The following is a 57,671-nucleotide window of genomic DNA, read 5'->3' on the forward strand; positions in this document are numbered from 1 at the left end:
ATAAGGTAAGACAGATGGGTTTTGATAAACAACCTATGCCTGTGCCACTGATTAAAAAATGTTCTAAATGTGGGGAGAAATTTGAGATGTTAAATTTTGAGGGAAAATGTCCAAAATGTAATATGGTTTACGGAGTAACACCTTGCCATGCTTTTAATCCAAATAATATTATGCCAGCAGGAATTAATTATTAAAAATTGATAATAGGTAACCTATGTTACCGAAATTCAATTTAGACTATAGTAGTATAGATTATAGAAAGAAAAAGACTAAGGGGGAGTAAAATATGAGTATGTTTTGTTATCAATGTCAAGAAACAGCTGGAGGAAAAGGCTGTACAAAAGTTGGAGTATGTGGTAAAACAGCGGAATTAGCTCAACTCCAAGATTTAATGATATATGCATTAAAAGGTATTTCAGTATTAGGGCTAAAGGCAGACGAGATCGGATTTAAAATGCCAGGTTTAGATAGATTTATAATTGAAGGATTATTTATGACAATAACAAATGCAAATTTTGATAAAGATAGATTCTTTGAAAAAATAAAAGAGGCTCTTAAATTAAGAGATGAATTAAAAAATGTTCTAATAGAAAAAGGTGTAAAGTTAGGAGAATTAAAAGATCCTGCAACATTTACAGTTAATTCAAAGGATGAAATTGAATTTAAAGCAGGTAGTAAGGAAGTAGGAGTTTTAGCTACAGAAAATGAAGATATTCGTTCCTTAAGAGAATTAATTACTTATGGTGTTAAAGGTATGGCAGCTTATGCAGAGCATGCTATGAATTTAGGGTATGAAGATGAAGAAATATCTAAGTTTATTAGAAGAGCTTTAGCAGCTACTTTAGATGATAGTTTAACTGTAGATGATTTAGTTGCACTTACACTTGAGACTGGTAAATACGGTGTAGATACTATGGCTTTACTTGATAAAGCCAATACATCAACTTATGGAAATCCAGAAATAACTGAAGTAAACATTGGAGTTAGAAACAATCCTGCAATACTTATATCAGGTCATGATTTAAAGGATATGGAAGAATTATTAAAACAAACAGAAGGTACTGGAGTAGATGTTTATACTCATGGTGAAATGTTGCCAGCTAACTATTATCCAGCATTTAAAAAATATGACCATTTTGTAGGAAACTATGGTAATGCATGGTGGAAACAAAAAGAGGAGTTTGAAAAGTTCAATGGTCCAATACTATTTACAACAAATTGTATAGTTCCACCAAAAGCTTCTTATGCAGATAGAGTATATACAACAGGTTCATCAGGATATCCAGGATTTAAACATATTCCTGATAGAGTAGATGGAAAAGCAAAAGATTTCTCAGAAATAATTGAACACGCTAAAAGATTACCAGCACCAGTTGAAATAGAAAAAGGAAAGATTGTTGGAGGATTTGCCCATGCACAAGTATTTGCATTAGCTGATAAAGTAGTAGAAGCAGTTAAAACAGGAGCTATTAAGAAGTTCTTTGTAATGGCAGGTTGCGATGGAAGAATGAAGAGTAGAAATTATTATACAGATTTTGCAAAGGCTCTTCCCAAAGATACAGTTATTTTAACGGCAGGATGTGCTAAATATAAATATAATAAATTAAATTTAGGAGATATTAATGGAATACCAAGAGTATTAGATGCTGGGCAATGTAATGATTCATATTCATTAGCTATTATAGCTCTTAAGTTAAAAGAAATATTTGAATTAGAAGATATAAATGATCTACCAATAGCTTATAATATAGCTTGGTATGAACAAAAAGCTGTAATAGTATTGTTATCACTGTTGTATCTAGGAGTGAAAGATATTCATTTAGGACCAACTCTACCAGCATTCCTTTCACCAAATGTAGCAAAAGTATTAGTTGAAAACTTTGGAATTGGTGGAATAACAAATGTAGAAGATGATATGAAGATGTTTTTAGAAGCATAAATAAGAAAGTCCACTTATAGGAAATATAAGTGGACTTTCTATATTTTACTTGTCTAAAAATATTGTAAATTCTTCACCAACTGGCTTAGAATCATATTTTGGATCATCTTCATTTCCGCCAATTGGAACTGGTTTTGAGGCATAGGGAATTAGGGTAATATATTTGGCTTCATCAGAGAGCACACCGTAGTTATCATCATATTCAAATACTAAATTTGTTAAATTTAAATCGTTATCTCGTGACTCACTAGTTGGAAAGAAGCCAACTTTGTTTCCCAAATCATCATATCCTTCTAATACAATATAATGATATTCAGAATCATTTTCTATTTTTCCAAATATTTTTTGACCCATTAGGTTGGATCTAAATTCTTCTAGAATATAATTCTTTTTACCTATATTAAATGAATAGTTTAATGGAAAGGCATAAGTATTTTTTGCGAGTTCAGCACCATTTGCATTAAATTCAAATACCCATTCTCCAACTATATTATCCATAGAAGTACCTATATTATAATTTAAATTGTTTAGTACAATTTTTATATCCATGTTTTTTGTGGTATCAATTTCTTTTATATCAGTGTAGGCAATATTGAAAAATATATTTTCAGAGTGATCAATTTTTTCAAAATCTCCGCCTCCACCAGGACGGTCTGTTTTTTTTCCATCTATATAGATATCAAAATCAAAATCTAGTCTATCTACGGTTTTATCCATACATACAATTGTAGAAAAAATTAATTCATCCTTATCTATAACTACTTCATTTAATTTAACCTCTATACCTTTATCCTCTCTAGTTTCACCAACTATATTTGTATAGGGCTCAATATTTTTCTTAAGACCTAAAGACTTTCCTATGGAATAGGATATTTCTGAAATTTTTGATTCAGCATTAGCATAAACAGATTTTCCTATAGTTGTTTGGCTGAAAATACCTATGGATATTAATAAAGCAGCTGCAACAGTACCAAGCTTTTTAAAATTAAATTTCTTCTTAAGGTTTTTCTTAAAACTACTTTTTAAATTTTGTTTTTCAATATCGCTTAACATTTCTTTTTCATAATCATCTATATTAATTTCCATTTCATTTAAAAGAGTGTAAATATTTTTAGAGTCTTTCATTTTCATAATCTCCTTTTACACTAATATTTTTTCTCATCTTCTTTTTGCCTCTTGAAAGTCTGTTATATAAAATAGACTTACTAAGTCCTGTTTCTTTAGAAATTTCGTTCATGTTCTTTTCCTCAAAATATAGTTTTTTAAAAATCTCCCTATCTTCTTCTGATAAACTATAGAGCATTTTCTTAGTTTCCATACTAATTTCATTAGATAAAATCTCTTTAATAGAATTATCTTCAGAAGCAAGAACAATATCATCTATATTTCCATTTTCTAAATCCTTTAAGTATTTTCTCATATAATCAATGGATTTATATTTAGCTATTCCTGCTATCCAATTTTTAAAACTGGATTTTTGAGGATTGTAGTAATGAATATTATTCCATATAGCAAGTAGACAATCATTCATACATTCTTCATAAAGATTCTCAAGGTTGAAGAGGTGCTTTTTTAAAACTGTTTTGAGAATCCAAGCATAATTATCAATTACATATTCTAAAGCTTTCTCATTTCTTTTTTTCATTTGTTCAATAAAATTTTTTTCCGTTATCTTCAAAAGATCACCTTCTTTAGGCCTTATTTTCTACATGTAGATTTTACCTCTTCACCTAATACTTCGTAATGAGAAAGACAAATCTATCAAGAATCTTAAATTATTAGCTTTATTATATCTAAATTTTATTATTTATTATAATTTTGGTTTAGGTCAAAGTATTTTACTTAAATACTTTCTATAATAAATGTAGAGAATAAAGACAACTAGAATTTAAGGAGGAGTTATGTTATGAAAACAAAAGGTGTAGAAAAATTAGAAGTGTTATTTAATTCAAGTAAGACAAAAGTTACTTTTAATAAGGAAGTTGTTGAATCAGATGAAATTAAAGGAGAAATGTATTCAGGACACCATTTGCTAAAGCTATTATCAGGAAGTGAGATAGAAGTAAGTAGTCAAGAAGAAATAGGTGCAATTACTAAAATAGCATTTTTATCTTCAGGAATGTTGATTCATGAGCTAAGCGTATTACTTGTAACGATAAATGCAATACTATTATTAGCGTATGGAGAAAAGGAAAGAGTCTTTGGTTAGGGGCTCTTAATTATTATCATATTTTGTATTTTTACATAGAAAATATTGATTAGTTTCGATACAATATCACTATGAATATTTGAAAGGAGTATAATTTTGTATATTAAAGTAATTACTTGGGCTTTCGTTATTTTATCAGGTGTGTTGTTTTATTATAATATGAAAAAAGAAAGACGTACATTATTTATAGGTGTTAATTTATTTGTTTTCCTGATTATGTTGGCATTTTTAGCAATGTTGTTTGTTTTTTCATATTCTGATATTCCGTTTGTTTATTATTTCAGTATTTTATTGGTAGTTGGTGTGATTCTTTCAGTTCCTATCTTTATTATATGGTTTGTAATTAGTCTTTTTACTACAGGAACTAAGTTAGTTAAAAGGGAAGGAGTCACTATTTCGCATTTATTATCACTTGGTTTTGGCATAGCATTAATTATTTGGATTTTTATATTTCCAAAGTTATATAGTAATATAGACAATATTATTTTAAGTAGTTTATTTGATTTTATTACATTTGTTTTTGGATATTTTTTATTTGTAATGGTATTATTTTTTGTTTCATCATTATTAAATCTTATACCTCACTTAGGAAAGACATATGATTATATTATTGTTTTAGGTAGTGGTTTAATAAATAATGAAGTTACGCCTTTGCTTGCAAGTCGAATAGAAAAAGGGATTGAAAAACATAATAAATTTAACTTAGAAGATCATTTAGTCAAGGTAGTATTTTCTGGAGGACAAGGCCATGATGAGGCATTACCAGAAGGAGAAGCTATGGCTAACTATGCAATTGATAAGGGTTTAGAACAAAAGTATATTATTAGAGAAACAAGATCAAAAAACACAGAAGAAAACTTGTGCTTTTCATATGAGTTAATTAAAGAAGATTGGATGAAAAGGGAGAATCAAAGTGAACCTGAAATACTTGTTGTTACTAATAATTTCCATGTTTTTCGTGCATTGCTAATTGCTAAAAAGCTTGGGATTAAATGTGATGGTTCAGGATCAAAGACAAAATTCTACTATTGGTTAAATGCAATTATAAGAGAATATATAGGTGTTCTATATCTTCAAAAGAAATCTCATCTTTTATTTCTAGGATTAGGATTTTTAAAATCATTATTTCAAATTATAATTGAAATATTAGTAAATAGAATATAAATACCTTATGAAAATCCAAAAGGGAAAGTACAAGCTATAGAATTATTTGATAAACTTATAGGAAATATATTAAAGTATGATCCAGAGGATACAATCATAGCCTTAGCGCAGATCATTCAACTCCATGTGAAAAAAAGAACATAGTGGAGATCCAGTACCTATATTGATAAATAGCTCGGGAGTAAGAAAGGATAAAATCGAAAGAATATAATGAAATAGATTGTAGTTATGGAGGGGTAGGCAGAATAAAAGGTTATGAATTTATCTGGACATTGTATGACTATTTATGATTAATCAAAAAAGAGGAGAACTAAATAAATCTAAATAATATTAATCTATATTTGTTCTACTCTCCAAATTTAGTTTTAATTATATTTCAGTGTAGCCATAAAGTTCTTTTTTCAATGTAGTCATAAAAAAATGCTCCTTTCTGGCTTTATTTGTTATTTTTGTCTTACCAGAAAAAAGCATTTATTATTATTTAGACATAAATCACTTTATACTACTCTCTTAAACTAATCTTATCTTCTAATTCTTTAAGTAGCTTAAGGTATTTATCTTGGGTACCTTTTTTATTGGCACTTTTTTCAATTTCTTCACTTTGTTCATCTATTTTGTTTTTACTATCACAAGGTAGTAATTTTTCAGCAAATTTATACAGAGCTGTATTTTCTTTGTCAATATGTCTATTTAATAAATCAGCATAAGATATAGAATTAGCTATTATATCTAATCTTTTTTCATCATTTCCTTCTTTGTATTCACCTAAAGCTTTTTCTAGATTTAGGATGTAAAGACGGGCAATGTCATGTTCAATTAACATACCCGTAATAGGCCCATTTTTTGCAAATTGCGGAAGATTTTCTTTCATAATTTTAAATAGTACTTTTTCTTCTTTCATATGATGATGTTTATCAGAATAATTTCTAATAAAATCTATTATTTTATAGAAATCATTATAATCTATTTCTTCATTAAGAAGTACTTTATAAGAATATTTTCTTATGACTTTTAACATTCTTCTAATATTTTCATGCTCTTGAATCATAATATCTATTGATTTCATATAATCACCTCAAGACTATTGTACCCAGTTTTTTTTAACATAAATGATTAGTTTTTATTATTCTAGTGTATATATGTAATGGTATGTGTTAATATGAAAGACAAGAAAGAATGTAGGGAGATTAGAAACAGTATACGAAAACAATGCTAAATAGTATTAAGCTATTGTAAATTATATTCATAAAAATATCGAAACGTATGTTTGCTTATTATATAATAAGCATAAGGAGATGGTGCTTATGCTACCTTTTAGAAAGCTAGGTGAAATAGATGAAAGTAACGGTTAGAGGTATATTAATCAATGTATCTAAAGATGCAGAATTTGAAATTAATAGACTAATGACTGTATTTTCATCAGCAAAAAGATATGGTTTTAATAGACTTATAGAAGGAAATATGAAAAAGGGAGAAATAGAAAAATATATTTCAAAGAAATATGGATTAAATATAAGACAAAGTAAAGATGCCCTTAAAGCAGCAAGCCAGATAATAGCATCTCAAAAGAAATTAGTTAAGGAATACTATGATAATTATTCAAAGAAAGTAAAAAGGATAGAAAAACAACTTAAAAAAGCTAAATCAAAAAATAAAATAAATGCTTTAACTAAAAAACTAAATAAACGGAAGAAAAAACAACAATTTTATAAAAATCATATAGATAGTAACACAATCCCAAAAGTAATTTTTGGAGGCAGAAAAAATTTTATCAAAAGATGCAAAGGTCAAATAACTAATGAAGAATGGAAAGAGTTAAGAGACAATAACTACTATTCTAGAGGAGATAAAACTAAGGGAGGCAATCCAAACTTAAGAATAATAATAAAAGATAATATGACCTTTCTAGAAATATCCACTTTAAATAAAGATAAAAGAAATTGGGCAATAAAAATGCAGATACCATTATATTTACCACAAAAACTATCTAAAAAAACAGGTAAGATAAATGGAAGAAACTATAGACAAATGGTACTAGACTATTTAAAAATAGGTGAAGCTTATAAAGTAGAACTTATTAAAAGAGAAGGTAAGATATATGTACATATTACTATAGATGAAAGTAAATTAAGAGAATATAAAGAACTTTATACTACAGATAATGGCATAATAGGAGTAGACACAAATCCAGATGGTTTTGCATTAACAAGACTAGACAAAAATGCAAATTATAAAAATTCTACCTATTTAAAGCAAAATGAATTATTATATGCAAGAAGTAATAAGCGAAATAATTTATGTGGTGAGTTAGCAAAAGAAGTAATAGAGATAGCTAAAGCCGAAGGCTGTGCTATATCTATAGAAGATTTAAAGTTTAAAAATGATAGAGATGTAAAAAGTAAGTTTGCAAGAATTAGAGATCAATTCACATATAGAAAATTACTATCAAATCTTGAATCTAAAGCTAGGAGAGAAGGAGTCCAAGTAATAAAAGTAAAGCCTCAATATACAAGTAAAATAGGACTATATAAATATTCTCACCAATATGGACTAAATGTTCATGAAAGTTCAGCTTTAGTAATTGGTCGTAGAGCTTTCGGCTATAACGAAAAGGTACCGAAGCTTTTAAAAGATAAACTATCAACAGAAAAAGAGAAACTTAAATTCAACAAGGAGAACAACTGGAAACAGTGGTCAATAATAAGTAAAAAAATTAAAAAGAAAGGCGGTGAAAAACCTGGTTTGTGGCAAAGAAACAGGAAATACATACTAAGTATAGCCTCTTAACCTTAAGTTTTATCTTGTTAAAGGACACCTAGAAGGAAAAGCCTTTAACAATTTAGATATAAACTATAGGGAAAGGTAACACCTTTAATCTTGTTGTACTTATATACTAAATGTAGATAAGGCTATATAAGATTTATAGTCAAGAGGCTATACCCTAGTAGCTGAATCCTGTGATGCTACCACTTAATAATAAGTGAAAAATCATATTTATACTATTTAATATGATTTTAGAAACCAGGTAATATTGTGAGTTTTAAAATGACTGATAAGGTAACTTGGGTAGGAAAAATTGATTGGCAACTTAGAAGATTTCATGGAGATGAATATTCTACACATAGAGGAACTTCCTATAATTCCTATTTAATAAGGGATGAAAAGAATGTACTAATTGATACTGTGTGGAAACCTTTTGATGAAGAATTTGTTGAAAATCTTAAAAAAGAAATAAACCTAAATGAAATAGATTATATAATTGCAAACCATGCTGAAGTAGATCATAGTGGTGCATTGCCATTACTTATGAAGGAAATACCCGACGTACCTATTTATTGTACAGCTGCTGGTGCAAAAATATTGAAGGCCCATTATCACGAAGATTGGAATTTTGTTGAAGTGAAAACAGGAGATACATTAGATATTGGAGAAAATAAGCTTACATTTATTGAAGCAAAGATGCTCCATTGGCCGGATAGCATGTTTACATATATGGATGGTGAGAATATATTATTTAGTAACGATGCCTTCGGTCAACATTATGCATCTGATTTGATGTACAATGATTTAGTGGACCAAGCAGAATTATATCAAGAAGCAATGAAATACTATGCAAATATATTAGCTCCATTTAGCCCTCTTGTAACAAGGAAAATTGAAGAAATTTTAGGATTTAATTTACCAGTAAATATGATAGCAACAAGTCATGGTATCATATGGAGAGATAATCCAGCTCAAATTATAGGAAAGTATTTAGAATGGGCAAAAGATTATAAGGAAAATCAAATCACTATAGTGTATGATAGTATGTGGAATGCTACAAGAAGAATGGCAGAAGCTATTGCAGAAGGTATTAAGTCGGAGAATAAAGATGTTGCAGTAAAACTATTCAATGCAGCAAATTCAGATAAGAATGATGTTATAACTGAAATGTTTAAATCAGATGCAGTACTAGTAGGAGCATCTACAGTAAACAATAGTATACTATCTTCTATATCAGGAATTCTTGACATGGTAAAAGGTTTAGGATTTAAGAATAAAAAAGCAGCTGCTTTTGGTTCCTATGGATGGAGTGGTGAATCAGTAAAGATTATAACAGAAAGATTAAAAGATGCAAAATTTGAAGTAATAAATAATGGCATAAAAGAATTATGGAACCCAGATGAAGAAGGATTAGAACGTTGCAGAGAGTTTGGAATAGATTTTGCTAAAAATTTATAGGAAGTTAAAACCCTAACTAGTGAAAATTAGTTAGGGTTTTTTATTTAATAATAAAATATCTAGTTATTATGTCATGAAATTCCTAGAAGTTTAGCTTCAAATTTTATAATGATAATTTTCTTTTTATTAAACTTACATGTTGAAAGTTTTATGGAATGTTTTTCTCTTCTATCTTTTAAACTATTGATTTTTTCCAATATGATATATTTATATTAATATAAGTGAGCATTTGTTTTAAATAACTTTTGTTCATTTTATCAACATCCTTTTTATTTGAGTTTAGTGGTAAAACTATTATAAATAGGACGCTTTTATTTTACAAATCTTTGCTTTGGAATTTCCATTGGCTGCTGTCCATTTATTTTTTAAAAGCTAAATTTTTGGAGGAAAATGTGATAGAAATAGAAAGTATTAATGATATAGAGTTAAATTATTTAGATAATAATCTTTTCTCCCCTTCTAATGCTTTTATTGGAGCAATGTTTTGTGTAAATTCTAATGTACCTAAGTATTCACCATTTTCATCTCTAATGGCAAAGTATCTAATTAGTACATATAAATCTCCCATTTTAATCCAGAAATCTTCATTATCTTTTTTCCCGGACTTGAAGTCATTTAATATTTCTTCGACTATATGAACGCTAGCAGGTGGATGACAATTTTGTACACTTCGTCCTATTACAGCTTTTGTACGAGGGAATATCCTATTTTCATCTTGGGAGAAATATTTTACAATATCATTTTTATCAATAAAGGTCATATCTCCTGGTATAGCATTAAGTATTTGATTTATTTCTTTTGAAGAGAGAACCCCTGTCTCAAATTTTACATATCCATCTTTCATAGGATCATTTTCTTCTTTTTTATCTATATTGATTCTTTTTAATTTCCACCTAGTATCTGGAGAAATCAGGGCATAGCCTATTTCATCACTTTCATCATATATTTCTATCCATTCATCTTCAGTTAATGTTTCTAAAGCCATAGGGAATAATATACTTTCTTCTTTAAAAATCATTTCTTCAATTTGATGTATTGCATGTTTAATTTTTTCATCTACTTCATCTTTATTACCCCTATAATCTTTAAGCATTAGTTTAATATCTTTCAATAATGCCCTGATATCATCATCTACTCCCCACATTACTTTTGGTGGAGCTGTAATATTGTATTTTTCTAAATAAGGGAAAATTAAATTTTCTTTTCTACTATAATGTTTGTCAATATCCCAAAGTAAATTAATATCTTCTATAAGATTATTTATATTGTCCTCATTATCTTTTTTAATGAACTTATCTAGGTGGGGATTAATATTTTCTAAAATATACTCTTGAATAGCGTCATTCTCTTTTCTTAAAGTATAAATGGGATGTCCTGGCACTTCTTCGGGATGATGTATTTCTTCAATAGAACCTTTAAATACTGCGGCATGAACATCACATAGATTTTGAATTTCTTCTATTGGCAAACCTTCTTTAACTAATTGCTGTTCCATAGCGGATATTTCTGATGGAGAAACTCCCTCTATAGCTTCACCAAATTTAGTTTTCACTTCCTCTACAGTTTTTCCAGCATGGAGTTCTCTAATAACTTCTTTCAATATTTCCTGTCTATATTCTCTATTATTTATTAATTCGCTCATAACGGGCACCTCCAGCTTAAAATATATTCATTTATATATTACCCTTTTTAGTTATATTTATATTGTGTATTTGTTATATTAAATATAACTCTGATGTAGATAAAAAAATAAAACTATTTCAATATACTTTTATCTACTATAGTAATAGTTTTATAATTATAATCGATAAGGACTTCTTTTTTCATTTTTCTTAATTATTTGAAAAACTAAAGAAAAGTAAATTTTTAGGAATTGTTATTCTTATTTTATGCAAACAATCAAATATAGAAAATTAAGAAAATTTAGTGTATAATATATGTATTACTTATTTAAAAGGAAGTGGCATATATGATAAAGTTAAAAAGTAAAGAAGAAGTGCTGAAAGAATATGAAAGTAGATATACAGAACTAGATAATTATTTTATGAATGAGCTTTCTAAAGAATATGACAGATATGCTGATCTACTAAAGGATTGTAATACAAAAGAAGAAGCATATAAAATATTTAGTAGAGAAATTAAAGAAAATGAAAGAAGATATAAGGATAATGCAATGTTAGAAGGCTTAGAAGCTTCTCTTGATACTCAATTTATGGAAATCCTTGCTCAATATGGTTTGATTAAGTTTTTTAGGGATAATATGATAGATGATTAATATGGGTTTAATTTGTGAAAAGAAATATTTATAGCTGGCTCTCTATTAAATTTTTAAGATTTTTTTCAAAAATTATGTCAGCTTGAGTATTTCTTTTCTTAAATTTAGAATATTTTTTGTGTTTTCTACGAAGTTCTTGGTTCAAATATCTCCTATTAAGCAGTCCATCAATATTTTCAGAGTCAATTATAAATCCATTTTGATTTATACAAAATGCACCTCTAGAAAGAGCCATAGCCGCCAAACCATAGTCTTGTGTAATAATTATATCTCCCTTTCTAGCTTCATTGACAATATAAAAATCAGCACTATCAGGAGTTGGCTCTACAGTAATAATAGTAGCATAATCATCATATATTTCATGATGATAATTTTTAACTATAATAACTTCTAATTTATATAGTTTTGCTATTTTAATGGAAATATCCACTACAGGACAACCATCTCCATCTAATAATATTCTCATAATATCACCTGTAATAATTGTATCATATTTTTAATCATTATTCTTTATGTTAAATATATACTATATGGGTATATATAAGTGTCAGATTATAACTATGGGGTATAAAGGAATAAAGTGGTTTATGAAAAGTGAGGGATATTAATGGATTATATAAGACAAGTAGAGGAAATAGAAAAATATTTTAAAGACAATGAAAAAGAAAAAAAGGACTTTAAGATAGGTGTAGAGTTTGAACATTTCATAATAGATAAAGCTAGTTTTAAGACTATTTCATATTATGGAGATAATGGGGTGGAAGAAACTTTAGAAGAATTGGTTTCAAAAGGATGGAAAGGGATATATGAAGGAAAATATCTTCTTGGACTTAATAAAAATGGAACTACTATAACTCTTGAACCAGGAAGCCAATTTGAATTGAGCATAAATGCAAAAAAAGATATAAAGGAGATAGAAAAAGAATATTTTAATTCTCTAAATGAAATAGTTCCAATTTTAGAAAGAAAAAATCAGGCATTAATTACCACTGGATATCAACCAGAAACTAAAATTTCAGATATAAAAATATTGCCAAAACAAAGATATGACTATATGTATGAATATTTTAAAAGTAGGGGTGCATTTGCTCACAATATGATGAAAGGTACAGCTTCTTTACAAGTATCTTTTGACTATAAGTCTGAAGAAGACTATATTAGGAAATTTAAATTAGCTAATATTATTTCTCCAGTTATATATGCAATATTTGATAATGCTTTTTATTTTGAAGGAAAGACATGGAATAAGAAAAATTTGAGAACTCATATATGGGAAAATTGTGATAGTGATCGATGTGGAATAGTGGATATAGCATTAGATGAAGACTTTGGATATAAAAAATATGCTGAATATGTGTTAAATAGACCACCTATTTTTATTGATAATGGAGAAAGACTTTACTATACTGGTGATAAGCCTTATAAGGAGGTTTTTAATTCAGATGATTATTCAATAGAAGAATTAGAACATGTTTTAACTATGTTTTTTCCTGATGTAAGAACTAAAAAATATGTGGAAGTAAGAATGATGGATTCTATACCTTATCCATTAAATTTCTCTGCAATTGCACTATTAAAAGGAATATTATATAATGAGAAAAGTATTGATAAAGTATATAACTACGTTGGAAGTACAAGTATTTTTGACATAAATAAAGCTAAAACAGATATAATTGAAAAAGGATTGGATGGGAAGTTAAAAGATAAAACTATTTATGAAATAGCTAAGTATATTATAAAAGTTGCAAAAGATGGATTAAATGAAGAAGAAAGAGAATATATTACTCCATTAGAAAAAATGATTAATGAGAAAAAAACACCTTATGATATAACTATGGAAAAAGATAATATAGATAAAAAACAAGCTTTAGATTGGTGTGTTATAACTAATTTAGTTGATATAAAAAATTAGTGGTATTTAAATGCCACTAATTTTTTTATTTAAATAAAATGAACTTTTTAGGTAGGATAATACTCTTATATATTAAGGATAATTATATTTAAGGATAGTTTATAAGAGTTATGAGACTTTAATAAGTAGAGTAATTATGAACAATCTTAAATTAATATTGCTATTGTATCAGGATATACAAAAGGCTTAATTAATTATAAGGATGATATATTTATTGAATTAAAAGAACTTTATGATTTAGGTGAAGGGTAGAATATTGGAAGAAGCTATACTTTTAGAAATAGTGTAGTAGTTACATTGGATGTAGTAATGTTTGATGAGGAAAGATTGAACTTTTTTTGGAAATCATATTTAGAAATATATGATTTTTTAGGATTTTCTATGGTATAGGGAAAAGAGTTTTTAACTATTTACAAAATATTATTTTAGATATACAATTTAAACTAAAGTACATAGGATGGTGGTAAATATGGAAAGTAAGAGTACGGAAATTGCAAAGGCAGCTATAAAACTAGCTGTATCTACTAGGCAAGAAGAAAAAATATTAGTCAAGGAATTTGAAAAACAGAATATAAAATCTACAGCTGTGGATATAGGTGGAGATTTAATCAATTCAATTCCAACAATAATAGAAAGGGCATTAGTAGCCTCTAAAAAAACAGGAATTATCAAAGAAGAGCATGTTTATGAAGGGGCAGTAGCAGGAGCAACTAAGGATGCTATAAGTCAGGTAGATTCAAAAGCAATGGGACTTAATTTCGGTGGTAAAATTGGTATAGCTAGATTCGGGGAACATATTGTTGTATGTTTATTTATAAGTATTGGACTATTACATTTAAATGATTTGGCAATAGGGGTAGGTCATAGATCTATACCGCCTTTAGATTAGAATTTTGGAATAGAGTGATACCTTGTCAATTTTTTCAAGTTTAACCCTATTGACAAACTATATTTAAGAGTTTATAATGTTTAGCATATTTAATTTTTAATAGTAGATTTAGTAATATAGTAGCTAGCCTTCGGGCTAAAAGTAGAATGGTAGGTTTTTAGAAGTAAAAAATAAATATGAAATTAGGAGGACGGTAGCATGGTAGGAAAAAAATGTACCAGTCTAAGTAAATGCTTAGGCTTTATTTTGTTATTTATAATTGTCATATCTTTAAGTGGATGCTCATCCACAAAATCTCAGGAAAAAATTTCAATAGGAATTAGTCAAATTATAGAACATCCTGCGTTAGATAGTGCTAGGGATGGATTTATTCATGCCTTGAAAGAAAAAGGCTATGAAGATGGGAAAAATATTGATATTGATATTCAATTAGCTCAAGGTGATATGGCCTTGACTAAGACTATATCTGATAATTTTGTTTCCCAAAAAAAGGACTTAATACTAGCTATTTCTACTCAGTCAGCCCAATCAGCTTTACAATCTACTAATGAAATACCAATACTTTTCACAGCAATTACTGATCCTATTTCAGCAGGACTGGTAAAAGATATAGATACTCCTGATGGAAATATAACAGGTACTACTGATATAGTTCCCATAGATAAACAACTTGAATTAGGAAAGAAACTATTTCCCAATACAAAAAAGGTAGGGATTATATATAATACAAGCGAGGTCAATTCCCATGTTCAAGTAGATAAAGCTAAGGAAGTTTCTAAAAAAACGGGAATATCTATAGTAGAGATTCCAGTTACAAATTCATCCGAAATAGAATCAGCATTAAATGCAAAAATAAAAGAAATAGATTTTTTATTTCTTCCATCTGATAATTTGATAGCTTCCAGTATGCCTATTATTTCTAAAGTTGCTGTAGAAAATAATATAGGAACGATAGGTGTAGATGAGCCTATGGTTAAAAATGGGGCATTAGCATGTGAAGGACTTGATTATTATAAACTTGGATATAAAACAGGTCTTATGGCCGTTGATATATTAAAAGGAAAAGATATAAAAGATATTCCAGTTGCCAATTTAACTGAGACTGAGCTTACAATAAATGAACAAATAGCAAAGAAACTCAAATTAAACATACCAGAAGACATATTAAATAGTGGAAATATAATAAAGGAGGGTGAATCAGATGAGTAAATTTTTATTAGGCATCCTCCAACAAAGTTTCATTTTTTCTATTATGGTGATGGGAGTTTATATAACTTATAGGATACTTAATTTTCCAGATCTTTCTGCTGATGGTAGTTTTACACTAGGAGCCAGTGTATCTGCTGTATTAATAATAAAGGGAGTAAATCCTCATATTTCTTTAATTATAGCTATGTTAGCAGGAGGTATGGCTGGAGCTGTAACTGGATTTTTAAATGTGAAACTTAAAATAAAAGATATTCTTTCTGGAATTTTAGTGATGGTAGGACTATATTCTATAAATCTTAGGGTTATGGGAGTGTCAAATCTTTCATTATTTAACTATGATACTATATTTTCAAATAAGGATAGTATGATTATGAACCTTATTATTTTAATATTATGTGCAGTATTGTTTACACTGTTTTTTAAGACAAAATTAGGTTATGTAATGAAAGGGACTGGAGATAATGAAAACATGATTATATCTTTAGGATTAGATACAGGGAAAATTAAAATACTAGCTCTTTCAATCTCTAATGGGATGATAGCTTTAGCTGGTGGTATATTAGCCCAGTATCAAGGATTTAGTGATATAAATATGGGAACTGGAACTGTAGTTATGGGTCTTGCTTCAATAGTTCTCGCCTATTCTATATTTAGGAATATACCTTTTTTAAATGCTAGTGTTCTATGTATAATAGGTACTTTTTTATATAGAACAAGTATAGCTTTAAGTTTAAAACTAGGTTTTAACCCAAGTGATTTAAAGCTTATTAGTGCTATTATTGTAGTAATTGCTCTTACTTTTGGCAATGAATCCATTTCATTAAAGAAGTCATTTAAGTTTAAAAGAGGGTTACAAGGTATTTTTCAATCTAAAATAAGTTAATGGATAGGTGATGAATATGCTTCAATTAGAAAATATTTCAAAGACTTTTAATAAAGGAAGTATTAATGAAAATAAGGTATTTGATAATTTCAATATAAATATAGATAATGGAGATTTTGTTTGTATAGTTGGAAGTAATGGAGCAGGGAAATCAACTTTTTTAAATATTGTTTCAGGGAAAGTTCCAGTTGATAGTGGTAGAATTACTTTAGATAAATTAGATATAACTGAGGAAAAAGAATTTGAAAGATGTAAGAAAATATCTAGAATTTTTCAGGATCCATCCTTGGGAACTATTCCCTCTATGACCATATATGAAAATATGTCTATAGCGAAGAATAAGGGGAATAGTTTTGGGCTTTCTTTTCTTAAAGAGAAGAGGAAAGAAAAACATTTTAGAGAACTATTAGAGGTTTTTGATCTAGGACTTGAAGACAAACTTCATAATCCTATTTCTCAACTATCTGGAGGACAAAGGCAATCTTTAGCCTTACTTATTGCAGTACTTGGAAATCCAGAGCTTTTACTTCTAGATGAACATACAGCTGCATTAGATCCTAAGACCTCTGAAATAGTCATGGATATTACAGACAAAATAGTTAAAGAAAAAAATTTAAGTACTTTAATGGTAACTCATAACATAGATCATGCTATTAGATATGGAAATAGAATTATAATGTTTCATAGAGGAGAGGTATTGATAGATTTATCTGGAGAGGAAAAGGAAAAGCTTACAAAAGAAAAATTATTATCACTATTTAAGGATATGAATGATAGAAGCTTTTTTAGTTAAAATAATTAGGGCAAATAAGAAGTTATTAACAATTTCTTATTTGCTCTAATTTAATATTAGCTAATTACTTTTGCTTATATAGATAGCACAAAAAACTTCTGGTGTTTATTTCAGAGATGAATTATGACTTTAATAATGACAAAATTAAATATTATATATTCCATTTTAATTTATTAAAAAGGTGTTGTTCAAAATGATTTGACTCATTTTAAACAACACCTTTTTTATATAGCCTTTGATGAAGAATCCTTAGATTTTAATGCGTCTACTACATTTTCCAAATGTAGATCCCTAGAAGCTTTAATTAGTACAATTGAATCTTTAGTTACTATTTTTTTCAAATCGTTAATTAATTCTTCTTTATCTACACATGATTTAATATTATTTTTTGGAATCATTGGACTAGCTCCTTTAGCAATATGCTCAGCAAGAGGACCAATGGTAAACAAGTAGTCTATTTGACTTGGATCTATTTTTTCACCGATTTCCCTATGCATAGAAATTTCTTCATCTCCTAGGCCTAGCATATCTCCTAGAACAACAATTTTTCTATTATATTTGTCAAGTGAATATAATGTATCTAATGCTGCTAAAACACTTGCAGGATTAGATTTATATGAATCATCCAATATAGTACATGTCTCAGTATGAATAAGGTCACTTCTCATTTTTGTAATATCTGCGTTTTTAAGACCAATTTGTATATCTTCAAAAGATATATTGAAATATTTGGCTGCTGCTATTGCAGCTGTAGCATTATATACTTGATGTTTTCCTAGAAGATCTAGATTTATAACATTAGGACTTGATTCGTTTAGTTTAAAAGATAGTCCATTTTCTCCAATGCTTATTAGCTTAGGACAATAAGTATTAGAAGGATCTTGGCCAAAGGTTTCTATTTTAAATTCAGGATTTAATTTTTTTATTTCATTCTTTATTAATGGTTCATCTCCAGGATATATAAATAAACCATCCTTATTTAAATGATTTATAATTTCAAGTTTTCCTTTAGCTATATTTTCCCTAGTATATAATGTTTCTAAATGGGCTTCACCAATATTTGTAATAATAGCTACATCAGGTTCTGCAATTGATGATAATAAATCTGCTTCACCAAGTTCAGAGATGCCCATTTCAATTATACCTATTTCTGTATCTTCTTCAAAACCTAAGATTGTAAGAGGTACTCCTAGATGATTATTTAAATTTCCAATGGTTTTTCCAGTCTTATATTTAGTGCTTAAAATTCCAGCTAATAAATCCTTAGTAGATGTTTTTCCATTACTTCCTGTTATTCCAATTATTTTCATACCTAATTGTTTAGAATAAGATTTTGCTAGATTTTGAATAGCTACCAAAGTGTCTTCAACTAAAATAAAAGGTATATTAGCATTAGGCGGAATTGGCTCAGTTTTATTCCATAAAGTAGCTACTGCACCACTTTCAATGGCATCTAATATAAAATTATGACCATCAAATTTTTCACCTTTTATAGGAATGAATAATTCACCAGACTTTATGCTTCTGGAATCAATAGAAACTCCATGGATAACAATATTCCTATCTTTTTTACAGGTTTTAGAACCCTCAATCATTTGCTCAATTTCTCTTAAAGTTCTTTTAATCATATATTTATCAGAATTTATCGCAAAAAGTTTATTTTTTATAGAAGAAATGCGACAATTCTAACCTCCTTCCTATGATCTAGTATTTAAAAGATTGTTCTTTTCTCTATGTCTCTCAAAAGCCAATTGAATAAGTATTTCAACTAGTTCAGAATAAGTAGTGCCATCAGTAGCCCCCCATAGAACGGGAGTCATACTTACAGCTGTAAAACCAGGCATTGTATTTACTTCATTTACATAAATTTCATTGTCATCTGTAACAAATATATCTACTCTTGCAAGACCATGACAGTCTAATATTTTAAAAGCTTCAACAGCAGTTTTTCGAACTTTATCATTTACTTCTGGTTCTAAATTTGCTGGTATTACTGGAATTAACTTACCATCTATATATTTTGCATCATAATCAAAGAAAGGTCTTTCCATAATAAATTCTCCAGGTACAGATGCCTTAGGGTTTTCATTTCCAACTACAGATATTTGCATTTCCCTTGCAATTAATTCTTCTTCTACAATGACTTTGCAATCATATAAGAAAGCTTCTTCAACTGCCTTTTCTAGTTCTTTACGATTTTCTACTCTATTTATTCCAACACTTGAACCTAAATTAGCTGGTTTTACATAATATGGATAATCTAGCTCGTTTTCAACTTTCCCATATACCTTGTCCTTATCTTCTTTCCAAGTATGGAGTTTAATAGAAGTATATTTTACTTGAGGTATATTATATTTAGCAAAAAGATCCTTCATAACTACTTTATCCATTCCTGCTGCAGATGATAACACTTCATTACCTACATATGGAATATTTAATAATTCTAACATGCCTTGGATTGTTCCATCTTCTCCATTAGTACCATGTAAAGCAGGAAATATAATGTTTTTTTCACCATCTTTAAGCTGGTTTAATAAAAAGTCTCCAATAGAGCTTGATATTGTATTTGAACTTGGTTTTTTAAGTTCATCTGGATTTTCAATATTGTTCTCCAGTAGGCCCAATGGAGACCAAACTCCATCTATTGTGATATAAATTGGATAGATATTATATTTATTTTTATCTAATGAGTTAATAACTGCAAATCCACTTTTTAGAGATACTTCATGTTCAACAGATTTACCACCATAAATAACATAAATATTTGTTTTCATATTTTTTCCTCCTAAATTTACTTATAAATAAGTATTTACTATATTTTAAGTATAGTTTATAATATAAATCTTTCAATTATGTGACGAACTAATCTCTTATAATTTTTTCTGGATATAGATAATAAAATATAAAAGAAATTATAAAGGAAAAAGATGCCAGTAAGGTAGTGGCATATATTCCTTCTAATTGTACCATATTATTTCCTTTTATGATATTTTGGAAAATATTTATATTTTTATTTAAAGTCAATAGTATAGGCACAAATCCTGCTGAAATTAAAAATGCTAACTTAAGAAAAAATCCTTGAATACCAAAATAAAATCCTTCTAATTGAGTAGTGTTTTCTTTATTAGAAGAAGTGACTATTTCACTTAGCATTGCAGGTGGAAATATAAAAGCACTTCCTGATATAAAGATTCCTACAATAGCAAAGATAGCTATTCCCCAGTTAGTTGGAAGTATTTTTCCTAATTGAAATAGCATTAAAGATAAAATTGTAAGAGCTGCCAAAGAAAACAACATAATTTTTCTATATCCTAACTTTCTAGAGAGTCTATTTACAGGATAGAAAGAAAGAGCAGCTGTACCAAAAAATATGGCAGAGATAATAGTAATATATTCTTTACCTAATTTCATAATATCTTCAACATAATAGTTAAGGACTGTCCTGATAGTATTAAATCCTATAAAGAAGAACAGTAATCCTAAAAGATACAGTATAAAAGATTTGTCTTTAAAAATAATAGATGTACTTTCTTTAAAGTTTATTTTTATAGGTTTAGCTTTAGAATAGTTCTTCTCCTTTATAGTGAAAATAAGTAGCAGCATACCTAAGAGAGAAAATAAACTAAGGGAGATAACCATTTTTTGAATTCCCTCTGTTGCATCTTGTTTACCAAAATATTTTATCAAAAATCCGGGTAAGATCATAGCAATAGCAGAATATGTAAGTCTAAATATAGATTGCCAAGTAGATAAATTTAGCCTATCTTCATAGGATTGGGATAGTTCTGGTATAAGAGCATTATAAGGTGCTCCTACTATAGTATAAAAAATAAAGAATAGAGAACTCATAATACTTAAATATAATGGTATAGAAAAATTATTTGGAGGATAGAAAATAGCTATAGTACATAATACTAATGGTATTGAACCAATAGCTATGAAAGGAATTCTTCTTCCCCATCTAGAATGAAAATTATCAGAAGCATATCCAACTAAAGGATCGAATATCATATCTACAAATCTAGATATTATTAATGCTAATGCAATATATGCAGGTGCAATTAAAGGTTTTAGACCGGAATTTGCTGGGGGTAGATAAAAATATACAACCCATTGGACAAATATTTGATCAATTATAGCATAGCTAACCCCTAATCCATAGAGAATCTGTGTTAAAAAAGGGAGTTTACACTTAGATTCCATTTTATACCTCCTTTTAAAAAATATATAATTTTATTTTTTTAATTATATCACAATAAATATATTCTTACTATGTTTTAATATATATATATAGGGTAAACACTCAATTAAGGTATAGTTTTTACATATTGGAAAATGTAAATATATTAATTGGAGGGATTTCAAATGGAGATAATAGTTTCCAAAATAAATTCTAATAAAAATATATCTGATGGCAAAATAATTATGGCTTTTGAAGGTGAAAATCCTTTAGAAGAAACTAACTATCCTATTAAAAAGGAAGAATTTAATGGAAAATTTTTAGAAATTAAAACATTGAATTTAGCATTAGAAGAAAAACCAAATAAGATTATTTTTATAGGGCTTGGTAAAAGAGATGAAATAAATCATGAAAAGATAAGAAAAGCTATAGGTAAATCAATTAAGGAATCTAATAAATTAAATATTAAAAATATAGAAGTTTCTACTATAGGAATAGATAAAATTTTAACATTAAATGAGTTTAGTAAAATAATTTCAGAAACTGCTATTTTGGCTAATTATAAATTTGACAAATATCTATCAAATAAAAACAAGACAAAATTAGAAAAATTGAATATAGTGTGCAATGAAGATGACTATGATGAAATAAATAAATCCATAAATGAAGGCAAGACTTTAGGAGAGGCAACAAATTTAGCTAGGAATTTGGTTAATGAGCCTTCTAATATTTTAACACCAATTAAACTTTCAGAAGAAGTAGATAAAGCAGGAAAAGAATATGGTTTTGATGTAGAAGTATATGATGAGAAAGAGATTAAAAAGTTTGGAATGGAAGCTTATCTAGAAGTAAGCAAAGGTTCTATAAATCCACCTAGATTTATAGTTATGAAATATTTTGGAGATAAGGATAATGAGGAAAATATAGTAGGTTTAGTTGGCAAGGGCTTAACTTATGATAGTGGTGGTTTATCTCTAAAACCCAATAGTGGCATGGTAAATATGAAAACTGATATGGCAGGTTCTGCTGCAGTAATAGGAGCAATAGCTGCTATAGCTAAAATGGAACTTAAGATAAATGTGATTGGTGCTATTGCGGCTTGTGAAAATATGATATCTTCCAAGGCATATAAGCCAGGAGACATCATAAATACTATGGCAGGGAAAACTATTCTAGTCAATAATACAGATGCAGAAGGTAGGTTAACTCTTGTAGATGGAGTTTATTATTTGGTAGAAAAAGAAAATGTTAATAAAATATTAGATATAGCAACACTTACAGGAGCTGCCCAAAGGGCTTTTGGAAATCATGTAACAGCGGTTTTAAGCAATGATGATACTTTCTATAGAGAACTTGAAAGGGCTACTGAAGAATCAGGTGAAATGATAGCTAGAGCACCTATACTTGATGAATATCGCAAGTTAATTAAACCAGACATTGCAGATCTAACTAATTCATCTAAAGGTCCAGGAATGATCACAGCAGGTATATTTATTAGTGAATTTGTAAAAGGTAAACCTTGGATACACATGGATATTGCAGGAACTTCTTGGTCTGAAGAAGAATTGGAATATATACCAAAAGGTGGAACAGGAGTTGGAGTTAGAACAATTTATTATCTCTTAAAAGAGAATTCTAATTAATAATAATTATATTATTAATTAGAAATATTTTAAAATCAGCCTTATGAATTCCATAAGGCTGATTTTAAATGGTTTTTCTAAATCTAACTTCTTCATTTTTTAATATTCTTTTAACATTTGGTAAATGGTTATAAATACTTAATAAGGCTATTAATCCAGCAATAAATATAGAAATTGTACCATGTTTAAAAAATGCAGTAGATAGTACAAATAATACTACAAGACTTATTGTTCCTAAGGCAATATAATCTGTAATAAGTGTAATTAATACTATAGATAGTATACCTATGAGAGCAATTCTATAATCTATGGCCATCAGCATACCTATAAGAGAAGCTGTCCCTTTTCCACCTTTAAAGCCCATATAAAAAGGATAATTATGACCTAATATAACTGAAAAGCCATTTAAATATAGATATGGAGATAGGCTTTTATAAGGCATAATATTTTTAAAAACATATTTTATAATAAATATAGGAATTATAGCTTTAATGATATCTAAGACGCCTACAATAACTCCCCACTTCCATCCTAAAGAAACTACTGTATTAGAAGCACCTGCATTTCCATTTCCTAAATTACGTATGTCTACTTTTTTAAAAGTTCTACCAATTATATATGAAGATTGGAAACATCCGAATATATATCCTACCAACATAATTATAATGGGAAAATATAATTTCAAAAACATCCCTCCTCAGTATTCTTAAAAATTTAAAATATAATATTTTTTATATTATATTATAAAAATAGAGGAAATTGAATAACAACTTTTTATATTATATAAAGATTATTGGGGTAATATATAGTATAAATAGTTTAAAGAAGGTGATTTAATGGAAAATAATAAATACTATAAAGAAGATAAAGATAGACTTAAAAGGAAGCTTAGCCCTATTCAATATAAAGTAACTCAAGAAGATGCTACGGAAAAGCCTTTTGAAAATGAATACTGGAATCATGAAGAAGAAGGGATATATGTAGATGTTGTATCAGGAGAGCCATTATTTACATCTAAGGACAAATATGATGCTGGATGTGGTTGGCCTAGTTTTACAAAACCTGTAGAAGATAAGCATATAGTAGAAAAAAAGGATACTAGTCATGGAATGATAAGAACTGAAGTACGGAGTAAATATGGTGATTCCCATTTAGGTCATGTCTTTAATGATGGACCTAGAGACAGAGGTGGATTAAGATATTGTATAAACAGTGCTTCCTTAAGATTTATAAAGAAGGAAGATTTAGAAAAAGAGGGCTATGGAGAATATCTGAAAATATTTAAATAAAATATTTTAAAGGCAAGAGAAAACAATTTTGTTTTTTTCTTGCCTTTTTGAGTTGTACCACCCCCAAAAACCTATGATGAGTTATTAAGAAGGATAGAAGGAGAAGAAGGATTGTGCTGTGTAGATTGGTACCTATGTTATAAAAACATATATTAATATTAAAAGAAGACCAATAGGAAAATTTATTGGTCCTCTTTTAATTAAAGGCAAAATAATTATTGTTATGGAGAGAAAATCATATTATGATAAAATATATAAGACTATAAATAATTTAATGGAAGGTGAAGTTATGAGAGGTTTTTTAAGCGATAATAATTCGGGAACACATCCAAAGATACTTAAAGCTATAGAAGAATGTAATATAGATCATGAATTGCCTTATGGAGAAGATATTTATACAGAAAAAGCTATAGAAAAAATTAGAGAAATATTTGGAAAAAATGTAGATGTATATTTTGTTACTACTGGAACAGCTGCCAATGTAGTGGGACTTAGTGGTTTGATAAGACCTTTTGATGGGGTTATATGTGCTGATACAGCCCATATAAATGTAGATGAATGTGGGGCTTTTGAAAGGTTTAGTGGTTCTAAGTTGCTATATGTTCCCAATAGAGATGGAAAACTATATATAGAAGATATTGAAAAGTTTTTACATTCTATAGGAGATGAACATCAAGTCCAACCTAGAGTCATTTCTATAACACAATGTACAGAGGTAGGAACTGTCTATACTATAGATGAAATAAAAAGATTAGCTGATTTTGCTCATGAAAACAATTTATATCTTCATGTAGATGGGGCAAGAATAGCAAATGCTATAGTATCTTTAAATACAAATTTTAGAGAGTTGATTACAGATACAGGAGTGGATTTATTATCTTTTGGAGGGACTAAAAATGGAATGATGATAGGAGAGGCAATAATATCTTTCAATCCAGAAATAAGTAAAAATTTTAAATTTATAAGAAAACAGGGAATGCAGTTAGTTTCAAAAATGCGTTTTATTTCTTCTCAGTTTATTGCATATTTAGAAGATGATCTTTGGAAGAAAAATGCTATAAATGCAAATGAAATGGCAAAATATTTAGAAGAAAAACTTAAAGAAATAAAGGGCGTAGATTTATGTAGAAATGTTGAAGCAAATATATTATTTATAAATATACCTTTAGAGTGGTTAGAACCATTGGAAAAGATATATCCATTATATGAGGAATATGGACAAATAAGGCTAGTTACATCTTTTGATACTAATAGAGAAGATGTAGACAAGTTTATAAATACTATAAAGAAGATAAGTTCTAAATAATTAGGGGATGATTTATTTGAAAATCTACAAATTGTCCACAGGAGATGAAGTACATAGATACAAAAAAAGTATTGTAATGCCTTTTGAGGGAAGTAGGAAAGTTTTAAGTACTTCACCTATAAACGGTGGATATAGGGAGGATTTGCAAGTTATATTTAACAATGATATTAATCCGGGAGCAGGAATGGACTGTGAATTGAAAGCAGAAACTTATGAAGGACATATGGCTATTATGGCTGAGGAATTAGGATATGATTCTAATAAATCTGCAGGAATTAGTACAGCGGCTTCTATGGAAGAAGTAGCTATTAGAGAGGAAAAATATAGACAATTGACAGTTACAGCAATAGTTACAGGTGGCATAGAGGTAAATGGAGGTAGAGTAGGAGATCCAGCTACTTTTCATGAAGAAGATGGAGAAATAGTAATGCTAAAACCAGGTACAATAAATATTATATTAGTGATAGATGCTGATTTACCTACAGATACTATAACAAGGGCACTTATTACTTGTACAGAAGCTAAGACTGCAGCATTACAAGAATTAATGGCAGGTAGCAATTTTTCCCATGGGATTTCAACTGGTTCAGGAACAGATGGAGTTATAGTTGTATCAAATAGTGAATCAAAGTTAAAACTTAAGAATGCAGGAAAACATTCGAAATTAGGGGAGCTTATTGGAGTTTCAGTTAAAAAAGCTGTTAAAGAAGCTCTTTATAGACAAACAGGACTTTCTGGAGAGAAGCAACATAGCTTTCTTAGGAGAGTTAAAAGGTTTAAGGTTGACGAAGACATATTATTCAATATTTACAAAGACATAAAAACCATTGATGAATTTAGTAAAGCCAAATTCATAGATAAACTTCATACCATAGATAGGAAATCTAAATTGGTAGTACCAACAAGCTTATATTTACATCTCATAGATCAACTAGATTGGAAACTTATATCGAACGAAGAGGCTATAGAAGAGGGAGAAGCAATACTTGAAAGGATAAAAAGTAGTTTTAATATATCCAAAGAAATAGATTACAAATTATCAAATGTATATTCACCTATAGAAAATGAAGTAATAGAATATATGATGAAAAAACTTATGTATTTAGTTGTCCATATAGTTCACGAGTTATTTTATTGATAATTTGTATAATAAAGATTATATATGAATTTAGCTGTAATATTCACCTTGCATTTTTGCCATAATAAATATATACTCTATAAGTTGACTAAATAAGCAAAAAGGAAGGAAGTTAAAATTTTTATGGGAAAATTGAAATTTAAACATGCGGAACTTTCGGAGGAGATAAAAAAAGCTATTTCTGATATGGGATTTGAAGAAGCGTCTCCTATACAATCTCAGGCGATTCCTTATATATTAGAAGGAAATGATTTAATAGGTCAAGCACAAACTGGAACAGGGAAAACAGCAGCTTTTGGGATACCAATATTAGAAAACTGTGAAGCAGAAAATAGACAACTTCAAGCTATTGTACTTTGTCCCACAAGAGAGTTATCAATACAAGTAGCAGAAGAAATAAGAAAATTATCTAAATATAAAAAGGATATATATGTTTTACCAGTCTATGGTGGTCAGCCTATTGAAAGACAGATAAAAGGTCTGAAAAGGGGTGTGCAAATTGTTATTGGAACTCCTGGGAGAGTCTTAGACCATTTAAGAAGACATACTTTAAAACCTAAAAGTATAAAAATGGTTGTATTTGATGAAGCAGATGAAATGTTCGATATGGGTTTTAGGGATGATATTGAAAATATATTAAACCAAATGCCTAAAGAAAGACAGACTATATTTTTTTCAGCAACAATGCCAAAGGAAATAATGAATTTTGCAAAGAAGTATCAAAACAGCCCGAAAATAGTCAAGGTGGTCCATAAAGAACTTACAGTGCCTAAAGTTGAACAATATTACTTCGAACTTAAAAATAATATGAAAACAGAGATATTATCTAGGCTCATAGATATACACAATCCAAAGCTTTCTCTTGTATTTTGCAATACAAAGAAAAAAGTGGACGAATTAGTAATGGAATTACAGGGAAGAGGATATTTTGCTGATGGTTTGCATGGAGATTTAAAACAGACTCAAAGAGATAAGGTTATGTCATCCTTTAGAAAGGGAAATATTGATATTTTAGTAGCTACAGATGTGGCAGCCAGAGGAATAGATGTAGGTGATGTAGATTTAGTCCTTAATTATGATATTCCACAAGATGAAGAATATTATGTTCACAGAATAGGAAGAACTGCAAGAGCAGGCAGATCAGGAAAAGCCTTTAGTTTTGTAGCGGGAAAAGATATACACAAGCTTAGAACTATACAAAAGTATACTAATACTAAAATAATTAAACAGAATTTGCCTACATTAGGAGATGTAGAAGAAAAAAGAATGGATATATTATTGGAGAAAATTAGAAGTGAATTAGAAGCTAAAGAGTTTTCGAAACATGAAAATATTATAAATATTCTCCTAGAAGAAGACTACAATTCTTTTGATATTGCTTCTGCTATTTTAAAACTTTATGTAGAAGATAATAAAAAAGATGGACATGAACAAATAGATTTAGAAAAAATAAATAATGGTGCAGATTTAGGTATGACTAGATTATTTATCAATATGGGTAAGAAACAAAAAATAAGTCCAAGACATATTATAGGCGCTATTACAAATAAAACTAATCTTTCAAGAAACCATATAGGTAAAATTGATATATATGATAAATTTTCCTTTGTGGAAATACCTGAAGAAGATACAAATAAGGTGCTTAAAGGTCTTAAAAACTACAGAATAAAAGGTAAGAAAATGAATGTTGAAATAGCAAATCCTAGATAGTGTATTTAAAAATTCTTTTCATTATTATAGAAAAGAATTTTTTTATATATAATATTAATGGGAAAAAGTTAATTATCCATGAACAATATGGGAAGTATGTTATAATATACATAGGACTTTTGGGAAATGGGTCTGGTTAAGATAAGAGAACCTTACCTTAAGGTAAGGTTCTTTTCGTGTAATAGAATAGGAGGTCTTATTATGGGAGAAAAGACTAAACTTAAACTTTTGTACGTTCTTGAGATATTAAAAGAGGATTCTGATGAGGAAAATATTTTAACTGCAAGTGACATAGTAGATAAATTGCAAGCTAAGGGAATAATATCAGAAAGACGTTCCGTAATAAGAGATATAAAAACTCTGGAAGCTTTTGGATATGATATAAGTCTTTATGATGAAAATAACAAAGGGTATTATTTAAGAAGTAGGGAATTTGAGGAAGAAGAGTTGAGAATACTTATAGATACAGTATCTGCTTCTAAATCTATAACTGTAAAAAAATCAAGAGAACTTATTGATAAATTGAAAAAACTTACTAGTAAGCATTTAGGTAAGAAAATGTTAGGACAAGTTTATGTAGATGAAAAAATCAAAAGTCAGAACGAGAGGATTTATTATAATGTAAACGCTTTAACTGAAGCTATTTCAAGAAATAGGAAAGTAAATTTTAAATATACTACATATAATGTAAATAAAAAGCTGGAATATAGGAAGAAGGGAAAGACTTATAAAGTAAGTCCTTATGGCTTAGGCTGGCATGAAGATAATTATTATCTAATAGGAGTTCATGAAAAGTATGATAACATATCTCATTATAGAGTAGATAGAATAGAAGGTGTTGAAATACTTGATGAGAAAAGGAAAGTTATTAAAGAATATTCTAATGAAGCAGAATTTAATATGGCAGATTATATAAATAAAACTTTTAATATGTTTACTGGTGATAAGAAAAAAGTGAAAATTAGATTTAAAAATAATCTTATCAATCCAGTTATAGATAAATTTGGCAAAGATGTATTTTTGACAATTGATGGAGATGAGTACTTTATAATCCATTCAGAAATAATTATTAGTCAAGGATTTATTTCTTGGTTATTGCAATTTGGTTCATCGGCAGAGCTTATAGAACCAGTAGAAGTAAGAGAAATAATAAAAGAAAAAGTAAAAGAGTTGGATAATATGTACAATTAAAATATTATGATTATTTTACTAAGTACAGATTATGTGACTAGGTGTTTAGAAGGTTTTAAACCTAATAGAAGCCTTAAAGTAAGGTTTTATTAGGTTTTTTTATTTTTGAGTAATATAAAGATTATTATTTAGAATTATAATATAATTAAGTAGACATAATAATTTAATGTAATAGGAGGTAAATTAAAATGTACAAGATAATGATAGTTGAAGATGATTTTAAGATTGCTAAACTCCTTTCTTCCCATATGGAGAGATATGGATATGATTCTTATATAATTAGAGATTTTAAAAATGTATTAGAAGAGTTTAATAATATAAATCCTCATTTAGTACTTTTAGATGTAAATTTACCTAAGTATGATGGTTATTATTGGTGTAAAAAAATAAGACAAGTATCTAGTTGTCCAGTTATATTTCTTTCTGCTCGTTCAGGTGAGATGGAACAGATTATGGGAATAGAGAGTGGTGGAGATGACTATATAATTAAACCTTTTTATTATGATGTAGTTATTGCAAAGATTAAAGGACAACTGAGAAGGGCTTATGGTTCTTATTCATCCAATGTAAAAGAAAGAGTAATTGATTTAGAAGGACTTGTTTTATACCCTGAAAGACCAGAGGTAAGTTATAAAGATAAGAATATACTATTGACTAAGAAAGAAGCAGTTTTGGCAGAAATTCTCATGTCTAATTATCCTAGGGTAGCTACTAGAGAATATCTTTTAGAAAAGCTATGGGATGATGAAAGTTTTGTTGAAGATAATACACTTAATGTAAACGTGGCTAGACTTAGAAAAAGATTTGAAGAGCTTGACATACAAAATGCTGTTCAAACAGTAAGAGGACTTGGTTATAAAATTGTTATTACTTGGAGTGATAATTAATGAAGCTTTTTTTAAGAGAATATGCTTCATATATTTTAGTCTATATATTAAATTTTTCAATTCTATTCTTTTTTTATGGGAAATTAGGAGGCTTTATTAGTAAGACTAATATGGGGTATTTTATTTTTTTAAGTAATTTTTTATTGTTTTGTTTTTTAGCATATAAATATCTTATGAATAGAGAATTATACAAAAGATTGATAAATGAGCCAGAAGATTTAGATGATACTTTATCTTTTTTAGGTTCTTCTCCTCTAGCAATAGCAACTAGCAATTCATTTAAACAACAATATAGACTTTATCAAAAGGAAATTCAAGATTATTCAGAAAAGCAAAAGGAACATTTATATTTTATAAATCAATGGGTACATCAAATGAAGACACCTCTTTCCGTAATTGGACTTATTGTTCAGGAGAATGAAACAGAACCTTATATGGGTAGTATAAAAGATGAACTGGAACGATTAGATAGGGGATTAAACATGGCATTATATTTAGCTAGGCTAGATACTTTTGGGCATGATTTTCATGTGGATAAAGTATATTTGAGATCCTCAGTTATAGAAGTCATAAATAGTATGAAAAGATATTTTATCAGAAAAAAAGTCTTTCCTCAAATTGATATGGAAGAAGATTTATTTGTGTATTCTGATATGAAGTGGCTTGGATTTATGCTTGAACAAATCATTACTAATGGTGTTAAGTATTCTTATATGAAAAGTGACAAAATATATATAAAAGCCTATAAAAAATTTGGTAAAACAATATTAGAAGTGATAGATAGAGGAGTAGGAATACCTAAAAAAGATATTCGTAGAGTAATGGAACCTTTTTATACAGGGGAAAATGGCAGGAAATTTGGAGAATCTACAGGTATGGGACTTTATATAGTTCATGAAATATGTAAAGGACTTTCCCATGATATAAATATTGAATCAGAAGTTGGAGTAGGGACCACTATTAAAATAATTTTTAACTAATATTACAGCTTTGTAAGATATGTGAAATTATTATCGATAGTAAGTAAAAGCCTTAGAAGTTAAAATATACTTAAGAACAAGAGAGGAGAGAAATTTTATGAAAAAACTATTGACATTAGACAAGGTTAGTAAAATATATGACGGCAAAATATCATATAAGGCTTTAAATAATATAAATCTTACTATTGATGAAGGAGAATTTGTTGGAATAATGGGACCTTCAGGAAGTGGAAAGACTACTTTACTAAATATTATTTCAACTATTGATACTCCGACTTCTGGGGAAGTGATATTAAATGAGAAAAAGCCTCATCATTTGAATAAGGAAGAGTTAGCTTTCTTTAGAAGAAGAGAATTAGGTTTTGTATTTCAAGATTTTAATTTATTGGATACTTTAACTATTGGGGAAAATATAGTCTTGCCATTAACTCTTGATGGCGTTGAAGTGTCTGATATGGATAAAAAGTTAGAAGAAGTAGCTGGAAAGTTAGGAATAGGAAAAATTCTTAACAAGAGAACTTATGAAGTTTCAGGTGGTCAAGCTCAAAGAGCTGCAGTAGCTAGAGCTATAATTAGTTCACCTAGTTTGCTTCTTGCTGATGAGCCAACAGGAAACTTAGATTCAAAGGCAGCGAAAGATGTTATGGAGTTATTTTATAAAATAAATAAAAATGATAAGGTAACTACTCTTATGGTGACCCATGATGCCTATACTGCAAGTTATTGTGATAGAGTAATATTTATAAAAGATGGAGAGTTGTATAATGAATTGCATCAAGGAGACAATAAGAAATTATTTTATCAGGAAATAATGGATCTTCTTTCAATGTTAGGAGGCGGTAGAAATGACTTTTAATCAATTAGCTTCCAACAATGTAAAAAGAAATTTTAGGTCTTATTTTGCATACTTTTTAAGTAGTGCTTTTTCAGTGTTCATATTTTTTTCTTTTGCTATCTGTTTGTTTCATCCTGTGCTATCTAATTCTTACTCAGAGGGATCAACTGTATACATGGCATTACTTGTAGCAGAGGTTATTATCTTTTCTTTTTCCTTTTTATTTGTATTGTATTCATTGAGTACATTTTTGCGAGCAAGGAAGAAAGAGTTTGGCATCTTGACTATACTAGGTATGTCTAAGAAAGAGTTTAATAAACTTATTTTTATAGAGAATATTATAATTGGTCTTATATCTATATTTTCAGGTTTAGTATTAGGATTAGTATTTTCAAAATTATTTCTAATGTTTACAGGAAAATTTTTGGGAATTCAAAATTTCAATTTCTATTTTCCTACTAAAGCAATATTTCTTACTGGTATAAGTTTTTTAATTATATTTATAATTATATCTTTAGTAACACCAAAATTAATTAGAACTAATAAAACAGTAGAATTGCTAAATGCAGGAAAAAAACCAAAAAAGGAGCCTAAATCCTCAATAATATTATCTTTATTATCAATATTTATGATTGGAGGAGGGTATTGTATTGGATTAAATCCAGAAAAATTTTCTATCAATACTCCTTATTTACCTATAGTTTTAGGAACAGCTGGAACACTATTGTTTTTCTCTCAATTTAGTGTGCTTGTTCTCAATTTATTTAAGAGAGATAGAAATTTATACCTTAAAAAGACTAATTTATTATGGATTTCAAATTTAAGTTATAAAATTAGGGATAATGCAAGAATGCTTTTTCTAGTTACAATTGCATCTACTGTTGCATTTATATCTGTTGCTACATTATATTCTGTAAAATCAAATCAGGTTAATATTACTAAGAAAAATTTCCCTTTCGCTTTTTCTTATTTTTCTTTTGAAAATAACAAGGAAGAAAAACAGCATATAAACCATATAGATGAATTGCTAAAGGAAAAAGGATTTAAGTATAAGAAATATAGTATAGATTTTGTAAAGGATACTATGAATGATTCTAAAGAATTTTATGCTATAAAAGAATCTGATTTTAATGATTTAGCAGAGGCATTGGGTATGAGAACCTACAGCTTAAATAAAGGGGAAGCAGTTTTAGTTAATTCTCAAATGTATAGAAAAGAATGGGAAAAGGCAAAAGAAGGTCTTGAAAATATAAAACTTGATAAAAGTAAATTAACTTTAAGAATTGTAGATATTAATGAAGAACATATTGCAGCCTCAGGTATGTTGGAGACTATGATTGTTGTTAATGACGAAGTATTTAAGGATATATATTTAAGGGGTGAACAAGGAAAATATGTACCTATAGATATAAAGAATTGGACTGAAACTGGAGAAGTAGCTAAAATATTAAATAAGAATATACCAATTCCAATGGATAAGCCCTATGTTTTCTTGACTGCAGGAGATATGTATGAAGTAGAACAAGAACAATCTAACGTTTTATTATATATTGGTTTTTTCATAGCTGTTATATTCTTTGTTGGAGCAGGAAGTTTTTTATATTTTAGATTTTATAATGATTTAGATGAAGATAGAGAGAAATATAAAAACATGGCAAAATTAGGTTTGACAAATAAAGAATTGAAGAAAACAGTTACAGTTGAAATTGCAACCTTGTTTTTTATACCCTATATTGTAGCAGTTATTCATACTCTTTTTTCTGTAAAAATTCTTGAATTAGCTTCAGAAAACTTCCTTACTTTTAAAATACCTATAGTATTGTTTAGCTTTTTTATGGTACAATTTATATACTTTTTAGGAATTAGATCAAGATATATAAAACATCTTATTGAATATGTAGAAGAAAACTAATGCTTCGGCATTAGTTTTTTATTACAAGGATGAAAGGTATGTGTAACTAAAATAGATAGTTATGTCTTCTAGATGGATGTAAAATATATTTAGAAAATATAAGAAGAGGTGATTTAAATGATTAGAAAATTAATACCTATGGCGATTATTATTTCACTAATATCTACAGGATGTGCATCTTCAGGAAATATAAAAAAAGAAATAAATAAAGAAGTGGGAATTAAAAAAGAAAGAAAGGAGCGAGAAGGAAAGTTAGTAAGTATAGTAGAAAAAGAAACTGAAAATTATTTTGGACATAAAATTGATATAAATAAAACACAAGTAAACATAGAGTATCCAGAAGATTTAATAGATGGAGATACAAATGAACCAGTTAATAAGAACATAATGGTACATCTTAGTATAAATGGTCCGTATAAAGAGGGAGATATTATTTCATATAATGGAGGCATAGATCCAGAAAGTAAAGAATTAAAATTTCTCTATCTAGATAAGTATTTTAAAGGAGAAGGAAAGGAAATTCCAGAGGATGTAAAGAAAGATATTGCATTAAAGTTTATAAAAGAAAATAAACTAATAGATAATATAGATAGTTTAAAATATGAGGGAGAAATAAAGAAAGAAGAATTCAATGACACAATGTACATTTTAAGATTTAAAAATGGTCAAAATGGATATATAGATATAGGGATTGATAAAGGTACAGAAGAAGTAATGTACTTTGAGTGGGTTGACAAATACTAGTATAAATAGTTTAACTCTGTAATTTTAATGGCAGAGTTTTTTTCTATGAATGATATAATTATAGAGAAAGAGAAACATATTTTAGACAAAGGTTGTGATATTTTATGTTTTGGGGAGATAAAAGATATCGTTCACTAAACTATGAACTTAGAAATATATTTGGTACAAAGACAATAAAACTTTCATTAGATGGAGGATTTACTTGTCCAAATAGGGATGGAACAGTTGGCAATAGAGGTTGTATATTTTGTGGAGAAGAAGGGGCAGGAGAGTTTACTTCATCCAAAAAACTCTCTATAAAAGAACAGATAGAAAGTCAAAAGGAATTTTTATCTAAAAAATGGCCAAAGGGAAAGTACATCGCTTACTTTCAAAACTTTACTAATACCTACTCCACATATGAAGATTTGAATAGAAAATATATGGATGCTATTTCTCAAGATGGAGTAGTAGGTTTAGCTATAGCTACAAGGCCAGACTGTCTTTTAGAAGAAGTTTTAAATTTACTTGAAAAGTTTAACGAAAAAGTTTTTCTATGGGTAGAATTAGGACTTCAAACTATACATAGCAAAACTACTAAATTTATAAGAAGAGGTTATGAATTAGACTGTTATGAAAGAGCAATAACAGAATTAAATAGAAGAAATATAAAGGTAGTTACCCATCTTATATTTGGCTTTTCAAATGAAAATAGAGAAGACATGTTAAATTCAGTAAAATATATAGCGAATACTAATACATGGGGAGTTAAATTTCATAATTTATATGTACAAAAAGGAACAGATTTATGTGATTATTATGTAAAAAATCCATTTTATATATTATCTCAAGATGAATATATATCTTTAGTTGTAGACAGTATAGAATTGCTTCCACAAAATATGGTTATTCATAGACTTACAGGAGATGGGAAAAAGGAATTACTTATAGAACCTAGATGGACACTTAATAAATTAAAAGTTCTTTCAGGTATTGATAAAGAGCTTAAAGAAAGAAATACATATCAAGGAAAAAGGTTTAAGTTGTTTTAGGTTTATTTTAACAATTAGCTACCTTCTATCATAATATATATTGAACAAAATTATATTAAAGAAAGGTGGTTAAAATGTATAATTCTTTTGAAGGTCAACAAAGATGTCCAGCAGGAAGTTTTCCTTATACTATAAGATCAGGAGATACTCTTTTTGAACTAGCTAGAAGAAATGGTACTACTGTTCAAGCAATAATTGCTATAAATCCAGGAATAAATCCAAATAATCTACAAATAGGTCAAGTAATATGTATTCCAGGAGCAGCACCACCTCAGCCAGTACCATGTCCAAATGGATTTTTATATACAATAAGGCAAGGAGATACTCTTTTTGGTATAGGTCAAAGGTTCAATGTATCCGTACAAGAATTGATAAGAGCAAACCCAGGAATAAATCCAAACAATTTGCAAATAGGTCAAGTAATATGTGTTCCAAGAGCTATGCCACCAGGACCTCCTCCATGTCCAAATGGATTTTTCTATACAATAAGAGCAGGAGACACTCTTTTTAGCATAGGTCAAAGATTTGGCGTATCAGTAGATGCTTTATTGAGGGCAAACCCAGGAATAAATCCAAATAATTTAAGGATAGGACAATTGATATGTGTTCCAAGAAGTATGTAAAATTTCAGATATAAAAATTTAACATTTTACACCTTTTTGCATAATATGTATTGAACAAAATTATATTAAAGAAAGGTGGTTAAGATGTACGATTCTTTTGAAGGGCAACAGAGATGTCCAATGGGAAGCTTCCCTTATACAATAAGATCAGGAGATACATTATTCTTATTAGCTAGAAGATTTAATACTACTGTTGAAGCAATAATTGCTATAAACCCAGGAATAGATCCAAACAATTTGCAAATAGGTCAAGTAATATGTATACCAGGAGCTATGCCACCAGGACCTCCTCCATGTCCAAATGGATTTTTCTACACAATAAGAGCAGGAGACACTCTTTTTAACATAGGTCAAAGATTTGGTGTATCAGTAGAAGCATTACTGAGGGCAAACCCGGGAATAGATCCAAACAATTTGCAAATAGGTCAAGTAATATGTATACCAGGAGCTATGCCACCAGGACCTCCTCCATGTCCAAATGGATTTTTCTATACAATAAGAGCAGGAGACACTCTTTTTAGCATAGGTCAAAGATTTGGTGTATCAGTAGAAGCATTACTGAGGGCAAACCCTGGAATAGATCCAGACAATTTGCAAATAGGTCAAGTAATATGTGTTCCAAGAGCTATGCCACCAGGACCTCCTCCATGTCCAAATGGATTTTTCTATACAATAAGAGCAGGAGACACTCTTTTTAGCATAGGTCAAAGATTTGGTGTATCAGTAGAAGCATTACTGAGGGCAAACCCTGGAATAGATCCAAACAATTTGCAAATAGGTCAAGTAATATGTATTCCAAGACCTATTCCACCAATACCTCCTTGTAGAAATGGATTTTTCTATGTTATAAGACGAGGAGACACTCTCTTTAGCATAGCTCGTAGATTTAATGTATCAGTAGAAGCGTTGTTGAGGGCGAACCCAGGAATAGATCCAAACAATTTGCAAATAGGTCAAGTAATATGTATTCCAAGACCAATGCCTCCAGGGCCACCTCCATGCAGAAATGGATTTTTCTATGTTGTGAGACGAGGAGATACCTTTTTTAGCATAGGTCGTAGATTCAATGTATCAGTAGAAGCTTTAATAAGAGCAAATCCAGGAGTAGATCCAAACAATTTACAAATAGGGCAATTAATATGTGTTCCAATAGTTAGACCATTATCTGAAGATGAATCTGAATAAACATTTTTAAATATAAAAAGCCTAGATTTTCTAGGCTTTTTATGTTTGTTTCAGACTAAATGATAATATAAGGCTAAATCCTAAAAATATTATCATGCTTAATTTTAGATGCTTATTAAATATTTTCTCTTTTGAAACTTTCTTTTTATATTTTAATTTCATATTATTTATATTTGCTAATCTATGTATTAATAAAACTACTATTATTAAAGAAAGTATAACTATTATTCCAAAAAATAAAAAGTCTATTTCCTTAGTTGTTTGAACTGGTGTGTTTTGAGCTGGTATTATTAGATCCATAATTAAAGGGAATCCATTGTTCACAAAATGTATAAATACAGAAGAATATATAGAATTAGTACTATATACTAAAAGGGAACTAACTATACCAGCAAAGAAAGTGTGAAAGAATTGGAAGGTATTAAGATGTAACATTCCAAACATTAGTCCATTTATTATGGAAGCTATGATTATATTTTTATGTCTGTATCCATCTAATACAATTCCTCTCATGAAAATTTCTTCAATAATTGCAGGAGTTAGAGCTGTAAAGAAAAAAACTCCAATAAAGCTATTAGCAGTTTCTTCAATGACCATATTTGCAAGAGTATCTCCAAAAAGTGAATTATATATAGTGATTATAAATATTGAAAAAGGGAGCATGAAAATCCATATAATAAATATAATTACAAAACTTTTCTTATTTAAAGGATTAAGCTTTAAAATCCTTTTTAAGTTTTTTCTATTTAAAATAAGGTATATGATTATCGGAATTAGAAGAGCTATATATTGGTATAAACAATCTTTAATAGGCAGAAATTGTACCATTATTGCCCAAATAAGAGAAATCAAATAGAATCTATTGACTTTGTATATAGGACCCTTTTTAGAAATAGTTTTATTTTTCATATCTTCCTCCTTTCAAAACTGTGTCATTAAAATAGATTATATCATAGCTATATATTATTAAATAATAAATTATGAAACTATTCACATAAGATTAAATAATATTGAAATTAATATTATTGTTTTTCTCTATAATTATTAATAAAGTATTTGTACAATGGTATAATTCAGTTGATAAATTTATTTTATAGATGGAGGGATTTTATATGGCAGATTATAGAGAAATGTGGGAAAACTTAAACATGGATCTTGAAAAACATGATGTTTTATGCGAGGCATTGCCAGAAATGTTTGGTGAAACTTTTTTAAATCAAGAAAATAGGCCTGATGGCATGAATTATTTTAATTATGTAACAGCAGAAATACATGGAGCAAGGATAATGGAACTTGAAAAACATAGAAAAGAAGGGGGCAAAGTTGTAGGAGCATTCTGTGTTTTTGTACCTGACGAAATTATTTTAGCAGCAGATGCAATAAGTGTAGGATTGTGTTCAGGAAGTCAATTTTGGATTGAAGATGGGGAAAAGGTTTTACCTAGGAACCTTTGTCCATTGATCAAGGCTCTTACTGGTGCTAAAGTTAGTTCTACATGTCCATATTTTCAATCTTGTGATATTCTAGTTGGTGAAACAACTTGTGATGGCAAGAAAAAGGTTTGGGAAATATTAAATGAGTATACTCCAGTACATGTTATGGAATTGCCTCAAATGAAAAGAGAAGAAAATTATGAAATGTGGATGAATGAAATAAAGTTGTTCATGGATAAAATAGAAGAACTTACAGGAAATAAGATAACTGTAGAAAAATTAAAAGAAGCTATAGAATTAAATAATGAAAAAAGGAGAGCATTAAAAAGACTTTATGATTTGAGAAAAAACAAACCATCTCCTATAAGTGGTTTAGATTCTTTACTTATTTCCCAGATAGCATTTTCTGATGAACCAAGAAGGTTTACAGAAAAAGTTAATGAATTATGTGATGAATTAGAGGAAAAAGTTAAGACAAACACATCAACTAATAAGAAAAGAATTATGGTCACAGGGACTCCGATGGCTCTTCCAAATTGGAAACTTCATTCAATTGTAGAAGAACTAAATGCTGAAATAGTTGTAGAGGAAACCTGTACAGGCACTAGATATTTTGAAAATGAGGTATCAACTAATGGAGATACTATGGAAGAACTTATCAAGAATATGGCTGATAGATATCTAGACATAAATTGTGCTTGTTTTACTCCAAATAAAGGAAGAGTAGAAGACATATTGAGATATGCAGAAGAATATGATGTAGATGGAGTAATATACTATAATCTTTCCTTCTGTCATACCTATGCAGTTGAATATAATAATGTTGAGAAATCGCTGAGGGATAATAATATTCCAGTACTTATGATTGAAACAGACTATTCAGAAGAAGATTCAGGCCAAATAAAAACTAGAGTAGAAGCCTTCTTGGAGATGATTTAGTTGGAAAAAAACTATATACTTTTTCCGGCTTCTAGTTATGGAATAAAATTAGAAAAATTACTTAAGGCTAAAAATATTAAATACACTATATCTCCCACACCGAGAAGTCTTTCTAAATCTTGTGGAATTTCCATAATGTATAACAAAACAGATGAGAAAACTATAAAGAGTATAGTAGATGAAAATACTATTGAAATAATAGGCTTTTACACAATAGATTAGATATGGCAAAGAAGGAATAAAAATAAATTTCTTAGTGTAGATGCTGATTTTATAGGAGGTACCTAGTAGTTAAAGATTTAGGAGCATAGAGTTTTCTATGCTCTTTATATTTAAAAGTGCATATTAATTGATTTTGATACATATAGATGAGTATGGTTAGATAAACTTAAATTTTTCTATTATTTGGGCTATTTAAAGGGAATTGGTCTATTTGTCTATTGTCGAAAGTTGTGCTATAATGCATATAAAGTAAAAAAGACTTAAACAGTGAACTTTGGTATTTGGTGAGAGCCAATTTACCAAATTTTTTATATCAAGAAAAAGGGAGGTAAATGGCCTACTAAGGCTGTATATCTATGAGAAAATTACACTTAGGATTAGATGTAGGCTCAACAACAGTTAAACTAGTAGTTTTAAATAATAGATTTGAAATGCTTTATAGCAATTATATGAGACATTTTTCAGACATAAAAAGTGGTGTGAAAAAACTTATACTAGAAGCCTATAATAAATTTAAAAATGATAGAATTACAATAATGGTAACGGGGTCAGGTGGCTTAGCTGTAAATAAATGGCTTGATGTTCCTTTTATACAAGAGGTTGTGGCTTCAACAACTGCTATTAAAAAGTTCATTCCTAGGACTGATGTAGTTATTGAACTAGGAGGCGAAGATGCTAAGATAATTTACTTTGATGGAGGAATAGATCAGAGGATGAATAGTATCTGTGCAGGAGGTACAGGAGCTTTTATAGATCAAATGGCTTCATTACTTCAAACTGATGCTGGAGGATTAAATGAGCTTTCTAAAAGGCATGAAGCTATATATTCTATAGCATCTAGATGCGGAGTTTTTGCTAAGACGGATGTTCAAGCTTTAATAAATCAAGGAGCATCAAAAGAAGATATTGCAGCTAGTGTATTTCAATCTGTAGTAAATCAAACTATAACTACTCTTGCCTGTGGAAGACCTATAGAGGGAAATGTAGCTTTTCTAGGAGGACCATTGCATTTCTTATCTGAACTTAGGGAGAGATTTATAGAAACTCTAAATTTAACTGATGATGAAGTAATCTATCCAGAAAACTCTCAATTATTTGTATCAATAGGTGCGGCCATATCCTCAACAGAAGAAGAAGAAATTTTATTTAAAGAATTAAGGGATAGACTTATACACTTAGACAATCCTATTAATATGGATGTAAAAAGGATAAGACCTTTATTTAAAGATGAAGATGAATTAATTGAATTTAAAGATAAACATAGAACTCATAAACTTGTTAAGAAAGATATAAGCGAATTTAAAGGTGAATGTTTTTTAGGCATTGATGCAGGTTCAACTACTACTAAAGTAGCTGTTATTGATGAAGATAATAATATATTGTATTCCTATTATGGAAACAACAAAGGGAAACCTTTAGAACTAGTTGTGAAAATTTTAGAAGAAATATATTCTCTATTACCTAAAGAAGCTACTATTGCTTTTTCCGCTGTAACTGGATATGGTGAAGAACTTATAAAAGCAGCATTGAATGTAGATGAAGGCGAAGTTGAAACTATAGCTCATTATAAAGCGGCAGATTATTTTCTTCCTGGGGTAGATTTTATACTTGATATTGGTGGTCAAGATATGAAATGTATGAGGGTGAGAGATGGAGTTATAGAAAGTATATTGCTTAATGAAGCTTGTTCTTCAGGTTGTGGTTCTTTCATAGAAACTTTTGCTCATTCAGTAAATATGAGTGCTGAGGAATTTCTTAATGAGGGGCTTATGGCAGAAAATCCAGTAGATCTAGGTTCAAGATGTACAGTATTTATGAACTCTAAAGTTAAACAGGCTCAAAAAGAAAGTGCTACTGTTGGAGATATTGCAGCAGGACTTTCATATTCAGTGATTAAGAATGCACTTCAAAAAGTAATTAAGATAAGAGATCCAGAAGAAATGGGAGAAAAAATCGTAGTTCAAGGAGGAACTTTTTATAGTGATGCTATTTTAAGAAGTTTTGAACTGGTTTCAGGTAGAGTTGCTGTAAGACCAGATGAACCAGGTCTTATGGGTGCATTAGGAGCAGCATTGATAGCAAAGGAACGTTCTAATTCACAAAATAAATCTACTTTATTAGATAGAGAAAATTTAAAGAAATTTTCCTATAAAACAACCATGAGAAGATGTGGTGGATGTGGGAATAATTGCTTACTCACTATAAATATGTTTTCTGACGGAAATAGATATATTACAGGAAATAGATGTGAAAAAGGAGCAGGACTAACTAATAAAAGGAAAGATATACCTAATTTATATGATTATAAATATAAGAGAACATTTGACTATGAACCTTTAGCCGAAGATGAAGCTAAAAGAGGAATTATAGGTATTCCTAGAGTTCTTAATATGTATGAAAACTATCCATTTTGGTTTACTTTTTTTACAGAACTAGGGTTTAGAGTAGAATTATCAAATCATTCAACAAGAAAATTATATGAAAAAGGCATAGGAAGTATACCGAGTGAAACTATTTGTTATCCTGCTAAATTAGCTCATGGACATATTATGGATTTAATAGGAAAAGGTATAAAAAATATATTTTATCCTAGTGTATTTTATGAGCATAAAGAAGATGATGACGCAAACAATCATTTAAATTGTCCAGTTGTAACTTCCTATCCAGAAGTCATTAAACATAATATAGATGAGATACATGAAAATAATATTAATTTTTTAAATCCATTTATAACTTTTGATGATAAGGAAGGACTAAAGAGGGCTCTTAAAAATGAATTAAAGTTATTATCCATACCTAAACGAGAAGTTGATAAAGCAGTTGAAAAGGCATGGAATGAAGGCATAAGATATAGACATGATATAAGAAATAAAGGTGAAGAAGTTCTTAAGTATTTAAAAGAGAATAATATGAAAGGAATAGTTCTTTCAGGACGTCCATATCATATTGATCCGGAAATAAATCATGGTATTCCAAATTTAGTTACTATGCTTGGAATGGCAGTACTTACAGAAGATTCAATTGCACACCTTAGAGATGTGGAAAGACCATTGAGAGTAGTAGACCAATGGACATATCACTCAAGGTTGTATAATGCAGCTAGCTTTGTAGCTAAAAGCGAATATCTAGAATTAGTTCAATTAAATTCTTTTGGATGTGGATTAGATGCAGTAACTACAGATCAAGTTCAAGAGATACTAGAAAACTATGAAAAAATATATACTCTTCTTAAAATAGATGAAGTAAGTAATCTTGGAGCAGTGAAAATAAGATTACGTTCTTTGAAGGCAGCAATGGAAGAAAGGGAAAAGGTGGACTTTAAGCCTATTAAAACAGGTGAACCTCTTGAAAGAGTAGTATTTACAACAGAAATGAGAGAAAATCATACTATTCTTGTGCCACAAATGGCACCAATACATTTTAAGCTAATAGAGGAAGCAGTAAATACTTGTGGATACAATGTTGAAATACTGCCTTCAGTAGACAAAGATGCTATAAATGAAGGACTTAAATATGTAAATAATGATGCTTGTTATCCTTCTATTATTGTTGTAGGACAATTTATAAATGCATTAAAATCAGGTAAATATGACTTAAACAATACATCAGTTTTGATGACTCAAACAGGAGGAGTATGTAGGGCATCCAATTATATAGGATTTATAAGAAAGGCATTTAAGGATGCAGGGTTTGGACACATCCCAGTTATAAGTGTGAATCCCTATGGTATGGAATCAAATCCAGGATTTACTTATTCTATGGAATTGGCTAGGAAGTCAATTATGGCTGTAATGTATGGAGATCTTCTCATGAGAGTTTTATACAGAGTAAGACCTTATGAAAAGATTAAAGGTTCTACAAATATATTATTTGAAAAATGGATGGGTAAATGTATAGAGGCTGTAAAAGTTGGAGATAAGAAAGAATTTAAGAAAAATGTTGAAGATATAGTTAGAGATTTTGATGAAATAGAAATAGAAGATGTAAAAAAACCAAAAGTAGGAATAGTAGGAGAGATACTTGTAAAATATCATCCAACTGCAAACAATGATATTATAAAGATACTTGAAAGCGAAGGGGCTGAGGTAGTAGTATCGGATTTAACTGATTTTCTAATGTATTGTGCCTACAATGAAACATTTAAGTTTAAACAATTATCTAAATCGAGGTTAAATAAATTTGTAGGAGATATAGCTATTATGTATATGGAACATTATAGAAAGCCATTAAAGAAGGCTTTAGATAAAAGTAAAAGATTCCATTCACCTATTAAAGTTCAACAGTTAGCGAATTTAGTAGAGCCAATGATTTCAGTAGGAAATCAAGCAGGAGAAGGATGGTTATTAACAGCTGAGATGATAGAATTAATAGAAAGTGGAGCAGAAAATATAGTATGTGTGCAACCATTTGGCTGTCTTCCAAATCATGTGGTAGGCAAGGGTATGATAAAAGTTATGAAAGAAAAATATCCGAGGGCAAATATTGTTGCAATAGATTACGATCCAGGTGCAAGTGAAGTAAATCAGTTAAATAGATTGAAATTAATGTTATCATCTGCCTATGATAATTTAGAAAAAAATGAGAAAGATCAGGAAGGAGCACCATTGGAGAGCTCCTCTGATTCAATATAGATTTTTAAAATAATAAGACTGGAATAATAGTTTTAATATTCCAGTCTTATTATTATTTTAAGATTTTTTTTACAGTATTTATTTTATCACTATAAGGTGGATATCTAAAATTAGGGTCAACTAAATTACTTCTTTTTAAAATACTCTTATAATGAGTGAAAGTATCGAAACTTTTCTTGCCATGGTAAGCTCCCATGCCACTTGTGCCTACACCTCCAAAAGGAAGGTATGGACTTGAAAGATGCATTACAGTATCATTTATACATCCTCCACCAAAGGGAATTTCATTTATAATTTTTTCGATTTTATTCTTATTATTAGAGAAGAAATAAAGGGCCAATGGCTTTGAATGAGAATTTATCATTTTCACAACCTCATCTAACTCTTCATATTCTAAAATTGGTAAAATAGGCCCAAATATTTCCTCCCCCATTATAGAATCTTCCCAAGTTACATTATTCATTAAAGTAGGAGAAATATATAAAGAATCTTTATTATAATCACCTCCATAGATTATTTTTTTTATATCCAATAGGCTGATAAGTCTGTTAAATTGTTTTTCATTTATTATCCTTGTATATTCTTCATTATTTTCTGGATTCTCACCATAGAATTTTTTTATATAGTTTATTATATAATTTATCATTTCATTTTTAATGTTTTTATGGACTAATAGATAATCAGGAGCTACACAAGTTTGGCCAGAGTTTAAGAATTTTCCCCAGACAATTCTCTTTGCAAATAGTTTTAAATCCCCTTCTGTGTCCACTATGCAAGGACTCTTGCCTCCTAACTCTAAAGTTATAGGGGTTAAATATTTTGAAGCTTTTTTCATTACTATTTTTCCAATAGGAACGCTTCCAGTATAAAATATATAATCAAATTTTTTGTCTAAAAGCTTTTTGCCCCTTTCTCCAGTGATAACATGAATATAACTAGAATTAAAATTCTCATTTAATATTTTTTCTATTATTCTGCTAGTATAAAAGGATGTGCTAGAAGGTTTGATTACAGAAGTATTGCCTGCAGCTATACTTCCAATTAAAGGTACAATAGATAGTTGGAAGGGATAGTTCCATGGTGATATTATAAGGGTATTTCCATAAGGTTCTGGATATATGTGGCTACTTGCCTTAAAGTTAGTTATTGGAGTCTTTACTTTTTTAGGAGTAGCCCAACTTTTTAAATTTTTTTCTATAAAGGATATTTCGTTTAGAACTATACCTATTTCTGTAGAATAAGATTCAAAGTTTGACTTTCCTAAATCTTTTTTTAATGCATCCATTATATCCTTTTCATTGTCTATTATATTTTTTTTAAGTTTAGCTAGGCTTTCTAATCTAAACTGTAGACCTTTGGTTTTACCAGATTCAAAAAAAGTCTTTTGTTTTTTTAAGATGGTTTCAATACAATCCATTTAACTCACTCCTTAGAATACCTTAATTTAATTATACATCAGAAAGGAAATTCTGTAACTGTTTTGTAACTACTTCAAAAATATTATTTGATATATTTTAATAAAATGAGCATTCTAGTTAGTTTATATCCAATAAAAATTTTGATAATGAAAAAAATTCCTATATAATGTATAATGGATGAGAAGTATAATTATTTAATAATGAAAGAGGTAATTCTATGAGAAAAAAAAGATATTTATTTTTAATTATTGGCTTAGTACTAATAGTGCTTGTTTCTAGTTGCACCTCTAAAGATGTTGTTGTTGAAAATAAAAATTCTAGTAAAAAGGTTCAAGAGGAATCTAAATCATCTAAAGAAGATGATTTAGAAAAAATTATGATACAGTTTAAAACATTAATTTCAGAAAATAAAGAACCTGATGAAGTTGTAGAATTTATCGATGAAAATATTGAAAAAGTTTCAAAGAAAGAATCAGTAGATATGATAAAAGAATTTGAAAAACTTCAGGAAAACTATATTGCTTTATATACAGAAGAATTACATAAAGAAAATAGACAGCAAACTTTAGCTAAGTTATATCCAAATTCCGATATTGATCCTAAGAAAATAGAAGAAATAAAAGATGAAGAATTAAAGAAAATAATATCTAAGATGATAAAGGGAAGATATAAAATAGTTAATGAGGAAGGTTTTTATTTCCCTAAAATTGATTATGAAATATTTAAAAAATATGAAAAAAATCTATCAGATGAGTTAAAGGAATATTTAAATATTAAAGTAGTAGAATCAGATTCACCAGCTATAATAGATGGTGAAATAACAGTATCTTGGGATGAACTAGGCAATAGATTGATAAAAATAGAAAAATATTTAACTAAATATCCTAAAGGTATAAAATGTGAAGAAGTAATGAGAATATATGGTGAATATTTGGTTATGTATATGTCTGGTTCAGATAATACTCCTATATACAATGCAAAAGATAAGAAAATCAAAAAAGATATTTTTGATAATTATAAAAAGATAGTTTCAAATAATAAAGATACAATTACGGCAAATGTCATAAATGAATATATGAAAATAATAGAAAAAAATAATCATATATCAGATAGTGTAGTGACTTCAAGGTTGGTAGAGTTATACAATGAAGCTATAGGTAGATTTGAAGAATGTGAATAGCCCACCACTGGCATAGTTCTAAAAAACCCCTTCAACAGATAAGAACTATGCCTATTTTTATCTAATTAGCTTAAACAGTAGAACACCCCTACTTCTTAAGTGGGAGATGAATGCTTTTTCAATTAGGTTATTTTAAAATGAAATACATAATGCTTTTAAGAAGCCAAGAGATATTGGATTTGTGACCAACCCACAAGTGTTAAGCATTGCTTAACTAATAGTAGACTTTGATACACTAGAAACTTCCACTTCCGTAAGTGAGAGAGGCTCATTTAGATTCTTCCTTTAAACTTTTCATTCTATAATCTGTAGGTGTAATTCCAGTTATTTTCTTAAAAGTGGAACAAAAATAACTCTGGCTATTAAATCCACATTCAATTGCTATATTCAATATGGAATTATTGGTATTTTTAAGGAGCGCTTTACTCTTTTCTATTTTAGCGTTATTTACATAGCTTGAAAAATTGTATCCTGTACATCGAGCAAATAAGGTTGAAAGATGATTTTTACTTACATGAATTTCATGGGCAACTTTTTCTAAGCTTAAATCTTCATTAATATATTTGTGTATATAGTTTAAAGCTTCCTTCACAATAGGGTTTTCAGTACATATACATCTTTCTATTGTAGTATTAGAATAATAAGATATGATTTCTCTCCCTAAATTATAAAGGTGGTTTATGCAATTATTTTCTTCAATTCTTTCTATAAAATCATTTCTAATTTTATACATAGAGTACTTACATGATATATTTTTACAAAAATTTTTATACAGTGATTGATTTAAAGAAATCAAATAATTTTTAACAAATCTTATAGATGATATTTTGTCAGAACTGTTTTTTGAGATAAGCTTAAACATTTGATAGTACGTATCTAAAGCTTCCTCTAGATTTCCCATATTAGCTTCTTCAATTAGCTTTTCTTCAAGAAGAAATAGTTTCATTTTAATCCTCCTCATAAAACAAAAATTAAATGGTGTTCAGTGTTTAAAAATGAAATTGAAAGTCATTTTCGATAATAATTATAAAGTATTTCTTGAAAAAATTCAAAAAATGACTGATTTTATTTTTAATCTATTTTAAAAAGGAGACAATAGTTGTAGAATAATTTGATAAATTCACTATATTGTGGTATATATTAATTAAATAGGAATTTATAGCCTTAACTACATTCAAGTTAAAGGCTTTTTTTATAAAATATATTATATAAGGAGGATATTCATGAAGAAAATATTACTTATGTTAGCAGAAGGTTTTGAAGAAGTTGAAGCTCTTACAGTAGTAGATTACTTAAGGAGAAAGGATATAATATGTGATACTTGTTCTATTGCTGAAAGCAAAAATGTAGAAGGTGCTCATAGAATATCAGTAGAATCGGATAAAGTATTAAAGGATATAGTAGATATTGAAGGTTATGACGGAATAGTTCTTCCAGGAGGACTGCCAGGTTCTACAAATTTGAGAGACAATGATAGGGTTATAGAATTAGTAAAAGATTTTGATAAGAATGAAAAGCTAATTGCAGCAATATGTGCTGCGCCAATTGTATTAGAAAAGGCTGGAATAATAGACGGAAAAAACATAACTTCTTATCCTGGAACTGAGGGAGAATTAAAGAGTGGAAAGTATAAAGAAGACTTAGTAGTAAGAGACGGACATATTATAACAGCAAGAGGACCTGCTGTAGCAGTATATTTTGCTCTAGAAATAGTAGATTATCTAATAGGAGAAAGAAATAAAGAAGATTTGAAAAAAGAAATATTATTGGATATGGTTGAGAATTAAAAAAACGGCTAATAGCCGTTTTTTTAATTCTCATTTTTTAATTGTATAAGTTTATTGTTTTTTAAAATTCTTATAAACTCTCCAGTTTGGGCAATAGCATCTTCTGCTTTGACTCCGTATTTATGTCCATATTCTTTTGCTAATTCTAAGACATTTTTTTTGTTATCTATTTTGTTCCAGACAAAGCTTCCTTTATTATCTAAATGAACAAAAAGTTTTTTTGGAGCTTTTCTAAAAATCTTAAGGAAAAACTTATCACAAGTGCTTTCTCTTTTAATAACTAAGGTGATTTTATCGTCTTCTTCTACTGTATAGACAAAAGGATTGTTTTTTTGGGGAATCAATTCTAATAAGTTATCATGTGTCTTTAGTCTAAGCATCTAAATTTTTTGGCTTTTTAATATTTGAGAAGTAGTGCAATACTAGGCATATTAATATATAAGGTATAATTGTAAATATAGGATTTTCTAATATTTTAACATTCGCACCAAAACCTATATTAATATTAAAATATGCAAATATAGCTAACACTACTCCCATTAAAGAATCCCCTGCTACAAATCCAGATGCAACTAAAGTACCTGTTTGTCTTCTAATAACAAATTCTTCTCCAGATGTTCTCTTTTCTAGTATCCATCTTATTAAACCACCAATTACTGGTGCCGAAGATAGAGAAATTGGTAGATAAAGGCCAATTGCAAAAGGTAAGACTGGAAGCCCCATCATTTCTACAATAGCACCAATAGCCATTCCAGTGAAAATTAAAATCCATGGAAGACTTTCTGAGAAAACACCTTGTACTACAAGGGACATCAGTGTTGCTTGTGGTGCTGGCAATTCTGGAGAACCAATCCCATAAGCACCATCTAATAGGACTATAACAAATCCAATAGCTGCTGATGATACTATTACCCCAATAATTTCACCAATTTGTTGGTTTTTAGGAGTTGCACCTACTAAAAAGCCTGTTTTTAAATCTTGAGATGTATCTCCAGTAACTCCAACAGCAATACATACTATTACTCCTACTGAAAGAGCAGCTAGCATACCTTCTTCTCCTACTACACCAAGTTGTTTTAATAGTAGAGAAGTGATAAGTAGTGTAGCTATAGTCATACCAGAAACAGGGTTATTAGATGTCATCCCTACCATCTTTGCTGCTACAGGAACAAATAATGTAGTAAATATCAAAACTAGTAGGGATTTCCCTATACCTAATTTTAATGGTGGTAAAAATGCCATAATTATAAAAATGATAATAGTTAATATAAATACAACACCCGTATTCATATCTTCATCTGTACGAATATTTGTTGTCTTCTTATTAGTAAGATTTTGAAATCCAGTTTTGAAACTACTAAACATTACAGGGATAACTTTAATAAAACTCCAAAGTCCTCCAAATACTACTGTACCAGCTCCAATATATCGTATATAATTACTCCAAATATCCTCCACTGTCATTTGTGCAATAGGGATAGTGGCTGGATAAACTACATCTATTAGACCTGCTCCAAAATATTTAATTAATGGAATTAGAACTAGCCAACCTAGCATGGCTCCAGAGAACATAAAAGCTGCAATTTTAGGTCCCATGATATAGCCAATTCCAAGAAGTGCAGGTGTAGTTTCAATGCCAATATAAGCATTTTCAAATCCTTTGATAAATGTTCCAATGCTACTTTTCCATAATTTAAATCCATTTACACAAAGGGTGTAAATTCCAGATATTATTGCTCCAATGAATAAAGTTGTAGCAGATTGTCCACCAGTTTCTCCAGCAACCAATACTTCTGCACATGCTAATCCATCTGGGAAGGGTAGATAGCCATGCTCTTCTGAAACAAGATATTTTCTTAACGGAATAAGAATTAAAACTCCCAAAACCCCACCTAATAATGCCATAACACTTACTTCTAATAAATTAACATCCAATCCCCAAACAATGAGAGCAGGAATAGTGAAGATAACCCCTGCAGCCACAGATTCTCCTGCAGAACCAATGGTTTGTACCATATTATTTTCTAAAATATTGCCACGTTTTAAAACTCCACGTAAAACTGCCATGGAAGTGACTGCACAGGGAACAGATGCTCCAACAGTTTGTCCTAGTTTTAACCCTAAGTATGCATTAGCAGCTCCAAAAATAACAGATAATAAACAACCTAGAATAACTGCTGTTACAGTTATCTCTGGCAATGTTATATTCGCAGAGACAAAGGGTTCATATTCATCTCCAGGAACAGTTTCATAAGCTTTTGGGGAAAGGGTTTTCCTACTAGACTCTTGTCTTTTACTATTTTCCATTTAAATCCTCCTTCTTTTATTATACTAATCTGATAAGCAGTTTTTCTTCCTATTATTGATGATATCTGTATAATTAAATAATTTCAAATAAATTTCTGTTAATTCTTTATTAATAAAAGTTAACTTAATTCTGAAAAGAGTTATGAGACGCAAAAGTTTGTTTATAGTATAAGTTTATAATTCCTTTGCTAATGTGTTAAAATAGAGAAGGTAGAAATATGAAAGGTAGTTTAGGAGGGTATAATTTTGAAATTAGATAGGGAGTTTTACAATAGAGATACTTTAACTGTTGCCAAAGATTTATTAGGGCAAATTCTTGTGCATAGAACAGAGGAAAAAATACTTAAAGGGATTATTGTAGAGACAGAGGCTTATTTAGGAGTTGAAGATAAGGCAGCTCATGCCTATGGCGGAAGAAGGACTAAAAGAGTGGAGACTATGTATGGACCACCAGGAAGGGCTTATGTTTACATTATTTATGGAATGTATAATTGTTTAAATACCATAACAAGGGAAGAAGGAGTTCCTCAGGGAGTTTTAATCAGAGGTATAGAACCTATTGAAGGATTAGAATATATGGCATTGAATAGGTTTAAAAAACCATTAGAAGAATTGACAAAATACCAAATTAAAAATTTAACTAATGGGCCTGGTAAACTATGCCAGGCTATGATGATTGATAGATCATTAGACAAAGAAGATTTATCTGGGGATAAACTTTATATTAAAAAAGGGGAAAATAAGGACTTCAATATTATTGAGGCAAAAAGGATAGGAATAGACTATTCAGAAGAAGCAAAAGACTTTTTATATAGATTTTATATTGAAGGAAATCCTAACGTATCAAGGTTTAAATAAAAGTTTGAAAAATATTTTTATGAGGAATATAATAAAAAAGGGAGGGAGAGATAGTAAAATGGAGGTATTAGTAATTGTATTAAATAAAATAGATTTATTAGATGATTTGATGGTTGAGTTCAATAATAATGGAATAAGGGGAGCAACTATTATAGATAGTATGGGAATGATTAAAGTACTTGCTGATGAGCATCCAGAAGATATACCACTATTTGGTTCTTTAAAAATGATGTTAAATGAAAACAGACCTTTTAATAAAACTATATTTACAGTATTAGATAGTGAAAAAATATCTATTGCTATGGATTGTGTTAAAAAAGTTGTAGGAGATTTAAATAAAAATGGAGTAGGAATAATGTTTACTGTGCCAGTAAACATTACAGAAGGAATTTTGAAATAGAGGGATGATTAGATGAACATGTTATTTTATGTATCAGTTGTATTATTTGCAGGAATATTTGTTGCAAAAGCCTTAGAGAGATTTAAATTACCTAATGTAACTGGATATTTAATTGCAGGTCTTATTATAGGACCATCAATTCTAGGAATTATACCTAAAGAAGGTGCCAATAAGCTTTCTATTATTTCTGAAGCTGCACTATCTTTTATAGCATATAGCATTGGAAGTGAATTTAATATAGAAAATTTAAAGAGTGTAGGAAAAGGTGTCATTATTATAACTTTTTTAGAAGCACTTATTGCTGTGGCTTTAGTTGATACTTTAATGATCTTTGTATTTAAGCAGCCTGTTCCTTTTAGCTTGGTTTTAGGAGCAATAGCAGCAGCAACTGCACCAGCAGCTACACTAATGGTTATTAGACAATACAAGGCAAAAGGACCAGTAGTAAATACATTATTACCAGTAGTGGCAATGGATGATGCAGTAGGAATTATAGCTTTTGGTATATCGACTACCATTGCAAAAGCTGTAATAAATAATTCAGCCAATATTTCAGTATTTAAGATAATATTTATTCCACTATTAGAAATATTTCTCGCTTTGTTTTTAGGTTTTTTAATGGGAATAATTTTAACTTATTTATCTAAAAGGGTAAAGGGAGAAGATGGACTCCTTTCTATTATTATAGCTACACTTTTTATTACTACAGGTATTGCTATAAAATTTGAACTTTCATCATTACTTGCATGTATGATGGTAGGAGCTACTTTAATAAATGTAGATCCTAATAATAAAAGGGCTTTTACTACTGTAGAAAGATTTACACCACCTGTGCTTATTTCATTTTTTACAATAGCTGGTGTTCAATTAGATTTATCTATTATTAAAGATGTAGGACTTTTAGGAATTGCATATGTAATAACTAGGGTAGTAGGAAAAATCCTAGGTGCTTATTTAGGATCTAGAATTTCAAATTTTCCTAAAACTGTTCAGAAATATTTAGGATATACATTAATTCCTCAGGCAGGAGTAGCTATAGGGCTTTCAATGACTGCAGAAAATATTCTACCTCATCCTTATGGGGCACAAGTGAGAACTATTGTTCTTGCAGCTACAGTTATATATGAGTTGTTAGGACCAATGATTACAAAAACAGCTCTAATAAAAGCAGGAGAAATACAAGTAGGTAAATAGCCTGCTTTTACTATTTTTGGAGAAATATAAGTTAATAAATATTAAAAACATATATTTACTAATTGCAAAAAAATGTTTATTCTAGTATTATTGAACTTAAGCAATTTACTTTAAACTTTTGAGGTGAAATTTGATGAGGAAATTCTTTAAAGCTTTTTTTATGTCTTTAATTCTATTTATAGTAGCTTATGGAATAATTGGACATTTCATTTTAGATAATGGATTAGGAGGTTCTAAAGATGAAAATGTTTCTGATAGCAAAAATGAAATATTATTCTTACTTTTAGGGATAGATGCTCAAGATTCAGAAAATGAAAAAGGAGCTAGAACAGATACTATGATGTTAGTTAAAGTAGATCTTTCTAATGAAAGTGTCAATGTACTTTCTATACCCAGAGATACAAAAGTAAATATTGATGGGAGAAGTGGAATAAGCAAGATAAATGCGGCACATGCTTATGGAGGTCCTGAGTTAGCTGTTAAAACCGTAAAAGAATTATTAGGACTTAATCTAGATTATTATGTAAAGGTAGATTATACAATAGTTGAAGAGGCAGTAGATAAAATAGGTGGTGTGGAAGTAGATGTACCACAGGATATGTATTATGAAGATCCTACAGCAGATCCACCCCTTGTCATAGATCTAAAAGAAGGTAAGCAAGTATTAGATGGACAAAAATCTCTTCAATTTTTAAGATTTAGAAAAGGTTATAAAGATGCAGACCTAGGAAGAATAAGGGCACAACAACAGTTTATTAAAGCTTTTATAGAACAAGCTTTAAGACCTAAAAATTTAGTAAAACTTCCTACAATGGTACCTTCATATTATAGAAATGTAGATACTAATATACCTATGAGTAGTTTAACAAAGATGGCTCTAAAGGCTAGGAAAATAAACACAGACAATATTACCCTAAATACCCTACCTGGTGATGGTAAATGGATAAATAGAGTTAGTTATTTCATATATAACAAAACGGAAATGGATGCAATGGTAAGAGAGTTATTTAGTGAATATATATATTAGTAAAAGTATAGAAATATAATTGATGTGAGGTTTTATTATGAAGAAAATTGAACAATTTAATAAAAGAAGGGATAGGAAAGCAGAACATATAAATTTTTATATGGAATCAGAACATGAGAATAATGCTCTTTTTGAAGATATATATTTAGAGCATAATGCTCTTCCCGAACTAAATTTTGATGAAATAAATACAAAATCTACATTTTTAGATAAAGATGTAGATTTTCCTATAATGATTAACGCTATTACAGGTGGCACAGATTTTTCCTGGGAAATAAATAGACAGCTTTCTCATATAGCTTTAGAGTTTAATATTCCTATAGCAGTAGGCTCTCAAACTATAGCGTTATACAATAAAGAAAGTAGGGAATCTTATGAAGTTGTAAGGGAAATAGTAAAAGAAGGAATAGTGATAGCTAATTTAAGTTCTATGGCTACAATTGAAGAAGTTAAGATTGCCATAGATATGCTGGAGGCAGATGCTATTCAGTTGCATTTAAATGTGGCTCAAGAACTTATAATGACTGAGGGAGATAGAAATTTTAAAGGAGTATTAAATAATATAGAGTATATAATTAAGAATGTTGATATACCAGTAATAGTAAAAGAAGTAGGATTTGGCATATCAAAAGATGTGGCTAAAAGATTGTATGATATAGGAGTTTCATATATAGATATATCTGGGACTGGAGGAACTAATTTTATTGAAATAGAAGGGAGAAGGAGGAAGGATAGGGATTTTACAGATCTTTATTCTTGGGGAATACCTACTGCCTTAAGTCTCATACAATGTGTAAATTTAAATAAGAATTTAAATATTATTGCTAGTGGTGGAATAAAAAATTCTCAGGATATAGTGAAATCTCTATGTATTGGGGCTCATATTGTAGGAATAAGTGGAGAAATTTTAAGGAAGCTATTAGATGGAGGATATGATTTAGCTTATAAATATGTAGAAGAGCTTACTTATAAATTAAAGATCCTAATGCTACTCCTTGGGAAAAAGAATATTGAGGATTTGAAAACAACAAGATACAAGATAATTGGAGAGTTAAAAGAACTTGTCTAATTATATTTTAATATGGTATTGAATTTGATATATTAGGAATATGAAACAAGTCGGGAATTTTATTCCCGACTTGTTTCATATTTATATATTTTAAATATTATCAACTTTTTTCTTGGAAAACTTTTTTCTGTTACCAATACTATTGTTGTTGTGATTTAAAACAGGTTTAAAGGCTTTTTCTACACTTTCATATAGTATATTTCTATTTTCAGAGAAAAGGCACCAATACATCCAAGGATTTTTAATGAGTTGAATATCTGATATTGAATTTTTAAACTTATATAATAAATTTTTATCTATACCAAAAGCTAAAGCATAAATTAGAGTCATGTCTAAGGGGTATATTAAATATTCTTCAGTAATATCTATTTTCTTAGTATTCTTCATGTGTTTTATAAATTTTTTCCATTTTTTATATTCTATATGACCTTCATCAGTTTTCCTAGATAGCAATGTTAGGCCATATATAAAAGTAATAATAGAAATTATAAGGGGAAATAGTCCATATATAACTCCATATGCTAAAGTTGCTATAGAGATAATAAAGAATATAAAAGAAATAATAGCTAATAAATGACCACATCTTCTGACTTTTGTGTTAAAATAGCCTCTTTTTTCAGTTTCTTTTTTTGCTAAACTCTGCCATGTATTAAAGTCGTCTAAAAATTTATCACTATAATTTCTACTATATTGACCTATACTTTCGATATCTACACTATTTCCTGTACCAATATTATTTATAATCCAATTTATAAAAAAAACTTCATGTTCTAATAATTGGTCATTTTCATTTTCAACTTTTATAATATTTAAATTTGCAGGTTTTTCTTCTATTTTTAAATAGTTTTTTCTTACTAAATCAAGAATTGTAGCTATAATGATATTTATGTTTTTATATGAAAGAGTTAAGTAACAAGCAACAGCAGGTGTAATATCTTCTGGAATAATATTAGAATTTATTTTTTCATGTACATTTACTTTTCTTCTCAAAATTGAGATAAGTAATATTAGGCCTATTATACCAATTCCAGTAGTAATTAGAGAAGTATAAGTTAATA

51 protein-coding genes (2 of these 51 cut by a window edge) are annotated in these 57,671 nt (G+C 28.9%); 36 read left to right on the forward strand and 15 right to left on the reverse strand.

Features of this window, described 5'->3' with window-relative positions:
• A protein-coding gene (locus tag NSA23_RS05585; protein ID WP_042678794.1) for a hypothetical protein crosses the window boundary here: on the forward strand, positions 1-194 show its 3' portion. Its footprint begins 52 nt before the window's first position; 194 of the gene's 246 nt are visible here — the last part of the coding sequence; its start codon lies beyond the left edge, outside the window; its stop codon occupies positions 192-194.
• Between the two features lie 92 nt (positions 195-286).
• Positions 287-1,939, forward strand: a complete 1,653-nt coding sequence (hcp, locus tag NSA23_RS05590; RefSeq protein WP_042678793.1) for a hydroxylamine reductase — start codon at positions 287-289, stop codon at positions 1,937-1,939.
• Between the two features lie 45 nt (positions 1,940-1,984).
• On the opposite strand, the gene NSA23_RS05595 is transcribed toward hcp, so the two are convergent.
• Positions 1,985-3,064, reverse strand: a complete 1,080-nt coding sequence (locus tag NSA23_RS05595) for a DUF4179 domain-containing protein (RefSeq protein WP_042680518.1) — start codon at positions 3,062-3,064, stop codon at positions 1,985-1,987.
• Positions 3,051-3,617 (reverse strand): sigma-70 family RNA polymerase sigma factor, encoded by a 567-nt coding sequence (locus NSA23_RS05600; RefSeq protein WP_257490324.1) that lies wholly within the window; start codon positions 3,615-3,617, stop codon positions 3,051-3,053. Before NSA23_RS05600 ends, NSA23_RS05595 begins: the two co-directional genes overlap by 14 nt.
• 228 nt (positions 3,618-3,845) lie before the next feature.
• Between NSA23_RS05600 and NSA23_RS05605 the strand changes: the two genes are divergently transcribed.
• The gene (locus NSA23_RS05605) at positions 3,846-4,148 is read left to right on the forward strand and encodes a hypothetical protein (RefSeq protein WP_042680514.1); all 303 of its coding nucleotides are present in this window, start codon (positions 3,846-3,848) and stop codon (positions 4,146-4,148) included.
• Positions 4,149-4,244: 96 nt separating this feature from the next.
• Positions 4,245-5,312 (forward strand): YdcF family protein, encoded by a 1,068-nt coding sequence (locus tag NSA23_RS05610; RefSeq protein ID WP_050069753.1) that lies wholly within the window; start codon positions 4,245-4,247, stop codon positions 5,310-5,312.
• Positions 5,313-5,814: 502 nt separating this feature from the next.
• Here the strand turns inward: NSA23_RS05610 and NSA23_RS05615 are convergent.
• Positions 5,815-6,378, reverse strand: a complete 564-nt coding sequence (locus NSA23_RS05615) for a hemerythrin domain-containing protein (RefSeq protein WP_042680513.1) — start codon at positions 6,376-6,378, stop codon at positions 5,815-5,817.
• Between the two features lie 269 nt (positions 6,379-6,647).
• Between NSA23_RS05615 and NSA23_RS05620 the strand changes: the two genes are divergently transcribed.
• Both NSA23_RS05620 and NSA23_RS05625 read left to right on the forward strand, forming a co-directional pair.
• Positions 6,648-8,099: an IS200/IS605 family accessory protein TnpB-related protein gene (locus NSA23_RS05620; protein WP_042680511.1), complete on the forward strand. Its 1,452-nt coding sequence runs from the start codon at positions 6,648-6,650 to the stop codon at positions 8,097-8,099.
• Positions 8,100-8,357: 258 nt separating this feature from the next.
• Positions 8,358-9,533 (forward strand): anaerobic nitric oxide reductase flavorubredoxin, encoded by a 1,176-nt coding sequence (locus NSA23_RS05625; protein WP_246119186.1) that lies wholly within the window; start codon positions 8,358-8,360, stop codon positions 9,531-9,533.
• Between the two features lie 430 nt (positions 9,534-9,963).
• Here the strand turns inward: NSA23_RS05625 and NSA23_RS05630 are convergent, their stop codons facing one another.
• Positions 9,964-11,175: a DUF438 domain-containing protein gene (locus tag NSA23_RS05630; RefSeq protein ID WP_042680507.1), complete on the reverse strand. Its 1,212-nt coding sequence runs from the start codon at positions 11,173-11,175 to the stop codon at positions 9,964-9,966.
• A gap of 327 nt (positions 11,176-11,502) precedes the next feature.
• On the opposite strand from NSA23_RS05630, the gene NSA23_RS05635 reads away from it, so the two are divergent.
• Complete coding sequence (locus tag NSA23_RS05635; protein WP_042680505.1) at positions 11,503-11,808, forward strand: hypothetical protein; 306 nt, start codon at positions 11,503-11,505, stop codon at positions 11,806-11,808.
• 28 nt (positions 11,809-11,836) lie between these two features.
• Here NSA23_RS05635 and NSA23_RS05640 read toward each other — a convergent pair whose 3' ends face one another.
• Positions 11,837-12,274 carry a YaiI/YqxD family protein gene (locus NSA23_RS05640; protein WP_042680503.1) on the reverse strand — a complete coding sequence of 146 codons (438 nt, stop codon included), beginning with the start codon at positions 12,272-12,274 and terminating at the stop codon, positions 11,837-11,839.
• A gap of 141 nt (positions 12,275-12,415) precedes the next feature.
• Here NSA23_RS05640 and NSA23_RS05645 point away from each other — a divergent pair, with 141 nt between their 5' ends.
• The 5 genes from NSA23_RS05645 to NSA23_RS05665 all read left to right on the forward strand — a co-directional run bounded on the left by NSA23_RS05645 (position 12,416) and on the right by NSA23_RS05665 (position 17,494).
• The gene (locus NSA23_RS05645) at positions 12,416-13,720 is read left to right on the forward strand and encodes a glutamate--cysteine ligase (protein WP_042680501.1); all 1,305 of its coding nucleotides are present in this window, start codon (positions 12,416-12,418) and stop codon (positions 13,718-13,720) included.
• Between the two features lie 469 nt (positions 13,721-14,189).
• A complete protein-coding gene (locus NSA23_RS05650) occupies positions 14,190-14,609 on the forward strand; it encodes a HutP family protein (protein ID WP_042680499.1) in 420 nt (139 codons plus the stop codon).
• A 198-nt stretch (positions 14,610-14,807) separates the two neighbouring features.
• Positions 14,808-15,818 (forward strand): ABC transporter substrate-binding protein, encoded by a 1,011-nt coding sequence (locus NSA23_RS05655; protein ID WP_042680497.1) that lies wholly within the window; start codon positions 14,808-14,810, stop codon positions 15,816-15,818.
• A complete protein-coding gene (locus NSA23_RS05660; protein WP_042680495.1) occupies positions 15,811-16,701 on the forward strand; it encodes an ABC transporter permease in 891 nt (296 codons plus the stop codon). The genes NSA23_RS05655 and NSA23_RS05660 overlap by 8 nt, the downstream gene beginning before the upstream one ends.
• 16 nt (positions 16,702-16,717) lie before the next feature.
• Positions 16,718-17,494, forward strand: a complete 777-nt coding sequence (locus NSA23_RS05665) for an ABC transporter ATP-binding protein (protein WP_042680493.1) — start codon at positions 16,718-16,720, stop codon at positions 17,492-17,494.
• A 224-nt stretch (positions 17,495-17,718) separates the two neighbouring features.
• Here NSA23_RS05665 and NSA23_RS05670 read toward each other — a convergent pair whose 3' ends face one another.
• The 3 genes from NSA23_RS05670 to NSA23_RS05680 form a co-directional block, all read right to left on the reverse strand.
• Positions 17,719-19,122, reverse strand: a complete 1,404-nt coding sequence (locus NSA23_RS05670) for a UDP-N-acetylmuramoyl-tripeptide--D-alanyl-D-alanine ligase (RefSeq protein ID WP_042680491.1) — start codon at positions 19,120-19,122, stop codon at positions 17,719-17,721.
• A 69-nt stretch (positions 19,123-19,191) separates the two neighbouring features.
• Positions 19,192-20,268: a D-alanine--D-alanine ligase gene (locus NSA23_RS05675; protein ID WP_042680489.1), complete on the reverse strand. Its 1,077-nt coding sequence runs from the start codon at positions 20,266-20,268 to the stop codon at positions 19,192-19,194.
• An 88-nt stretch (positions 20,269-20,356) separates the two neighbouring features.
• Positions 20,357-21,697, reverse strand: coding sequence for an MFS transporter (locus NSA23_RS05680; protein ID WP_042680487.1), 1,341 nt, complete (start codon positions 21,695-21,697; stop codon positions 20,357-20,359).
• Between the two features lie 162 nt (positions 21,698-21,859).
• Here NSA23_RS05680 and NSA23_RS05685 point away from each other — a divergent pair, with 162 nt between their 5' ends.
• Complete coding sequence (locus NSA23_RS05685; RefSeq protein WP_050069752.1) at positions 21,860-23,317, forward strand: leucyl aminopeptidase; 1,458 nt, start codon at positions 21,860-21,862, stop codon at positions 23,315-23,317.
• A gap of 64 nt (positions 23,318-23,381) precedes the next feature.
• On the opposite strand, the gene NSA23_RS05690 is transcribed toward NSA23_RS05685, so the two are convergent.
• Positions 23,382-24,002 carry a glycerol-3-phosphate acyltransferase gene (locus NSA23_RS05690; protein ID WP_222704755.1) on the reverse strand — a complete coding sequence of 207 codons (621 nt, stop codon included), beginning with the start codon at positions 24,000-24,002 and terminating at the stop codon, positions 23,382-23,384.
• 151 nt (positions 24,003-24,153) lie between these two features.
• Between NSA23_RS05690 and msrB the strand changes: the two genes are divergently transcribed.
• The 13 genes from msrB (at position 24,154) to NSA23_RS05755 (ending at position 38,148) form a co-directional block, all read left to right on the forward strand.
• Complete coding sequence (gene msrB / locus NSA23_RS05695) at positions 24,154-24,606, forward strand: peptide-methionine (R)-S-oxide reductase MsrB (RefSeq protein ID WP_042680484.1); 453 nt, start codon at positions 24,154-24,156, stop codon at positions 24,604-24,606.
• Between the two features lie 223 nt (positions 24,607-24,829).
• Entirely contained in the window at positions 24,830-25,912 is a 1,083-nt protein-coding gene (locus tag NSA23_RS05700; protein ID WP_257490325.1) for a threonine aldolase family protein, read from the forward strand.
• A gap of 16 nt (positions 25,913-25,928) precedes the next feature.
• Positions 25,929-27,050: an adenosylcobinamide amidohydrolase gene (locus NSA23_RS05705; protein WP_042680480.1), complete on the forward strand. Its 1,122-nt coding sequence runs from the start codon at positions 25,929-25,931 to the stop codon at positions 27,048-27,050.
• A 123-nt stretch (positions 27,051-27,173) separates the two neighbouring features.
• Positions 27,174-28,760: a DEAD/DEAH box helicase gene (locus NSA23_RS05710; RefSeq protein WP_042680478.1), complete on the forward strand. Its 1,587-nt coding sequence runs from the start codon at positions 27,174-27,176 to the stop codon at positions 28,758-28,760.
• A gap of 201 nt (positions 28,761-28,961) precedes the next feature.
• Positions 28,962-29,951 carry a helix-turn-helix transcriptional regulator gene (locus NSA23_RS05715; protein WP_042680476.1) on the forward strand — a complete coding sequence of 330 codons (990 nt, stop codon included), beginning with the start codon at positions 28,962-28,964 and terminating at the stop codon, positions 29,949-29,951.
• A gap of 188 nt (positions 29,952-30,139) precedes the next feature.
• Positions 30,140-30,838, forward strand: coding sequence for a response regulator transcription factor (locus tag NSA23_RS05720; RefSeq protein ID WP_042680474.1), 699 nt, complete (start codon positions 30,140-30,142; stop codon positions 30,836-30,838).
• Positions 30,838-31,818 (forward strand): sensor histidine kinase, encoded by a 981-nt coding sequence (locus tag NSA23_RS05725; RefSeq protein WP_042680473.1) that lies wholly within the window; start codon positions 30,838-30,840, stop codon positions 31,816-31,818. Before NSA23_RS05720 ends, NSA23_RS05725 begins: the two co-directional genes overlap by 1 nt.
• A 97-nt stretch (positions 31,819-31,915) precedes the next feature.
• Positions 31,916-32,674 (forward strand): ABC transporter ATP-binding protein, encoded by a 759-nt coding sequence (locus NSA23_RS05730; protein ID WP_042680471.1) that lies wholly within the window; start codon positions 31,916-31,918, stop codon positions 32,672-32,674.
• The gene (locus NSA23_RS05735) at positions 32,664-34,565 is read left to right on the forward strand and encodes an ABC transporter permease (RefSeq protein ID WP_042680469.1); all 1,902 of its coding nucleotides are present in this window, start codon (positions 32,664-32,666) and stop codon (positions 34,563-34,565) included. The genes NSA23_RS05730 and NSA23_RS05735 overlap by 11 nt, the downstream gene beginning before the upstream one ends.
• A gap of 117 nt (positions 34,566-34,682) precedes the next feature.
• Positions 34,683-35,309 carry a hypothetical protein gene (locus NSA23_RS05740; protein WP_042680467.1) on the forward strand — a complete coding sequence of 209 codons (627 nt, stop codon included), beginning with the start codon at positions 34,683-34,685 and terminating at the stop codon, positions 35,307-35,309.
• A gap of 104 nt (positions 35,310-35,413) precedes the next feature.
• Positions 35,414-36,340, forward strand: a complete 927-nt coding sequence (mnmL, locus tag NSA23_RS05745; protein ID WP_042680465.1) for a tRNA modification radical SAM protein MnmL/YtqA — start codon at positions 35,414-35,416, stop codon at positions 36,338-36,340.
• Positions 36,341-36,414: 74 nt separating this feature from the next.
• Complete coding sequence (locus NSA23_RS05750; RefSeq protein WP_257490326.1) at positions 36,415-36,963, forward strand: LysM peptidoglycan-binding domain-containing protein; 549 nt, start codon at positions 36,415-36,417, stop codon at positions 36,961-36,963.
• A gap of 84 nt (positions 36,964-37,047) precedes the next feature.
• Positions 37,048-38,148 (forward strand): LysM peptidoglycan-binding domain-containing protein, encoded by a 1,101-nt coding sequence (locus NSA23_RS05755; protein WP_257490327.1) that lies wholly within the window; start codon positions 37,048-37,050, stop codon positions 38,146-38,148.
• A gap of 39 nt (positions 38,149-38,187) precedes the next feature.
• On the opposite strand, the gene NSA23_RS05760 is transcribed toward NSA23_RS05755, so the two are convergent.
• On the reverse strand, positions 38,188-39,057 hold the full coding sequence (locus tag NSA23_RS05760) for a CPBP family intramembrane glutamic endopeptidase (RefSeq protein ID WP_042680464.1): 870 nt from the start codon (positions 39,055-39,057) through the stop codon (positions 38,188-38,190).
• A 203-nt stretch (positions 39,058-39,260) separates the two neighbouring features.
• Here NSA23_RS05760 and NSA23_RS05765 point away from each other — a divergent pair, with 203 nt between their 5' ends.
• The 3 genes from NSA23_RS05765 to NSA23_RS05775 all read left to right on the forward strand — a co-directional run bounded on the left by NSA23_RS05765 (position 39,261) and on the right by NSA23_RS05775 (position 45,373).
• Complete coding sequence (locus tag NSA23_RS05765; RefSeq protein ID WP_042680462.1) at positions 39,261-40,520, forward strand: double-cubane-cluster-containing anaerobic reductase; 1,260 nt, start codon at positions 39,261-39,263, stop codon at positions 40,518-40,520.
• Positions 40,521-40,742, forward strand: coding sequence for a putative Se/S carrier protein (locus tag NSA23_RS05770; RefSeq protein ID WP_042680459.1), 222 nt, complete (start codon positions 40,521-40,523; stop codon positions 40,740-40,742). It abuts the gene before it with no gap.
• A gap of 356 nt (positions 40,743-41,098) precedes the next feature.
• A complete protein-coding gene (locus NSA23_RS05775; RefSeq protein WP_042680457.1) occupies positions 41,099-45,373 on the forward strand; it encodes a 2-hydroxyacyl-CoA dehydratase in 4,275 nt (1,424 codons plus the stop codon).
• 52 nt (positions 45,374-45,425) lie between these two features.
• On the opposite strand, the gene NSA23_RS05780 is transcribed toward NSA23_RS05775, so the two are convergent.
• Positions 45,426-46,790 (reverse strand): aldehyde dehydrogenase, encoded by a 1,365-nt coding sequence (locus NSA23_RS05780; protein ID WP_042680455.1) that lies wholly within the window; start codon positions 46,788-46,790, stop codon positions 45,426-45,428.
• Positions 46,791-47,008: 218 nt separating this feature from the next.
• On the opposite strand from NSA23_RS05780, the gene NSA23_RS05785 reads away from it, so the two are divergent.
• A complete protein-coding gene (locus tag NSA23_RS05785) occupies positions 47,009-47,971 on the forward strand; it encodes a hypothetical protein (RefSeq protein WP_042680453.1) in 963 nt (320 codons plus the stop codon).
• Between the two features lie 268 nt (positions 47,972-48,239).
• Here NSA23_RS05785 and NSA23_RS05790 read toward each other — a convergent pair whose 3' ends face one another.
• A complete protein-coding gene (locus tag NSA23_RS05790; RefSeq protein WP_042680451.1) occupies positions 48,240-48,917 on the reverse strand; it encodes a helix-turn-helix transcriptional regulator in 678 nt (225 codons plus the stop codon).
• A 277-nt stretch (positions 48,918-49,194) separates the two neighbouring features.
• Here NSA23_RS05790 and NSA23_RS05795 point away from each other — a divergent pair, with 277 nt between their 5' ends.
• On the forward strand, positions 49,195-49,758 hold the full coding sequence (locus NSA23_RS05795; protein ID WP_042680450.1) for a DJ-1 family glyoxalase III: 564 nt from the start codon (positions 49,195-49,197) through the stop codon (positions 49,756-49,758).
• Between the two features lie 23 nt (positions 49,759-49,781).
• On the opposite strand, the gene NSA23_RS05800 is transcribed toward NSA23_RS05795, so the two are convergent.
• Positions 49,782-50,138 (reverse strand): PqqD family protein, encoded by a 357-nt coding sequence (locus NSA23_RS05800; protein ID WP_042680448.1) that lies wholly within the window; start codon positions 50,136-50,138, stop codon positions 49,782-49,784.
• Complete coding sequence (locus NSA23_RS05805; protein ID WP_042680446.1) at positions 50,131-52,065, reverse strand: OPT family oligopeptide transporter; 1,935 nt, start codon at positions 52,063-52,065, stop codon at positions 50,131-50,133. Before NSA23_RS05805 ends, NSA23_RS05800 begins: the two co-directional genes overlap by 8 nt.
• Before the next feature lie 246 nt (positions 52,066-52,311).
• Between NSA23_RS05805 and NSA23_RS05810 the strand changes: the two genes are divergently transcribed.
• The 5 genes from NSA23_RS05810 (at position 52,312) to fni (ending at position 56,613) form a co-directional block, all read left to right on the forward strand.
• On the forward strand, positions 52,312-52,923 hold the full coding sequence (locus tag NSA23_RS05810; protein WP_042680444.1) for a DNA-3-methyladenine glycosylase: 612 nt from the start codon (positions 52,312-52,314) through the stop codon (positions 52,921-52,923).
• 58 nt (positions 52,924-52,981) lie between these two features.
• The gene (locus NSA23_RS05815; RefSeq protein WP_042680442.1) at positions 52,982-53,323 is read left to right on the forward strand and encodes a hypothetical protein; all 342 of its coding nucleotides are present in this window, start codon (positions 52,982-52,984) and stop codon (positions 53,321-53,323) included.
• A 12-nt stretch (positions 53,324-53,335) separates the two neighbouring features.
• The gene (locus tag NSA23_RS05820; RefSeq protein ID WP_042680440.1) at positions 53,336-54,517 is read left to right on the forward strand and encodes a cation:proton antiporter; all 1,182 of its coding nucleotides are present in this window, start codon (positions 53,336-53,338) and stop codon (positions 54,515-54,517) included.
• A gap of 160 nt (positions 54,518-54,677) precedes the next feature.
• Positions 54,678-55,544 (forward strand): LCP family protein, encoded by an 867-nt coding sequence (locus NSA23_RS05825; protein ID WP_257490329.1) that lies wholly within the window; start codon positions 54,678-54,680, stop codon positions 55,542-55,544.
• 37 nt (positions 55,545-55,581) lie between these two features.
• A complete protein-coding gene (gene fni / locus NSA23_RS05830; RefSeq protein ID WP_042680436.1) occupies positions 55,582-56,613 on the forward strand; it encodes a type 2 isopentenyl-diphosphate Delta-isomerase in 1,032 nt (343 codons plus the stop codon).
• 90 nt (positions 56,614-56,703) lie between these two features.
• Here fni and NSA23_RS05835 read toward each other — a convergent pair whose 3' ends face one another.
• Positions 56,704-57,671 carry the 3' portion of a DUF2207 domain-containing protein gene (locus NSA23_RS05835; RefSeq protein WP_042680434.1) on the reverse strand. 796 nt of this gene lie beyond the right edge of the window, so the window shows 968 of its 1,764 coding nt (coding positions 797-1,764); its start codon lies beyond the right edge, outside the window; it ends in the stop codon at positions 56,704-56,706.

This window comes from Anaerosalibacter massiliensis, from assembly GCF_024623155.1.
Lineage (GTDB): Bacteria > Bacillota > Clostridia > Tissierellales > Sporanaerobacteraceae > Anaerosalibacter > Anaerosalibacter massiliensis.

Excerpts from the sequence above, each read along its gene's own strand:
- NSA23_RS05630 (WP_042680507.1), bottom strand. The coding sequence starts at position 11,175 with ATGAGCGAATTAATAAATAATAGAGAATATAGACAGGAAATATTGAAA.
- NSA23_RS05730 (WP_042680471.1), top strand. The coding sequence starts at position 31,916 with ATGAAAAAACTATTGACATTAGACAAGGTTAGTAAAATATATGACGGC.
- NSA23_RS05740 (WP_042680467.1), top strand. The coding sequence starts at position 34,683 with ATGATTAGAAAATTAATACCTATGGCGATTATTATTTCACTAATATCT.
- NSA23_RS05595 (WP_042680518.1), bottom strand. The coding sequence starts at position 3,064 with ATGAAAGACTCTAAAAATATTTACACTCTTTTAAATGAAATGGAAATT.
- NSA23_RS05650 (WP_042680499.1), top strand. The coding sequence starts at position 14,190 with ATGGAAAGTAAGAGTACGGAAATTGCAAAGGCAGCTATAAAACTAGCT.
- NSA23_RS05620 (WP_042680511.1), top strand. The coding sequence starts at position 6,648 with ATGAAAGTAACGGTTAGAGGTATATTAATCAATGTATCTAAAGATGCA.
- NSA23_RS05715 (WP_042680476.1), top strand. The coding sequence starts at position 28,962 with ATGGGAGAAAAGACTAAACTTAAACTTTTGTACGTTCTTGAGATATTA.
- NSA23_RS05815 (WP_042680442.1), top strand. The coding sequence starts at position 52,982 with ATGGAGGTATTAGTAATTGTATTAAATAAAATAGATTTATTAGATGAT.
- NSA23_RS05625 (WP_246119186.1), top strand. The coding sequence starts at position 8,358 with ATGACTGATAAGGTAACTTGGGTAGGAAAAATTGATTGGCAACTTAGA.
- NSA23_RS05670 (WP_042680491.1), bottom strand. The coding sequence starts at position 19,122 with ATGATTAAAAGAACTTTAAGAGAAATTGAGCAAATGATTGAGGGTTCT.
- NSA23_RS05615 (WP_042680513.1), bottom strand. The coding sequence starts at position 6,378 with ATGAAATCAATAGATATTATGATTCAAGAGCATGAAAATATTAGAAGA.
- NSA23_RS05780 (WP_042680455.1), bottom strand. The coding sequence starts at position 46,790 with ATGGATTGTATTGAAACCATCTTAAAAAAACAAAAGACTTTTTTTGAA.
- NSA23_RS05665 (WP_042680493.1), top strand. The coding sequence starts at position 16,718 with ATGCTTCAATTAGAAAATATTTCAAAGACTTTTAATAAAGGAAGTATT.
- NSA23_RS05680 (WP_042680487.1), bottom strand. The coding sequence starts at position 21,697 with ATGGAATCTAAGTGTAAACTCCCTTTTTTAACACAGATTCTCTATGGA.
- NSA23_RS05675 (WP_042680489.1), bottom strand. The coding sequence starts at position 20,268 with ATGAAAACAAATATTTATGTTATTTATGGTGGTAAATCTGTTGAACAT.
- mnmL (WP_042680465.1), top strand. The coding sequence starts at position 35,414 with ATGTTTTGGGGAGATAAAAGATATCGTTCACTAAACTATGAACTTAGA.
- fni (WP_042680436.1), top strand. The coding sequence starts at position 55,582 with ATGAAGAAAATTGAACAATTTAATAAAAGAAGGGATAGGAAAGCAGAA.
- NSA23_RS05775 (WP_042680457.1), top strand. The coding sequence starts at position 41,099 with ATGAGAAAATTACACTTAGGATTAGATGTAGGCTCAACAACAGTTAAA.
- NSA23_RS05820 (WP_042680440.1), top strand. The coding sequence starts at position 53,336 with ATGAACATGTTATTTTATGTATCAGTTGTATTATTTGCAGGAATATTT.
- NSA23_RS05795 (WP_042680450.1), top strand. The coding sequence starts at position 49,195 with ATGAAGAAAATATTACTTATGTTAGCAGAAGGTTTTGAAGAAGTTGAA.
- NSA23_RS05785 (WP_042680453.1), top strand. The coding sequence starts at position 47,009 with ATGAGAAAAAAAAGATATTTATTTTTAATTATTGGCTTAGTACTAATA.
- NSA23_RS05800 (WP_042680448.1), bottom strand. The coding sequence starts at position 50,138 with ATGCTTAGACTAAAGACACATGATAACTTATTAGAATTGATTCCCCAA.
- NSA23_RS05635 (WP_042680505.1), top strand. The coding sequence starts at position 11,503 with ATGATAAAGTTAAAAAGTAAAGAAGAAGTGCTGAAAGAATATGAAAGT.
- NSA23_RS05700 (WP_257490325.1), top strand. The coding sequence starts at position 24,830 with ATGGAGAGAAAATCATATTATGATAAAATATATAAGACTATAAATAAT.
- NSA23_RS05720 (WP_042680474.1), top strand. The coding sequence starts at position 30,140 with ATGTACAAGATAATGATAGTTGAAGATGATTTTAAGATTGCTAAACTC.
- NSA23_RS05710 (WP_042680478.1), top strand. The coding sequence starts at position 27,174 with ATGGGAAAATTGAAATTTAAACATGCGGAACTTTCGGAGGAGATAAAA.
- NSA23_RS05605 (WP_042680514.1), top strand. The coding sequence starts at position 3,846 with ATGAAAACAAAAGGTGTAGAAAAATTAGAAGTGTTATTTAATTCAAGT.
- NSA23_RS05750 (WP_257490326.1), top strand. The coding sequence starts at position 36,415 with ATGTATAATTCTTTTGAAGGTCAACAAAGATGTCCAGCAGGAAGTTTT.
- msrB (WP_042680484.1), top strand. The coding sequence starts at position 24,154 with ATGGAAAATAATAAATACTATAAAGAAGATAAAGATAGACTTAAAAGG.
- NSA23_RS05645 (WP_042680501.1), top strand. The coding sequence starts at position 12,416 with ATGGATTATATAAGACAAGTAGAGGAAATAGAAAAATATTTTAAAGAC.
- NSA23_RS05805 (WP_042680446.1), bottom strand. The coding sequence starts at position 52,065 with ATGGAAAATAGTAAAAGACAAGAGTCTAGTAGGAAAACCCTTTCCCCA.
- NSA23_RS05660 (WP_042680495.1), top strand. The coding sequence starts at position 15,811 with ATGAGTAAATTTTTATTAGGCATCCTCCAACAAAGTTTCATTTTTTCT.
- NSA23_RS05790 (WP_042680451.1), bottom strand. The coding sequence starts at position 48,917 with ATGAAACTATTTCTTCTTGAAGAAAAGCTAATTGAAGAAGCTAATATG.
- NSA23_RS05765 (WP_042680462.1), top strand. The coding sequence starts at position 39,261 with ATGGCAGATTATAGAGAAATGTGGGAAAACTTAAACATGGATCTTGAA.
- NSA23_RS05725 (WP_042680473.1), top strand. The coding sequence starts at position 30,838 with ATGAAGCTTTTTTTAAGAGAATATGCTTCATATATTTTAGTCTATATA.
- NSA23_RS05640 (WP_042680503.1), bottom strand. The coding sequence starts at position 12,274 with ATGAGAATATTATTAGATGGAGATGGTTGTCCTGTAGTGGATATTTCC.
- NSA23_RS05655 (WP_042680497.1), top strand. The coding sequence starts at position 14,808 with ATGGTAGGAAAAAAATGTACCAGTCTAAGTAAATGCTTAGGCTTTATT.
- NSA23_RS05825 (WP_257490329.1), top strand. The coding sequence starts at position 54,678 with ATGTCTTTAATTCTATTTATAGTAGCTTATGGAATAATTGGACATTTC.
- NSA23_RS05760 (WP_042680464.1), bottom strand. The coding sequence starts at position 39,057 with ATGAAAAATAAAACTATTTCTAAAAAGGGTCCTATATACAAAGTCAAT.
- NSA23_RS05755 (WP_257490327.1), top strand. The coding sequence starts at position 37,048 with ATGTACGATTCTTTTGAAGGGCAACAGAGATGTCCAATGGGAAGCTTC.
- NSA23_RS05685 (WP_050069752.1), top strand. The coding sequence starts at position 21,860 with ATGGAGATAATAGTTTCCAAAATAAATTCTAATAAAAATATATCTGAT.
- hcp (WP_042678793.1), top strand. The coding sequence starts at position 287 with ATGAGTATGTTTTGTTATCAATGTCAAGAAACAGCTGGAGGAAAAGGC.
- NSA23_RS05735 (WP_042680469.1), top strand. The coding sequence starts at position 32,664 with ATGACTTTTAATCAATTAGCTTCCAACAATGTAAAAAGAAATTTTAGG.